A 57,671-nucleotide genomic window follows, 5' to 3' on the forward strand; every position below is an offset into this window, starting at 1 on the left:
AACCACACCTGACGCGGGCTTTGCTCTGGCTGCTGCGGTTTCAGACCGCCGCGATCAGTGTAGCTTTTATCAATACCCCAACGCTCTGACCACTCTGGTTCATCCAGTGTCAGTGACTTTTCGGTGGTCAGGTATTCAGAGACATCAAAACCAATACCACCGGCACCAATCACAGCCACTTTTTTACCCACAGCTTTGTGGTCACGTAAAACATCTAAGTAACCCAGCACATGCGGCAAATCAACACCCGGAATATCGACCTGGCGAGGGCTGACTCCGGTTGCCAGAACCACATCATCGTATTTTTCTGCCAGCAACCCTTCGCAAGTTTGCTCTTTTCCAAGCTTCAAATTAACACCGGTGTCTTCAATGCGGTACTTAAAGTAGCGCAGGGTTTCATAAAACTCTTCTTTACCCGGAATCTGTTTAGCGTAGTTAAACTGACCGCCAATTTCTTCGGACTTATCGTACAAATCGACCTGATGACCGCGCTCTGCAGCATTACAGGCAAAGGCCAACCCTGCAGGGCCAGAACCAATGACCGCAATGCGCTTTTTCTGTTCAGCCGGCTTCATTACCAACTCCTGCTCAAAGCAGGCTCGGGGGTTAACTAAACAGGACGCCCTTTTATTCTCAAACACATGATCCAGACAGGCCTGATTACAGGCAATACAGGTATTAATACGTTCAGACTGGCCTTGTTCCGCTTTTTTCACAAACTCCGGGTCAGCCAGTAGCGGTCGTGCCATAGAAACCATGTCAGCCTGGTTGCTTTCTAAAATATGCTCGGCAATTTCCGGCGTGTTAATACGGTTAACGGCAACCACAGGAACCGACAATTCTCTGCGTACGCGCTCGGTTATCCAGCTAAAGGCGCCACGTGGTACCGAGGTAACAATGGTTGGTACCCGGGCCTCATGCCAACCAATACCCGTATTAATAATGGTAACGCCCGCCTGCTCCAGCAGTTTTCCCAGTTGCAGAACTTCATCCAGCTGATGACCGTCTTCAACTAAGTCCAGCATCGACAACCGGAAAATAATAATCGATTTTTCACCCACAGCCGCGCGCACAGCTTTTACAATTTCCAGTGGAAAACGCATACGGTTTTCGAAGCTGCCGCCCCAGTTATCATCGCGTTTATTCGTTCTTGGACACAAAAACTGGTTAATTAAATAACCTTCCGAACCCATGATCTCAACACCATCATAGCCAGCCTTTTGCGCCAGCTTTGCGCCGCGGGCGTAATGCTTTATGGTGTTTTTAATCTGGTGCTCCGACATGGCTTTTGGCTTAAACGGGTTTATCGGGGCTTTTATCGCGCTGGGAGCCAGAGAAAAAGGATGATAACTGTAACGCCCCGCATGCAATAGCTGCAGGCATATTTTACTGCCATATTTGTGAACAGCATCGGTTACCTGACGGTGTTTACCCACGTGCCAGGGCTTAGACATTTCACTGCCAAAAGGCGCAAGACGCCCACGAAAGTTAGGGCTGATACCGCCGGTGACAATAAGGCCAACACCACCTTTGGCACGCTCTTCATAAAAGCTGGCTAATTTACTAAAGCCATTTTTTTCTTCTTCCAGGCCTGTATGCATTGAGCCCATTAAGACCCGGTTCTTCAATGTCGTAAAACCAAGGTCCAGGGGTTTCAGTAAATTTGGGTATGATTTTTCCACGCCAACCTCTTATTTTAAACGGGTGTTTAATTTTTTCTAACTTTACTGCTTAAACCCGTTTAACTCAAGCTCAGAACGCCATCGCTTCACGCAATAAGAACCTTGAAAGCGCCATGCTATCGACTTGTACGTTAGGGTTTCCGTTACGCACTTGTTTCGAAACCTGCTCAAAAATCGGCCACAACAGCTCCTGCACCTGATCATTCGCATCTTGCATTGACTGCAGGTCTTTCAATTTAAGCTGGTCAACATGCACACTTAAAATTGGCTCACCTTTATCAAATAAGTTAATGGTAACGTCTTCCATCAACCACTCATCAACCCGCCAATTTAAAGGCACCGAATTCACCTTTTGAACTTTAACACCACTCATTTGCTTTAGAAATTCATGCAAGTTTGAGCGTCCGGTATCGTAATATGCGACGGTTAACTGAGCGCCGGACATCTCAATTTTAGAAATATCCACACGGCTGCTGCCAAGCGCCTGCCAGTCACCGGTTAGCATTAATTGCTTAGCCAGTAGAAGTTGATTTTCAGGCTCCGACAAGGCTTTGATCCGGGTCGCAAAACGAACATTATTTGCGGTCAGGCCATTGGTTAATGAGTTAACCTCAAGTTCGCCTACTTCCAGATCCGCATTTAATTGCTCCGAAGCCATTGTCTGTAACCCCTCTTTCATCGCATCAGACAAATTCTGAGCCGCAACGGAGAAGCTCAGCAGGGGTAAGAACAACCAAAAAGCCGCCCGCGTTATAGTTGTAAATTTCATTGATGACCTCATTCAAATAGGTTCCAGTCGCAGGAATAAACCCAATAATCGCATAACCTTTGACTCTTTAAAGTAATTATTTGTTAATCTGAGGCAAGATTATAAAAACGGAGAACAATCTTATGCACAAGAGTCTCGCTTTAGTTGCCTCTTTAACTTTAATGGGCTGCTCAATCGTTTCTGCGCCCGTTACTGCAGAAGAAACCCCGAATAACCACAAGCGTATGCTGCCGGTCGACACCGAAGTCGTTACCGAACACAGCGTAGAAATTAAAGGCGAAACTGTCGACTACACAGCCACCGCAGGAACTCAACCCGTGTGGGACGACGAAGGCAATCCGACCGCATCACTATTTTACACCTATTATGAACGTCAGGACGTTGATAACCGCGAATCTCGTCCGATTGTATACTCCTTTAACGGTGGCCCGGGTTCGGCATCGGTCTGGATGCACATTGCTTACACCGGTCCAAAAGTGCTAAACCTGAGCGATGAAGGTTACCCGGTTCAGCCTTATGGCGTGCAGGACAACCCGCACTCCATTCTCGATGTTGCCGACATTGTTTTCATTAACCCGGTTAACACCGGCTATTCACGCGTACTGCCGAATGAAGAAGGTGAAATGCCGTCTCGCGAGAAGCAAAAAGACATGTTCTTTGGCGTTAATGCCGACGTGAAATACCTGGCCGAATGGATGAATACTTTTACTTCACGCATGAACCGCTGGCAGTCGCCTAAGTACTTAATTGGTGAAAGCTATGGCACAACCCGTGTATCTGGCCTTGCACTAGAGCTTCAGAATAGCCAGTGGATGTATTTGAACGGTGTTGTTTTAGTTTCACCAACTGATATCGGCATTGACCGTGACGGACCGGTAAAACAAGCGAACCAATTACCTTACTTTGCAGCCGCCGCCTGGTATCACGACGCACTGCCAGAGGCTTTACAGAGTAAAGATTTAGACGAATTATTGCCTGAAGTAGAAAGCTTCACTCTGAACGAGTATTTACCTGCATTAGCCAAAGGCGCCATGCTACCAGATGACGCACGTGAACAAATGGCAGAACAAGTCGCTAAATATTCAGGCCTTTCGAAGCAGGCTGTACTGGATAACAACTTAGCGCCAAGCACCTGGTACTTCTGGAAGGAGTTACTGCGTGACCGTGACCGTACCATTGGCCGTTTAGACTCGCGCTACCTTGGACTTGATGAAAAGCGCGCTGGTGACCGTCCGGACTTTAACGCCGAACTGACTTCTTGGTTACACTCGTTCACGCCAGCCATTAACTACTACCTGCGTGAAGAATTAAACTTTGTGACCGACATTAAATACAACATGTTTGGCCCAGTTCACCCGTGGGATCGCACGAACAACAACACCGGTAAGCAACTGCGCCAGGCCATGGCACAAAACCCTTATCTGAACGTGTTAGTACAGTCAGGTTACTTTGACGGTGCAACCAACTATTTCGACGCGAAGTACACAACCTGGCATTTGGATCCAAGTACTCAGATGACTGATCGCATTGACTTTAAAGGTTACCGTAGTGGTCATATGATGTATCTGCGTCGTGCTGACCTGGAGAAGGCGAATGATGATTTACGCGAGTTTATTCGTAAGTCTGATTCAAAAGGCAAACCGGCAGAATATAAATAGAAAGTATAAACTGAAAGAAAAACAACTATTGACAGACTTTCGCGCAAGCGTTAGTTTGTCAGCATTAAATTGCATTAAGAGAGCTATACAACTTATGTTTTTACGTACAACAACACAACATTGGTGGTGGCACTTCCCAAATGAGCGGGTGGTGTAGTTGTGCGTGTAACGTAAATAGCTTCACTTTGAGAAACCCGCTCCTTTGAGCGGGTTTTTTATTGCCGTTTCACTGGAGCAGGTTTGAAAAACAACAAGAGAAAACGAGGTCTGAGGTGAAAAACCTGACAACAGAACAAAACGGCAATTTAGAAACACTGCGAGTGTCGCTGCCCTATCAGGCGGAGCCACTAAAAGTATTTCAGAATACCTGCAGCACACAAGGTGAACATTTACTGCTGGACTCAGCTGATATCGGCACCAAGCAACAAGTAAAGAGCTTGCTACTGATTGATGCGGCGTTACGAATTACCTGTAACGACCAGCAAGTCACTATTATTGCCCTGACCGATAATGGTGCTGTTCTGCTCAGCTGGATTGAAGAGCAGCTCAAAGATAGTGCCGCCATTGAAAGAACGCCTGAACAACTGAGGTTAACTTTCAGTGCAGCAAATACACCGATTGACGAAGACTCCCGCTTACGTCAAATCAGTAACATGGAGCCGCTGCGAGTACTCCAACAAAAGCTCAATAAAGCCAACAACACAGCAAAACAGCATCCGTTTTCGGTTTTTCTTGGCGGTGCTTTTGCTTATGACTTTGTCGCCAGCTACGAGCAACTACCGCAAGTTGATGAAGGCGAGAACAACTGCCCTGACTATGTCTTTTACCTGGCGGAAACCTTGCTAATTATTGATCACCAACAGCAGACCACTGAGCTGCTTGGCAGCGTGTTCAGCGGAGAGAGCCACGACCAACGTTATCAGACTATAAGCCAGCGTGTTGGAGAACTGGCCGCACGTTGTCAGCTACCGGCAATAGAACCTCAGCCGCAGCCGGTTGATGTACAAGTAACAGCCACGCCCTCAGCGGAAGAATTTGCACGCATTGTGACCCGGCTGAAAGAAAACATTGTCGCGGGCGATATTTTTCAGGTGGTGCCGTCCCGGCGTTTTAAAATGCCCTGCCCTGACCCGTTAGCCGCTTATCAGCAATTGAAAAAGAACAACCCCTCGCCCTATATGTTTTTTATGAGTCACCCGGACTTTTGTCTGTTCGGTGCTTCGCCTGAATCTGCATTGAAATACCAGCAGGACATCAATCAGGTAGAGCTTTATCCTATTGCCGGCACTCGCCCCCGCGGTAAGAGCGCCGACGGCAGTATTAACCCAGACCTCGACAGCCGCATGGAACTCGAGCTGCGCCTGGACCAAAAAGAACTGGCAGAACACTTAATGCTGGTTGATTTAGCCCGCAACGACTTAGCCCGCATTAGTGAAACCGGCACCCGGTACGTTGCCGATCTACTTCAGGTTGACCGTTATTCTCATGTGATGCATTTGGTATCACGCGTAGTAGCAAAACTACGAAACGATTGCGATGCCCTTCACGCTTACCGTGCCTGCATGAATATGGGAACCTTAGTTGGCGCACCCAAAGTGAGTGCTGCGACTTTAATCCGTCAGGTCGAAAAGCAACGCCGCGGTAGCTACGGTGGTGCTGTTGGGTATCTGGCCGGTAATGGTGACATGGATACCTGTATTGTTATTCGCTCCGCTTTCGTTAAAAACAACCAAGCCATAGTGCAAGCCGGTGCCGGCGTGGTGCATGACTCAGACCCGACCAGCGAAGTAACCGAAACCGAAAACAAAGCTAAGGCCGTTATTCTGGCAATTCAGCAGGCTCACACTTTACCTGACCAGGAGGCGGTATAATGACTCAGTCAGCTCGTATCGTACTGATAGATAACGTCGACTCGTTCTCGTACAACCTGGTGGATGAGTTGCGCCAGTTAGGCTTTCCACTGGTCGTTTACCGTAACCAGCTGGCCGCAGCCGATGTGATCGAACAGCTGGAAAGTTACAGTGGCCCTCAATTGGTCTGCCTCTCACCCGGCCCCGGGCACCCAGCAAACGCAGGCAACTTAATGGAAGTGATCCGATACTGCGGTGGCCGCATACCCATGCTGGGTATTTGCCTCGGCTTTCAGGCGCTCATTGAACACGCCGGTGGCCGCGTGGATACCTGTGGTGAGATTGTTCATGGTAAAACCGCAAAAATAGACACCGTGCCACACCCGGTGTTTGTCAGCGCGACAGACAACAACCAATGCGTTGTGGCTCGTTACCACTCGCTTAGCGGTTATGACCTGCCCTCCACAGTGAGCATAATTGCCAGTTTGGATGGCCCTGACGGTAGTATTCCTATGGCTGCTGAATTCTTCGGTAAAGAAGAAAACAACACCAATGCCATTGGTTTTCAGTTTCACCCTGAATCGCTTCTAACGCCAAAGGGAAAACAATTACTTAGCAACAGTATTCAGTACTTATTAACAGGAGCAAAGCCATGAAAGCCCTACAAACTCTGATGTCTGGTGAGTCTCTGACACAAGATCAAACCCGTGAGTTTTTCCAGCGCTTAATTAAAGGCGAGCTCAACGACATTCAGGTATCCGCCGCACTTATCGCCATGAAAATGCGGGGCGAGACCCCAGCCGAGTTAGCCGGTGCCGCTGAAGCCATATTATCCGCAGCGAAGCCATTCTTACGCTCCGACACCACGGTTATTGACAGTTGTGGTACCGGCGGCGATGGCAGTAATACCATCAATATTTCTACGACGGCGGCTTTAGTTGCCGCCAGTATGGGTCTGGCTGTGGCCAAACATGGTAATCGCAGTGTGTCTTCACGTTCAGGCTCAGCTGATGTACTCGAAGCACTCAAACTTCGCGTTAATCTGGATCCGTCGGATGCCTCGACTCAGTTAGCCGATAATGGTTTTTGCTTTCTATTTGCTCCGCATTATCACCCGGGTATTAAGCATGCGATGCCGGTAAGGCAAACGCTGAAAACACGCACCTTATTCAACCTGATTGGTCCTTTAGTTAACCCTGCGCGTCCTGATGCTCAACTGCTCGGTGTTTATAGCGAGGAATGGGTAAGGCCAATGGCTGAAACCCTGCAACGACTGGGGGTTAAACGTGCTATGGTCGTACACGGAAGCGGGCTGGATGAACTGGCTCTGCATGGGCCAACGCGAGTTATTGAACTGCGCAACGGCGAGCTCAATGACTACCATGTAACACCTAATGACTTTGGGGTTCCCAGCGCCCCGCTTGATGAACTGAAAGGCGGTGACGCTGACTTTAACGCTCGTATTCTGGAAGACATTCTTGCCGGAGGCGGCAGCCCGGCTCAGCGCCACTCGGTTGCAATGAACGTTGCCGCTTTGCTGTATTTAAGTGGACAATACAACGATATGAAAGCCGCAACCGCAGCAACAATGGAGCATTTAGACACCGGCCAGCCACTCTTGCATTTACGTCGGGTGCAGGATGCTCAGGAGACCTATCATGTCTGACACCATTCGTTTAGAAAAGAACGTGCTGAAAACGATCGTTGAGCGCAAGGTTGAGCAGAACAAAACTCAGGCCGAGCTCATGCCCCTGAGTGAAATAAAGTCTCAGCTCAGACCCAGTGACCGTAGCTTATATGAAGCATTAAGCGGTGAGCAGGCAGGTTTTATTCTGGAGTGTAAAAAAGCCTCTCCTTCAAAAGGTTTAATTCGTGCTGACTTTGACGCACCACAGTTGGCAAAAAGCTACCAGCCTTATGCCGCAGCTATTTCCGTATTAACCGAGCCTGAGTTTTTTCAGGGGCGACTGGACTATCTGACAGCCGTGCGCCGGCAGGTTACCCAGCCGGTTTTATGCAAAGACTTTTTTATTGATGAAGAGCAAGTTTACCGCGCCCGCTACTTTGGTGCGGATGCTATTTTGCTTATGTTATCAGTCCTGGATGATGCGCAATATATCGCCCTGCGCGATATAGCTGAGTCACTTGCGATGGATGTACTCACCGAAGTTGCCAACGAAGAAGAAATGAAACGTGCCGCGAAACTGGACGCAAACATCATTGGCATTAACCACCGCGATTTAACAGACTTGAGCATTGAGCCGAACCGCAGTGCGCAGTTAGCTCCGCTGGCTCCCCAAAATGCCTTACTCATTGCAGAGTCAGGTTTTGCTGAGCACGCCGACATTCGCCGGGTTGCCCCTTTTGTTAACGGCTTTCTTATCGGCAGCGCATTGAGCGCCCAGCCGGACGTTGATTTAGCCTGCCGCAAACTGCTTTATGGACAAAATAAAGTTTGCGGTCTGACTCGCGCTGAAGATGCCATAAACGCACGTTCTCAGGGTGCGGTATTCGGCGGGCTAATATTTGTTGAGCGTTCACCTCGTTGTGTGACACTGAAGCAGGCAAAGCAAATAACAACTGAAGCAAACGGACTTGAGTATGTGGGTGTTTTTGCTGATCAACCGTTAGAGAGCCTTATCGACACGGCAAAATACGTCGGGCTCTCTGCTATTCAACTGCACGGCCATGAAGATATCGACTATGTTGTTCAATTACGTCAGCAATTGCGTCAGGCAGGTCTGGAAGCAGTAAAAATATGGAAAGCTTTAGCTATTGAAAGCCCGGCACAGTTGCCGGATCTTGCGGTTGATGCATTTGTTCTGGATAACCGCGGTGGTGGCAGCGGCAAGGCTTTTAACTGGGAGTTGCTGGAACCATTAAGTACAGAGGAGCGTCAACGTTGTCTGTTAGCCGGAGGCATTGGCCCTGAAAGCATCAGCAGTGCAATAGAGTTAGGCTTTGCCGGAGTGGACATTAACTCTCAAGCCGAATGGAAACCTGGCATTAAAAATAGCCAAAAAGTAGCTCAAACATTCACGAAAATCCGCCATTATGGTCGTTTTTCAGAAAAACATCTTTCAAATAAGAATACCCAACAGGAGGCTGTATGAGTCAGTCATTACCCGCTTATTTTGGCGATTTCGGCGGCCAGTTCGTTCCTGAGATCTTACTACCCGCACTAGAGCAGTTGGAACAGGCCTTTATAGAGGCACAACAGGACGATGACTTTCAGGCTGAATTTCGCGGATTGTTGAAAAACTACTTAGGCAGACCGACACCACTGAGTTTGTGCCGTAACCTGCCGCTGAACAGCCCAAATAAAACCAAAATTTATCTTAAACGTGAAGATTTACTTCATGGCGGCGCCCACAAAACCAACCAGGTGCTGGGACAAGCGTTACTGGCTAAGCGCATGGGTAAAACGCGCATTATTGCAGAAACTGGTGCAGGGCAGCACGGCACCGCAACAGCCCTGGCCTGCGCACTGCTGGACCTGGAATGCATTATTTATATGGGCAAAAAAGATGTTGAGCGCCAGCAGCCCAATGTCTTCCGTATGGAATTAATGGGCGCAAAAGTGGTACCTGTGGATACCGGTAGCGGTACTCTAAAAGATGCGGTCAATGAAGCTCTGCGTGACTGGACAGCAAGTTATCCCAACACCCACTACTTATTAGGAACAGCTGCAGGCGCACACCCCTTCCCGACTATAGTGCGTGAATTTCACCGCATGATTGGTGAAGAAGCTAAAGCCCAAATTATCGAGCAAGCTGGTCGCTTACCGGACGAAGTTATTGCCTGTGTCGGCGGCGGATCCAACGCCATTGGCATGTTCGCCGACTTTATCGACGAGGAAGGTGTTGATTTAGTAGGTGTTGAGCCTGCAGGTAAAGGTGTTGAAACCAAGCAGCACGGCGCTACGCTGGCTGCGGGTAAACCCGGGATTTTGCATGGTTGTCTATCGTTTTTAATGCAAAACGACGAAGGACAAATTGAGGAGTCCTATTCAGTATCAGCCGGTCTGGACTACCCCGGCGTGGGCCCTCAACATGCGCATTTAAAAGCTATTGGTCGGGCGCGATACGAATCAGTAACCGATGAAGAAGCACTGGAAGCCTTTAAGCTGCTCTCCCGCCATGAAGGCATTATTCCTGCGCTGGAACCTGCCCATGCGCTGGCTTACGCGCTAAAACGAGCCGCAGAACCAGATGCTCCGGAAATATTACTACTTAACTTATCCGGCCGCGGTGATAAAGACATTGACCACGTACGTCGTATTTTTAGTGCTCAGGAAAATGCTGAAGTTAGCGCGAAAGGAGAACAAAAATGAGCCGGTATGAAAGCTGTTTCGCACAATTAAAAGCTAATAACCAGGGTGCTTTCGTTCCTTTTGTGACACTTGGAGACCCAACTCCGGGGCAAAGTGTGGACGTTATCAAGGCTCTTATTGATGGTGGTGCCGATGCGCTGGAATTGGGTCTGCCATTTTCAGACCCGGTTGCTGATGGTCCCATGATCCAGCGGGCAAATTTACGAGCCTTAGAGTCGGGAACAACCTTTAAGCATATTTTAGAGATTTTAAAAGAAATTAGAGACTATTCACCGCAGATACCCATAGGCTTATTGGTTTACGCAAACTTAATCTACGCGAAAGGTGTTCGCAACTTTTACCAGCAAATGAAAGATGCAGGCGTAGATTCAGTGCTTATTGCTGATGTTCCGACCAAAGAAGCCAAACGCTTCGCCGACATAGCCAAAGAAATTGGAATTGAAGCGGTGTTTATTGCGCCACCAGATGCCAGTGATGCGCTATTAATTGATATCGCGAAGCAATGTGCGGGTTATGTCTACCTACTGAGTCGTTCAGGGGTTACCGGTGCTGACACACAAATGCAGGCCCCCGCTTCGGAACTGATTAATAAACTGAAAGAAGCAGGTGCCCCGCCAACGTTGCTTGGGTTTGGTATATCCCAGCCGGAACATGTTCAGCGAGCGCTAGCAGCAGGCGCAGACGGTGCCATTAGTGGTTCGGCTGTGGTTGCGCTTATCGAGAAAAACCTCGACAATAACGCGCAGCAAGTAGCGGACTTAAAGGCTTTTGTAAAAAGCATGAAGGCCGCAACCCAATTGTCGTAGAGTTGCCTCCGGAGTAGTTAATGGCCCTGTTGTTAGAATATTTACCCATAATCGCCTTTTTCGTGTTTTACAAACTAGCGGATATTTACGTCGCTACTGGCGTGCTTATGGTTGGTACTGTGTTGCAAATTCTGGCGTTAAAACTACTTAAGCAGCCGATAACCACTCGCCATTGGGTAATATTGGCTGTAGTAATGCTGTTTGGCGCAGTAACACTTTTATTGCGCGACGACTGGTTCATTAAAATGAAAGTGTCCGTCGTTTACGTGGCCATAGCGCTAATGCTTTTAGGCGGCTTGATATGGAAAAAACGCAGTCCAATTCAGGCTATGATGGGTAAAGATATTAAGCTGCCAGATACAGCATGGTCGCGCTTAACCTATGCCTGGATCATATTCTGCCTGGCACTGGCAGCAGTAAACCTTTACATTGCGGAATTCTGGAGCCAGGAGGCATGGGTTAATTTTAAAGTCTTTGGCATACTGGGTATTTCACTCGTATTCACAATTGGTACCGGATTCTATATGTACCATCACGCCATTGATGAGGAGACCCAGGACTAATGTGGTTTGTTATTTTCGCAGAAGATCATGAGAACTCTCTGGAAGGTCGTAAGCAGGCGCGTCCTGCTCATCTTGAACGCTTAAAAGCGTTGCAAAATGACGGCCGTCTGCTCGTCGCGGGCCCCTGTCCGGCCATCGCGGAACTAGACCCGGGCGTGCTTGGTTTTACCGGCTCTGTGGTCATCGCTGAATTTGAGACTCTGGAAGAAGCAGAGCAATGGGCTAACGACGACCCATACTGGCAAGCCGGTGTCTATAAAAAAGCAACGGTTAAGCCATTTAACGCCGTTTTACCGAACTAATCAGGTTAATTAGTGACTATGCAGAGCGTCGAACTTACCGCCAATAATCGCTACCTGCATTGTGTCCGCTTTGAGCCTGAATCGAGCGCGAAGGCCACTGTTGTTATAGCTGCTGCGTTAGGTGTGAAACAACGTTTTTATCAACCCATAGCCCTCTGGTTAAGCAAACAGGGTTACCGCGTCATTACCTTTGACTATTACGGTATTGGCCAGTCCGTTGATAAGCCTTTGAAACAAATCAAGTCTGATATTATCGAATGGGCCGAGCTCGATATGACCGCCGTGATTGACTATGCTCAGTCCTGCCAAAGGGGTGAGCCCTTAATTTGGCTAGCACATAGCCTGGGCGGCCAAATTGTCGCCATGGCGCAGAATGCCAACAAGATAGATAAGATGGTGACCATAGCCAGCGGCACCGGTTATTGGTTAAAAGCCAGCAAGCAGGTCCGTTGGACATCATGGTTACTCTGGTATTTTGCAGCTCCTATTAGCACACCTATTGCCGGTTACTTTCCCGGTAAACGCTTAAACATGGTTGGCGATATGCCCGCAGCAGCGATGAAACAATGGAGCCGCTGGTGCCGCAGTAAAGACTATTTGTTTGATAACATCAGTACTGATCAAAAAGTCCGTTACGATGAATTTTCTGCACCCATCAGCGCCTTTCATATTACTGACGACGAATTGTTGCAACGCTCCAACATCGAAAACCTGCTGGCGCACTACCCTAACGCAGAGAAGGTATTAAAAGACTTGCAACCGGAAATAACCGAAAGCAAAGGTATCGGGCATTTCAACTTCTTTCGCAGTCAATTCAAAGAGTCTCTCTGGCGTAAAAGCTTGCTAGACGCACTGCAGGTCAATTAAAGTCGTTATAGAATCAGTCTAATTAATAAGGGCGCTTCGCAATGCACTACCAAATCGAACTGGCGTTATCTTTACTGGCAGCTCTGGCGTTAGGCTTGATGATAGGCATTGAACGCGGCTGGAGCGGCAGGGACAGTGATGAGGGCACTCGTGTTGCCGGCGTACGAACCTTCAGCCTAATAGGTCTTAGCGGCGGTGTTTTTGCTATTTTAGCTCAACAATGGGGCGTATGGCTTATCGTTACCGGTTTCATTGTTGTTGCCATACTCATTGCATCGTCTTATATAAGTTATAGCAAGCTCTCCGATGACGCAGGTATTACCACCGAATTCTCAATGCTGCTGACTTTTGCACTGGCAATTTGGGCTGCCTCTGGTGATCCTCTACCTGCGCTCAGTTGCGGTGCGGTAGTTGTTGCTCTTCTCGGCCATAAAAAAAGTCTGCACAAATTGCTTAAATGCATTTCACCTAAGGCCTTTTACTCAGGTATCACACTACTATTGATATCTGTGGTGGTTCTGCCTTTGCTGCCAAATGAAGGCTACGGCCCCTGGCAGGCGTTGAACCCCTACTGGCTTTGGTGGATGGTCGTTTTAATTTCGGGTCTGTCTTTTATTGGCTATCTGTTTACCCAACTGCTGGGAGAGAGGCGCGGCACTTTGATTACCGCAATCGCCGGAGGCTTCGCATCATCCACAGCCGTTACCCTAACTATGGCTCGTTTTGCGAAAAAAAACTCTCAGAGCGTAATTTACGCCAGCGGCATGCTGCTCGCCTGTAGCATTATGTTCCCGCGAGTTCTTATTGAGGTCTTTGTGGTTAACCGTGAACTTTTACCATTATTGTGGCCGCCTATTCTTCTCATGTTCGCCGGGTTATTAACTGTCATAACACTCATGTACAGACAACATAAACGTAATCCTCCCTCCGAAACCGGAGAGATTACCATCAATAACCCACTGCAACTGACCACTGCTATCCAGTTTGGTATTTTATTAGCAGTTATTTTGTTATTGGCAGAGGCAATGAAAAACTGGTTTGGTGATGCCGGGATATACGGCCTTTCCATAATATCCGGTCTGATGGATGTTGACGCTATTACCTTGTCACTATCACGCTCAGCTCAGAGCGAACTCTCGCGCCAGGTAGCCGCTACGGGAATTATCTTAGCCTGTGTCAGTAATACTCTGCTTAAAGGCATTATGTTCGCTTCTGTCGCCGGTATTAAATTGCACTATCGTTACGCTGTTTACATGATTTTAAGCGTTATTCCCGGCTTGCTTTACGCCTTTTGGCAGTTTTAATTATCACAAACGCAGGACAACAATTATGAAATCAGCTCCTGACTGGATTGCACATCCGGATACACCTTATTTGCTCATCGATGAAGCTAAATTGAAGAGTAACATTAACTATCTTAAGCAACGGGTTGAGTCCCTTGGCAGTCATTTACGCCCGCACTTAAAAACCCTGCGTACTCTGGAGGCGGCTGGGTATCTACTCGATAGTAAGAGTGCTCCGGCCACAGTATCAACGTTAGCTGAGGCCGAGGCCTACGCGAAGGCAGGTTATACCGATTTACTTTATGCTGTTGGCATAGCGCCGGCAAAGCTAAAGCGTGTAGCCGCACTAAGACAGCAAGGCATTAATCTGCATATTCTTTTAGATAATATAACGCAGGCACAAGCGGTTGTTGATTATGCTGCTGAGTTTGGGCAAGACTTTTCCGTTTTTATTGAAATAGACAGTGACGATCACCGTGGTGGTATTAAGCCAAGCGATTCAAAATTGTTAACCATTGCAAAAACACTTGGCGAGCATTTCACCGGTTTAATGACCCATGCCGGTGGCTCATACGCCTGCAATACGGAACAAGGCTTAAAAAACTTCGCCAAACAAGAATGCGATGCCGTTCGAATAGCACGAAACAACCTGGAAACCGCCGGTATTCACTGCGCTATAACCAGCGTTGGTTCAACGCCGACAGCTCATTTTGGCGAAGACTTTAGTGACATTAGTGAAGTCAGAGCCGGCGTTTACACCACCTTTGACTTAGTCATGAAAAACATCGGTGTATGCGACTTCTCGCACATAGCCATGTCCGTCGTCACCACAGTAATCGGCCACAACAAAGAGAAGAATTGGCTGCTGACTGACAGCGGCTGGATGGCATTGTCGCGTGATAGTGGAACAGCGGGTCAGAACCGTGATTTTGGCTATGGACAAGTATGTAAAATAGACGGTTCTGTGCTTGATGGCCTTTGTGTTAATAGTACCTCGCAAGAGCACGGCGTTATAGAGTTAAGCGACGCTTACCAATTAGAAGACTTTCCCGTTGGTCATCAACTACGCATTATGCCCAACCATGCCTGTGCCACTGCCGCCATGCATCCCGTTTACCATGTGCTAATGAGTGACGGTTCGCATAACACCTGGCAACGCATTACTGGATGGTAACTGCTTGTTCTTGAAATCATTACTTGCAATACTTCAATATCCAAGAACAGCGAAAAGGAGTTCACTATGTTAGTAAGAATCACGACGTTAGTTTGCGCACTATTTATAGCAGTAACACTGCAGGCTAAAGAGTTTAGCGAGAACAAACACTACGAGGTTCTAGATAACCCGGCTTCGACAACGCCTGAAATTATTGAGTACTTCTCTTTCTATTGCATGGCCTGTTACCGTTTTGAGCCTATCGCAAAAGAACTTGCCGCTGCCTTTCCCGACGCATTTAAGAAGTCACACACCTCAGGGTTGAGCCCTAAACCGGGCATGGGCAGCAAAATGACTCAAGCTTACTCATTGGCCTTAATGCTGAACAAAGAACAAGTTATTAGCGAAAAGATTTTTAAGCAGCAATTCGGGCAACGTCAGTCGATTGATACACAGGAAAAAATTAAAGACATTTTTGTTCAGGCAGGCGTTTCGGAAAGCGAGTTCAAACGGGGATTCAATAACTTCTCAGTCAAAGCCCGCGCCAAACAAATGGAAAAAGACGTCCGCGATAAAGACATCACCGGTACGCCAACACTAATAGTTAACGGCAAATACAAAATTCTGATGAATGGATTTCGCGACAGCGACGATCTTATCGGTGACTTAAAGCAGGTTATGAGTAAGTCCTAATAAAAAATAAATAAGGGGAAAGCTACAAGCTTTCCCCTTCGTTTAAAATCACGATTTCAGCTGATGTGCCAAATTTCTCTGCCATATTCAGAAAACGAGTTAGTGCCGAGTGAGAGGATAGATCTCCCATCCCCCAGCTGGCGTTGCCGTAACCCCAGGGGATAAATACTTTGCAATTAAGTTCAGCGGCTGCCGTCAGAGCATCTTCCGGAGTCAAGTGAACGTAGCGGTACCATTCAGGTGACTCCTCACTGTAATAAGACGCTATCGGCAACAGACACACATCAATATCACCGTAGCGCTTGTTTATTACTTTAAAGTGTTCTGAATAACCGGTATCTCCGGCGAAAAGCAACGTCTTCCCCTTGTTTTCGATTAACCAGGCATTCCAGGAGTCTTTATTGTTATCTTCGTAAATAAAGGGAACCAATGTACGGCTACTAAAGTGGTGAGCAGGCACCGCAGTCACCAGAGAGTCACCTATTTTCTTCGAAGAAAACCAACCGAGTTCAGTTATATTTGCTCCAATGGATGGAAAGTGATCGGCCAGATTCAATGGCACTAAGTATCCGGGCTTGCGCCCTATGGTTTCGATATCGCTCTTATTAAAATGATCGTAATGAATATGGGAGTATAATACCGCATCGGTGGCATCAATCAGCTCTGGATCTGGCTCCACATTCACCTTTCGCTGTTCACCTCCAACAAGTGAAAACAGCCAGTTAACTGGCCAGTCAAAGTCATTGAAGACTGGATCCGTTAAAAACGTCTCTCCGCTTGAGGTTTTAATGACAAAAGCTGCGTGACCCAGCCATTTAACAGAGAAATCCGTTCCCCCGAGGAAAGCCTTCTTATTTCCAGTGTACTGACACAACCCATCGCTACCACACTGAATATCGCTACGAGGCTTATAGCAATCTTGTTTACAGGTTAACGGATAGCTCTTCTTACCCGCGTCCAGGTTTTGAAAGCGCTCGGTTTTCTCATTAGTTGGCTGAGATTCCTCTTCTATTGTTGTTACAGAATTTGCGCTACAACCTGTTAATACCAGTGTTAGCAATGCCAAAGTATTTACTGATACTAAAGTTCTAAACATTGACACCGGCATCCCACCTCTAAAGTTTAACTAAAACAAGAAAGCTAATATCAATACGTTAAGAGGTCACGCGCTAAATTGTTAGTTTTTGTAACACTAAGGCACGAGCTCTGATATTACCTGATAACCTCAGTAGTCACTTTGATAACACCTAAATCAAGATCAGCTATTTTATCAAAAGCGGAGCGTGACAAATCAATCACTCTGCCATCAATAAACGGCCCACGATCATTAATTTTCACCACAACACTTTTGTTGTTAGCAATATTGGTGACTCGAACTTTGGTTCCAAACGGCAAGGTTCGGTGAGCCGCGGTGCTGGAAAAGTGATTATAAGTCTCACCGCTTGCGGTAGTTCTGAATTGATACTTCATGGCGTAGTAAGAAGCCTTTCCGGACTCGCTAGTACCAACTAAGTTTTGAGGGCTTTCAGCGGGAATAGAAGTACACCCGGTAAGCGCCAGCATAAAAATGCCAACGCCAAGGGTTAATTGTTTAAGTGGATACTGGTTTTTTGTTTTCATTTCTCAATTTTACTGAGTTCCGAAAACACTGTCCGTTAAGAAACCCAAAAGACGTGTAAAGAATTATACACTCGCCTTAAAAGCTTCACGCACTGTCGGATACTCAAACTGAAAGCCATGATTGCGCAGTTTATCCGGCACCACAGCTTGCCCTTCAAGTAGCATCGACGACATTTCACCCAAGCCTAACTTAAGGACAAACGCCGGTACTCTCATGAAGTGCGGTTTATTCATAACCGATGCCAGGGTACGACTAAAGGCTTCGTTAGTCACTGGTCCGGGAGCCGTCATATTAACGGGCCCCGACAGATTATCGTGCTCCAACAGATACTCAATGGCTCGAATCATATCGTCCAGCTGGATCCAGGACATCATCTGATTGCCCTCACCCAACGGACCACCTAAACCAAACTTATAAGGCGGCAGCATTTTTGCTAATGCTCCCTCTCCTTTTGCCAAAACGACACCGGTACGCAGCAAAACTACACGAGTTGCATCTTTTGCTGCCAAAGCCCGTCGCTCCCACTCCTGACACAAAGTAACAGCAAAGTCCTTATGCTCAGCGACATGGTCTTCATTAACCGGCTCGGCATCACGCGGGCCATAATAGCCAATAGCCGAGCCACTCAAAAAGGCTTTAGGTGGCTTTTCTGCTTTATTAATCATGGCGGCGAGCTTTTCTGTCACCTGCCAACGACTGTCTTTCAGGGCTTGCTTACGGGAATCAGACCAACGTTTATCCGCAATACCCTCGCCCTGTAAGTTTATAATCACATCAAACTGACCAATATCCGCAATTTCATCGACCGAAGACAGCAAGGTTACTTTATCGCCCAGTTTTTTACTCGCACGCTCCTTGTTGCGAGTGGTGACCGTAAACTGATGTGTGTCCTGGTACTTATGAATAAATGCTGAGCCAATAAGCCCGGTACCACCTGTCATTAGAATGTTCATCGGTCACCTCTTTTATGTTTCATCAGGCCAGCTTACGTATTAGCTGTGCCGTATTTCTCTGAATGAGCCGGTGGCAGGATAAACGGCCTAAAACAGCCACCACTACAGCACCAAATAGCGGTCCTAATAGCCAAAGTTTCCAATGAATAACGGGCGTCATATTAAACACTTGGTTTTGCAATATAAAGAGCGAAACTTCCATTGCTAAGGTCGCTATTAACCCGCTAATTGCCCCCAGCACCAAGAATTCATAAGTAATACTGCGACTCAATAATTTACCCGGCGCTCCGAGCGTGCGCAGAATCACCAGTTCCTTCTGCCGTTCTTCCATACTGGCCTGCACCTGCGCCACCAACACTAAAGCTCCGGCAATAATGACCAGCACTAATACAAAAACAATGGCTAAACTGACCTGTCCAATCACTTCCCGAATTTGATTGATCATAGCGTCCAGATCAATCAACGACGTCTGCGGAAAAGGTTTAAACAATTGGTACAATTCATCTTTTCGATCTTCACCTAGTCTAAAACTGGTGATGTAAGTTGCCGGAAAATCTTCCAGTGTTGAGGTATTAAAGATCATGTAAAAGTTTGGCTGCAGGGTATTCCAGTCGGCTTTACGTAAACTGGTTACCGGCACAGTGAACTCTTCGCCACCTAAATTAAAGCGTAGTTCATCACCCACGTTTATATCCAGTCGCTCGGAGACATTTAACTCGACCGAAACCTGGGATTCTGCACTTTCACCCCACCATTCGCCAGCGGTAAGTTCGTTGTTAGGTGGTAAGATGTCTCGCCAGGTCAGTGAAAGCTCTCTTCCTATACCTTCTCGGCCTTCGGCTTCATCGTCATCACGATCTTCCTTGGTGACTTCGTCTAGCAGCTTCTCGCCATTAATATGGGTTAAGCGCCCCGGTACAATCGGGTACAGATCAGTCGACGGAATATTCTCCCGCTCAAACATCGTCTGCATGTCATCAACTTTGTCTTCGGCTATATTGATGGCGAAATAGTTTGGCGCATCCGCTGGTAACTGACTTTTCCAGTCTTCCAGTAAGTCGTTACGCAAAACAATAACGAGCAACAACAGCATAATGGCGGTTGAAAAACTCAGCATTTGAACACTGTTGGCGGCCGCTCTTCTTTGTAAGCCCGCCATAGCCAGGCGCCAGCTACTGCCGGCCTGCATACCCGCCTTACGACTGGCAGAAATAAACAGCCGGCCTAATCCAAGCAGCAGCACAGCGGCGACTGCACCGCCTGCAAATGAGGCGGTCGACAACCACCATTGCTGGCTGTAAATAACCAACAGAGCATAAATGGTTCCGCCACTTAGTACCCATTGTAGCCAGCGTACTGCATTACCCGCCGTTAACTGGCGGTGCAGCACGCGTAGCGGCGGAATAGAAACCAGCCGAAATAACGGATACAAAGTAAACATCACGGCACTGATAACACCGGTGGCTCCGGCTAAAACATAAGGCTGCCAACCCGCCTGAGGCAAGGTCGCCCCCAGTTTCTGAGCGACCCACTCAATAACCAGATACTGAAGAGCCCAGCCAAGTGCCATACCTATGGCCACACTCACAGCGGTTAATAGCAACAGGTGCAGCATAAAAATACGACGAATTTTCTTACGACTGGCACCTAAGGTCTTGAATATGGCAACCACATCGTAATTTCGCTGACAGTAACGCTGTGCCGCAACCGCAACAGCCGTTGCGGCCAAGACCACACCTAGCAGGCTCGCCAACATCATGAAGCGCTCAGCACGGTTCAAAGAGCGGGACAACGGACTATTCCCGTCTTCGATGCTACGCCAGCTGTGCGTATCGTCATTCAAACGTGGTAAGAGCCAGTCTTCATACGCGTCTATGGCGTCACTTTCACCGGCCATCAGCACATTAAAACGAACCCGGCTGCCGGGCTGAATCAGACCCGTCTCTTCCAGCTGGGAATGACGAATAAGCACATTAGGACTGTCGGTAAAAACTGAAAAGCCAACGTCGGGTTCGTAAGTAACAACTTTGGTCACTTTGAAGCTACTGTTACCCACTTCAATATCGTCACCAATATCTAACTGCAACGCCTGAAACAATTGTGATGCAACCCAAGCTTCTCCTTCGGCAGGCAAGCCATCGGCAACATAACCCTGCCCAAAAGGCTGATCCGCTATTTCCAGTTCACCACGCAGCGGATAACCGTCACTCACTGCTTTAACATCCACCAGGGTCATGTTGTCGCCAGCAAAAGCCATGGAATTGAAAACCACTTTCCAGGCTGTTTTCAAGTTCATTTGCCCGGCTTGCTCAAGCCATTCCTGAGGTATATCCCGTCTGGAACTTAATACTCTGTCAGCCGCCAAAAATTCACTGCTGCGCTCAGTCAATCCGGCCTGCAGCCGATCACTGAAAATAGATAACGAAAGCACGGCGGTCACCGACAAGATAATAGCCAGTGCCATAATGGTCAGTTCACCGCGCCTCAGCTCCTGCTTTAACAGACGAAATGAAATCTTATGCCACATCCTGAGCTGCCTCCGATAGCTGGCCCGCATCCATTTGCAACACGCGCTGGCAACGCTCTGCCAGCCGTTGATCATGGGTTACTACGACAAGCGTCGTGCCATAGTCCTTGTTTAAGTCGAAGAGCAACTCTTCAACCTTACCGCCGGTTTTCGCATCAAGGTTACCGGTAGGTTCATCAGCAAACAGAATTTTGGGTTGTCCAACAAAGGCTCTGGCTATAGCGACCCGTTGTTGTTCGCCGCCAGACAACTGGTTCGGGTAATGGTGCCAGCGATCTTCCAGCCCCACTTTCGCCAACAGTTCCCGGGCTTCTTTTTCTGCACCTTTATGACCGGCCAGTTCAGCCGGTAACATGACGTTTTCTAAGGCACTTAAGCTAGGTACCAGCAGGAACGACTGAAAAATGAAGCCGACTTTGTCAGCACGAACTTTTGCCCGCTGCTCCTCATCCAATTCGCTTAATTTTTCGTTCTCTATAAGAACCTCTCCGGAGGATGCGAGGTCTAAACCCGCCAGTAGTGACAATAACGTCGACTTACCTGAGCCGGAAGCGCCGACAATGGCTACGGTGTCACCGGCATTGATACTGACGTTAATTGGCTGCAGAATCTGTAATGGACCCTCAGAGGTGTCTACGGTTTTTTCCAGTTGTTGAGCTTGAATGAGCATAAAATGAAAAACTTCCTTTTGAAAACGTGTTTATTTTTAGCGCTGTTGTTGGTTATACGCAGCGTTTCCGCAAATGTCTCACTTGTCGTTTTAGGTGACAGCTTAAGCGCCGGTTATGGGCTTTCTCAGGAACAAACCTGGGTTGCCGAGTTAGATCGCCGCTGGGAGAGCTCTCATCCCGATATTAACATCATTAACGCCAGCATTAGTGGCGAGACCACTCGTGGTGGTTTGCGCCGCTTAGAAGGCGTTTTAGAGCGTCATAAACCCGATGCGTTATTTATTGAGCTGGGTGGTAATGACGGACTTCGTGGGTTCGACCTAAACACAGTTCGTTCAAATTTGAAACAAATCATCGACCAGGCGCAGCAACAAGGCGTTAAAGTCGGTTTGAGTCAGGTTATGGTGCCACCAAACTATGGCCAGCGTTTTGCTGAACAGTTCCAGAAAATGTTTGAGGAAGTTGCAGAAGAAAAAAATGTGACACTCATACCTTTCTTTATGGAAGAAATAGCAACAAATGCCGATTACGTGCAGGATGATGGCATTCACCCCACCGCGGAAGCCCAGCCAAAGATAGCTGATTTTCTGGAACCTTATTTACTGAAGTTGGCGCAGTAGCGAAAGCCAGAAACAAAAAAACCGCCTGCGGGCGGTTGATTTAAGTGGCGTCCCCTAGGGGATTTGAACCCCTGTTACCGCCGTGAAAGGGCGGTGTCCTAGGCCACTAGACGAAGGGGACCCATGGAACTTAATTTAATATATGCAGAAAAGTAATGGCGTCCCCTAGGGGATTTGAACCCCTGTTACCGCCGTGAAAGGGCGGTGTCCTGGACCACTAGACGAAGGGGACGCAGAAATTACTTTTTACATTTTGTATTTGAATGGCGTCCCCTAGGGGATTTGAACCCCTGTTACCGCCGTGAAAGGGCGGTGTCCTGGACCACTAGACGAAGGGGACGCAACAACCAAATACTTACTGCCAAATAGTGCTTTACCAAAACAACTTGGTGGAGCTAAGCGGGATCGAACCGCTGACCTCTTGCATGCCATGCAAGCGCTCTCCCAGCTGAGCTATAGCCCCGCACCTGACAGTCTCAGACTGCCTTGACAGCGGGGCGCATTCTATTGTGACCTGAGCTAATGTGTCAACTATTTTTTCTAAAAATACTTCTGTTTGAGCGTTTTTATGGCAGTTTGCTCAGTAATTCATCAAATCTTGACTTTAACCGCCTTTCGGCAACTTTTGGTGGTAAACGTGGTACACCTGCTCCATGCCTTCCCGGCTTGAAACCGATACATTCATATCATTAACCAAACCATTATCTAAACGATAGACCCAACCGTGTATTGTCAGTGACTCACCTTTGTCCCAGGCTTCCTGCACCATATTGGTTTTGGCCAGGTTTTTAACCTGTTCAATCACGTTCAGTTCACACAAACGATCAATCTGCTCGGTCTCGCCCAGTTGCTCTAACTCTTCGGCATGCTCGCGGTACACATCACGAATTGGATACAACCAGTGATCAACCAGCCCGTGAGGTTTACTCTCAAGTGCCGCTTTTACACCCCCACAACCGTAATGACCCACCACAAGGATATGCCGAACTTTCAACGCTTCAATGGCAAACTGAATAACCGACAAGCAGTTAAAATCAGTCTGGATGACTTGATTGGCGACATTTCTGTGTACAAACAATTCACCCGGAGCCATCCCCACAATCTCGTTCGCCGGCACCCGACTATCGGAACAGCCTATCCATAGATATTGCGGGGATTGCTGCCCTACTAAGCGTTTGAAAAAATCAGGATCGTTCTTTACCTGTTGCTCCGCCCACTCTTTGTTGTTTGCAATCAAATGTTTTATATCTGCCATTACTCATCCCATCGTGGCGGTCGCCTGGCGTTATCAGGCCAGGCGTAATTTTTATTAGCATCAAATTACGCGTTTTCGCGGTTAGCAATAAATTCCAACGCCAGGTCTATACGTGCCAGAACGGTCTGCTGCGGAATTAATTCCAGAGTCACATCTAATGATGGAGAGTTGCCCCCACCCGTCGCGGCAACACGCAGTGGCATGCCCACTTTGCCCATACCAACATCCAAATCGGCAGCTGTCTGGTTAATTGCCGCCTGAATATTAGCAGCATTCCAGTCACTAATTGCTCCGAGCAGTTCTTTGGCTTTTACCAGCGGCTCTTTGGCTACCGGGCGTAAATGTTTTTTCGCCGCTTTTTCGTCAAACTCATCGAATGACTCAAAGAAGTAACGGCTAATGGCAGCCATTTCTTTTAAGGTTTTTACCCGATCAGCCTGCAACGACACAACTTGCTCTAGCGCTGGACCATTACTGGTGTCCACACCTATTTGGTCAAACTGCCATTGCAATTGCGGTGCAACTTGCTCCGCAGGCAAGGTTTTCATGTAGTGCTGGTTTAGCCAGTTAAGTTTTTCGGTATTAAACGCAGAGGCTGCTTTATTCACGTCATCCAGCTTGAAGTATTCAACCAGTTCCTCACGGCTGAATATTTCCTGGTCACCATGAGACCAGCCTAAACGGGCTAAGTAATTTACAACCGCTTCCGGTACGTAGCCGTCGTCGCGGTATTGCATAACGCTGACTGCACCATGACGTTTCGACAGTTTCTTGCCATCGTCACCCAGTATCATCGACACATGAGCGTACTGAGGTACCGGTGCGCCCAGAGCTTTTAAAATATTAATTTGACGCGGGGTATTATTAATGTGGTCTTCACCACGCACCACATGCGTAATATCCATGTCCCAGTCATCAACCACCACACAGAAGTTATAGGTCGGTGTGCCGTCGGTACGGGCAATGATCAAATCATCCAGTTCAGTATTAGCGAATTCAATGCGCCCGCGAATATGGTCATCAAACGCAACACTACCTTCTTGCGGGTTACGAAAACGAATGACGTACTTATCACCGCCAACATTCGGGTTGTCCCGACAATGGCCATCGTAGCGAGGCTTTTCACCGGCAGCCATTTGCTCTTCACGCATTTTTTCTAAGCGTTCGGTTGAGCAATAGCATTTATAGGCTTTGTCTTCTTCCAGTAGTTTATCGATTAACTCTTTATAGCGCTCAAAACGCTGAGTCTGGTAATAAGGCCCGCGATCCCAGCTTAAACCTAACCATTCCATGCCCTCTAAAATGGCATCAATAGCAGGCTGAGTTGAACGTTCACGGTCGGTGTCTTCTATACGCAGTACGAACTCGCCGCCCTGCGCTTTTGCGACTAACCATGAATACAATGCCGTACGGGCACCACCAACATGCAAATACCCAGTCGGGCTGGGGGCAAAACGCGTTACCACACTCATGTTTGTTCCTTTCTTTAAAACCAGTCAATTTTATGGGCGCAAGTTTATCAAGACTGAGCGCCTGACGCATCTGCTATTCGAAATGATTAAAATGTCAGCAAACGAACACAAGTTGGCAATTTTTATTTGACAGTTTAGATCTGCGCCCTATAATGCCACCTCGCAACGACGCAGAAGTGTCACAGTGAAAATGGTTGCTTAGCTCAGTTGGGAGAGCATCGCCCTTACAAGGCGAGGGTCACTGGTTCAAGCCCAGTAGCAACCACCACTTCTCTTCTTCCGTCAATTGCAGACCTTCAGGATGGTTGCTTAGCTCAGTTGGGAGAGCATCGCCCTTACAAGGCGAGGGTCACTGGTTCGAGCCCAGTAGCAACCACCACTTTTTTACTCTCTCAGTTCTCTATTTCTCCAGTATTAAATTTTCCTGATAAATTTCCTGATAAATTTCCTGATAAATTTCCTGATAAATTTCCTGATAAATTCCCTGACAAATAGTCTAGTAATACCCGTACTTTTGGAATCACCTGACGGTTTTCCGGATACAATGCCCATATACCATCATCGGGTTGCCGGTAGTCCGCTAATACTTCCTCTAGCTGTCCGTTAGCCAATGAGTCCGTTACATAATAGTCCGGCAGCATAGCCAGCCCCAGACCTTTCATAGCGGCGTCACGAAGCGCCAGACCATTGTTGCAATGCAGGTAGGATTCCGGACGAACCGTTTCCAGTTTACCCTCAACCTGAAAGCGCCATTGCCTGACCGTTCCGGTAAAACAGCGATGCGCATCCAGTGCGTTAATATCTTGCGGCCGATCAAACTCTTCAAAATAAGCAGGAGAACCTACTACAAAATGTCGGCGCGAGCCTAGTTTGCGGGCACGTAACCGAGGGTTACCCAACTGCCCTAATCTAATGGCAACATCGTAACTGCCCTCTATTAAATCGACCTGCTCGTTGGTTAACTGAAAATCCAGCCGGCATTCTGGGTAAATGTGTAAAAAATCATTCAACAGAGGTGCTATGAAACGCTCACCATAATAAACCGGTGCCGTAATGCGAATCAGCCCCTGCGGCTGCTGCGTTCGCTGCTGAATGGCCTGATCGGCGTCTCTTAAGCTGGCAACCAAGTGCTGACAATGAGGTAAATAAAGCTTCCCCTCTTCCGTTAAACTGACACTGCGGGTTGAGCGGTACAGCAGTTGCATCTGCAGCCGGTGCTCAAGCGCTGCTATATTACGGCTAACCTGCGCCACAGATAACCTGAGTTGCCGGGCTGCCGCAGTAAAGCTCTGTTGCTCAGCCACTGCCGCAAACTCACTGATCCCCTGCCATGGCTTCATCTCACACCCATTATTTCATTTATGAAAAAGTAATTTGCAAAAACAGTAGATTACCTGCTAATGAGAAAAAGTTAAACTTACGCTACGCTTTTACCTAATAAAATGAAAATCCAAGACTATAAGGAATTATTATGGAAACCATTAAGTCACGCGCTATGGTTGCCTGGGGCCCGGGCGAACCACTGAAAGAAGAAATTATTGACGTTGCGCCGCCGAAAAAAGGCGAAGTGCGGGTTCGCATTATAGCAACAGGTGTTTGCCATACCGATGCTTACACACTTTCCGGTAAAGATCCTGAAGGCATTTTCCCTTCTGTACTAGGTCATGAAGGTGGCGGTATTGTTGAATCCGTCGGCGAAGGTGTCACCTCAGTTGAAGTGGGTGATCATGTTATTCCTCTGTACACCGCGGAATGTGGTGAGTGTAAATTCTGTACCTCGGGTAAAACTAACCTGTGTCAGGCCGTTCGTGCCACTCAGGGTAAAGGCTTAATGCCGGACGGTACCAGCCGCTTTTCAAAAGACGGCGAGACCATTTATCACTACATGGGCACTTCAACTTTTTCTGAATACACCGTTTTACCAGAAATTTCACTGGCTAAAATTCCCAAAGACGCTCCTTTAGAAAAAGTCTGTCTGTTAGGTTGTGGTGTCACCACCGGCATGGGCGCGGTTAAAAACACCGCCAAAGTCCAGGAAGGCGACACAGTTGCGGTATTTGGTTTAGGTGGTATTGGTCTGGCCGTTATTATTGGTGCCGTACAAGCCAAAGCTTCGCGCATTATTGCCATTGATGTAAACGACGACAAACAAACGATTGCCAAAGAGCTAGGCGCAACCGACTTCGTGAACCCAACCAAGTACGACAAGCCTATTCAGGAAGTTATTGTCGATATGACTGACGGTGGCGTAGACTTTTCGTTTGAATGCATTGGTAACGTCGACGTTATGCGCGCCGCGTTAGAGTGCTGCCACAAAGGCTGGGGCGAATCCGTGATCATTGGTGTTGCCGGTGCCGGTGAAGAAATCTCTACCCGCCCTTTCCAGCTGGTTACTGGCCGTGTATGGCGTGGTAGTGCCTTTGGTGGCGTTAAAGGCCGTACCGAACTGCCTGACTATGTAAAACAATATATGGACGGGAAATTTGATTTAGACACCTTTATCACTCATACCATGCCGTTAGAAGAGATTAACGAAGCGTTCGACTTAATGCATGAAGGTAAGTCGATTCGTTCAGTTATTCATTATTAATGGAGTCTGTAATGAAACAAGTTAGCGAAACCCGCTGTTTCGGCGGACGCCAGTTACGCTTTGAACATGACTCTGAAGTACTGAACTGCGCTATGCAGTTCAGTGTCTTCTTGCCCCTAAGAGCAGAAAAGTCCAAGGTGCCAGCGGTTTATTTTCTCTCCGGCTTAACCTGCACTGACGAAAACTTTTCCACTAAAGCCGGTGCGCAACGGGTAGCAACGGAACTCGGTATTGCCTTAATTGTACCGGATACCAGCCCGCGTGGAGATAACGTAGCTGATGATCCAGACGGGGCTTACGACTTAGGCTTAGGCGCCGGCTTTTACGTCAACGCTACTCAGGAGCCATGGAAAAATCATTATCAGATGTATGACTACATCGTTAAGGAGCTTCCGAAGCTGGTCGAAGCGGAACTGCCAATTAACGATAAACGCGCTATTGCGGGTCATTCCATGGGTGGCCATGGTGCTTTGGTTATTGGCTTGCGTAACAGCGACCGTTACAGCAGTATCTCTGCCTTTTCGCCTATTACTAATCCAACACAGTGCCCCTGGGGTGAAAAAGCCTTTAGTGCTTATTTAGGCGATGATCGCGAACAGTGGAAGCAATACGACGCTGTTGAGATTATTAAATCGAAAGGTCAGACATTGCCAATTCGGGTAGATCAAGGCTTAGCTGATGGCTTTTTAGAAGAACAGCTAAAACCTGAAAACCTGAAAGAAGCCATTGCTAAAGTAGAGGGTGGCGGTACCGTTCACCTACACGACGGCTACGACCACAGCTACTACTTTATATCCTCGTTTATCGAAGCCCAGCTTCGCTTCCATGCGAAGTACCTCACCGCTTAACAAAACTCCAGAAACCCAGTAGGTATTACTTACTGGGTAAATACCCCTATTCGTTAAACGGTTATACTTCTGATCTCGCTCAATACTTCTCGCTTAAAAAGGAAGCAGTAATGAAGGTAAACTCAGCGGTAGAAGCCCTGTCAATTCTCAATGATGGCGATGTCATCTGGTGCCAGTCGATGGCTGCCACCCCTTATAAACTTCTTGAAGGTCTGAAAGAGGTAGCTACACAGCGTAAAGACCTGACGTTGTTACAGTTGCATACGGAGTACAGCGAAATACTCTGTGACCCTGAGCTTAAAGGACGTCTTCGCCAACGTGCTTTCTTTGTTGGTGCTTCTACTCGACAGGCAGTGAACCAAGGGCTAGCCGACTATGTGCCCATTTTTCTCTCTGAAATTCCCAAGCTGTTTCGCTCTGGCGAACAGCCACTGGATGCCGCAATCATTCAGGTGTCACCGCCGGATAAACACGGTAATTGCAGTTTAGGTATTTCGGTTGAAGCAACCCGGGCGGCGCTGCAAGTGGCAAAAAAAGTGGTTGCCTGGATCAATCCCAACATGCCGCGCACACATGGCGATGCGTTAGTCTCGTTAAAGCGGTTTGACCGTTTCTACGAAGAAGCGGCTCCTATTCCACTGCACAACCAGCCACCACAAAACCCTGTGACACAAAAAATTGGCGAGCGCGTTGCTGGCCTTATTAATGACGGGGACTGTTTGCAAATGGGTATTGGCGCAATACCAGACGCGACTTTAGCTTGTCTTCATCATCACAAAGACTTAGGCATTCACACCGAAATGTTCTCTGACGGCGTATTACCGCTGGTTGAGCGTGGCGTCATAAACAACAGCCGCAAGCGTAAGCACCGTGGCCGCATTGTCACCACTTTTGCGATGGGTTCTCAGGCACTTTATAACTTTGTTGATGACAACCAGGAAGTTTTTTTCCTTGATGTTGAGTACACCAATGACACCTCGGTTATTCGCCAGAATAAACAGGTTATGTCCATAAACAGCGCTCTTCAGGTCGACCTCAGTGGACAAGTCTGTGCGGACTCTATTGGCACGAAGATATACTCGGGCGTCGGCGGCCAAATGGACTTTGTACGCGGTGCCAGCTTGTCGGAAGGCGGTCGTTCGGTTATTGCTTTGCCTTCAACGGCCTGTGGCGGAACAGTGTCGCGCATTAGCTCTCTGCTTGCTCCTGGCGCCGGCGTGGTCACCACTCGTGCCCATGTGCATTACATTGTGACTGAACACGGAGTCGCTAACTTACGCGCCAAGAGTATGAGTGAACGCGCGCGCGAGCTGATTCATATTGCCGACCCTAAGTTCCGGGATGAGCTGGCACAAGCAGCTTATAACGATTGGGGACTGAACATAACCTGATGCAATGGCATCAGGTTACTTCTTCTTCGTAGGCAACGGTACCAATGCTTCAGTTTTAGGCAGCGGCTGCTGTTGCTTACCAAGCGCTATGTAAACAAAGCAACACAAACCAATACCAATAACCAACGCACCAACCCACTGAATTTTTATAAACTGAACGCTAAATAGTACAGTTAATGACATCATCAAAAAGGCATGTAAGGCCATATATTGTTGTTTGCCAAAACGCGCTACTGTCAAGTTCAGGTTGTCGGAATAAAGCCGGATTAAAGAGTCCAGCGAGTTGATCACGAAAACAATTCCAACAAACACCATCGCCAGATTAATGAATCCGGAAGTATCCAGTCCTTTTAAGTGGAATAAGTATAAAACACTAAACCAGAGACCAATGGACAATGACGGCCATATCAGCATGGCTAAGAACAGCCAGATGGTGCGCATGTTACCAACAAAGCGCGCAGTGAACTGACCAATCATAATGCTCCAGGCAAACCACCAGAACAGGTAAAACGCATGGTAATCATTAATCGGCAGAACAAACCGGTGTAGATGTTCAAAGTAGTCGGTCAATAAGGGTAAGGTACTAAAATAATCAGGCGCAGAAACATTGTCAGACAGTAAAGCGATACTGCCTAGCCCAAGAATTAACGCAAAGAACAGCCCACCAGATGACAAGCTAAGAATCTTAACAAACTTAAGCTCGGTACTTGAGTACACCGCAAATAAAATGGTGCCGCCGACAATCAGCGCGTAGTACCAGGGGAAGCCTTCGCTAACCGCAATACTGGGTAAATACCAGCTCAAGTTCGCAAATAACAAATGCGCGGTAAAAGCACAGGTGCCAATTATCACGATGTTATTAATCCACTTAACCCAGGTAATCTCAAAGAATTTAACCTTGGGTTCAATTGCGCAGAAATAAAAACAAGTGACAAAGTAAATGGCCCAGACCAGAAAGCCCCAGAAGCCAAACTCAATAGCCAAAGGGTTGGCAAAAGCGTACTCGCTGTTTTCTTTTATATCGGCATAAACCGGGAACTCTGTCAGCGGGAACATAATCAGTCCGACATCCAGACCCGAGGTAAACAGAATAGCAATGAATGTCATAGTAGACACCGGGTAGCGACCGTTAAGTTTCAGCCGTCCCCAGCGCATAACAATAAAGACCACCATGGCCATGAAAAACAGCATGCCAATACTGACAAGAGTTAACATGACGTGCTCCGCTTGGCCTCACCACTGCGCTGACGCTGTTGCCATTGCGGGTCTTTATAAACATCAACTTCAGCTCTCGGCAAGTTCTGATGCTTGATGATATCAGCCGCTCGCTCCGCGACCATGATGGTTGGCGCGTTCAGGTTGCCGTTTGGAATCGTTGGGAAAACCGACGAGTCAATAACTCTAAGTCCTTGCAAGCCCCGCACACGCATTTGTGAGTCAATCACTGCCATGTCATCATCTTCGGCACCCATACGACAACTGCCGCAGGGGTGATAAGCACTTTCTACGGCATCACGCACGAAAGCATCTATCTGCTCATCGGTCACAATGTCTTTTCCCGGTTGTATTTCCTGGCCGCGGTATTCATCCATTGCCGGCTGAGCAATAATGTCGCGAGATAATCTTACGCAGGCCCGAAATGCCTCAATGTCGTCCTGATGCTGCAAATAATTGAATTGAATCTGGGGCGAGGTAAAAGGGTCTGAGCTTTTCACTTTAACCCAACCACGGCTTTTCGGCTTATTGTGCCCAATGTGCAGCTGAAAACCATGCCCTTCAAAAGCAGATTTTCCATCGTAGCGAATGGCTGCCGGCAGAAAATGATATTGGAGATCCGGCCACTCAACACCTTCTTTCGAGCGAATAAAACCGCAGGACTCAAAATGATTCGTTGCGCCTAAGCCGGTTTTGAATAAAATCCAGCGTACACCAATAGCCAACTTGCTCAGAGGTCCTAGCTTACCGTTCAGCGTCAGCGGCTTTTTGCACTGATACTGAAAATAAGACTCCAAATGGTCCTGCAAGTTTTCCCCGACACCAGGCAGCTCATGCTGAGTTTCAATGCCTGCTGCAGATAGGGTCTCGTTGTTACCAATACCCGATAGCTGCAGAATATGCGGAGAACCAATGGAACCTGCACTTAAAAGCACTTCTTTATTCACAAAAAAGCGAGCAATGTTGTTTTTCTCATAAAGCTCGACACCAATAGCCTGCTTGTCTTCCAGCAGCACTTTACTGACCTGAACCCCGGTTTTTATCGCCAGGTTAGGTCTGCTCATAGCTGGCCTTAAATACGCATTAGCAGCGGACCAGCGCACACCGTTTTTCACAGTCATATGCATGGCACCAAAACCTTCTTGCTGAAAACCGTTATAGTCACTGGTCTCCATATAACCGGCGTCAACTCCGGCCTTAATAAAGGCTTTATACAACGGGTTTTGCATATTGTTACCGTTATTCACAGCCAAAGGGCCACCTTTCGAACGGTATTCATCGGCACCAAAAGCCCAGTCTTCCGCCTTTTTAAAGTACGGCAGGCAATTCTGGTAGTCCCAGCCTTCAGCACCATGCTCTTGCCACTCATCAAAGTCCCGCGCATGACCGCGAACATAAACCATGCCGTTAATCGACGAGGAGCCACCAAGAACCTTGCCCCGGGGGCAATGCATTTCGCGATTATTCAGGTAAGGCTCAGGTTCCGAATGGAACTGCCAGGCGTACTTTTTCGTATTCATCGGAATCGACAGCGCGGTTGGCATCTGAATAAAAATGCTTTTGTCTGAGCCGCCAGTCTCTAATAACAATACCGAGACATCCGGATCTTCTGTTAACCGATTGGCCAGCACACAGCCGGCCGAACCCGCCCCCACAATGATGTAATCGAATTTCTCATTCACTGTCATTAGAATGGACCTTCCAGCTTATCCATTCCGACATAAATTGATTTTGTCTGAGTATAAGACTTAAGTGCTTCCACACCGTTTTCACGACCAATACCCGATTGCTTGTAACCACCTACCGGCATCTCTACCGGCGAATTAGCATAGGCATTAATCCAGCAAATACCGGCTTCCAGCTGAGCGATGACACGATGAGCTCTGCGCAAGTCCTGACAGAAAATACCAGCTGCCAGTCCGTAATCGGTATTGTTAGCTCGTTGAATGACCTCTTCTTCCGTTTCAAAGGTCAGAACGGACATCACCGGACCAAAAATCTCTTCGCGCGTAATGCGCATGTCATCTGTGCAGTCAGTAAAAATAGTGGGGCCAATAAAATAGCCATTCTCACAGCCCGCAGGCGCTAATCTTTCGCCACCAAAGGCCAGGGTAGCACCCTGCTCTTTGCCAAGCTCGATATACGACATGACCTTATGCAGGTGATTTTCAGAAATTAGCGCGCCCAGGTTGGTTTCAGGATCCATAGGATCGCCGACTACGATATTGTTCTTGGTGCGCTCTAATAAACGCTCCATAAAAGTGTCGTAACAGTCTTTGTGCACGAAAACCCGAGTGCCATTGGTGCAGACCTCGCCCTGGGTGTAAAAGTTACCCATCATGGCACCGGTTACCGCTTCATCAATGTCAGCATCATCAAAGACAATAAGCGGTGATTTACCGCCCAGTTCCATGGTCACATTCTTCAGGGTACCTGCCGCCGCGGCCATTACCTTTTTGCCCGTGCCTACTTCACCTGTCAGCGACACTTTCGCAATCGACGGATGCTGAACCAGATAATTACCGACAACACCATCGCCATGCACCACGTTAAATACGCCTTCCGGTACGCCTGCTTCGATAAATATTTCTGCCAACATCGCAGCGCCACGAGGTGTCTCTTCGGATGGCTTGAAAATCATACTATTACCTGCAGCAAGGGCGGCAGCCGCTTTCCAGCAAGCAATTTGCAACGGGTAGTTCCATGCACCAATGCCAAAACAGACACCTAAAGGCTCGTGCCGTGTGTAAAAGAAGTCGTTACCGACACTTTGTTGCTCGCCCATCATTGACGGGCATAAGTTGCCAAAATACTCAATAGCATCCGATCCGGTCTGAACATCGACTTCAACGGCTTCCTGCCAGGGCTTTCCGGTATCCAGCACTTCAAGCTTTGCCAGCTCGTCATTGCGCTCTCGTAGAATCGCCGCTGCACGTTGTAATACTCGGGCTCGCTCAATTGCAGGGGTTTGTGACCAAACCTCAAACCCTCTTTGAGCACTTTCCACCGCGTCTTCCAACAGCGACTCTCCTGCCGACTCTACGGTGTAAATCACTTTCCCGGTACCAGGGTTGATCACGTCAAAGTATTCATGGTTACTGTCGTCGACGTAACGGCCATGAATAAAGTTTTTAAGTAATGTAGAGGACAACGATAACTCCCTTATAATTTGGCAATGGTTTAACTGACACCGTGCTGTTCCAGCACACCATTAATGTATTTTTTGCAGTATTTTTTTGCCTGACTGAACTTCTCTTCATTTGCCCGGCTTAATGCACAGCGCAACCAAAAACCATCAATTAACGCAGCCGTCACTTCCGCTGCCTCACGCGCACTTTCGGGATTCAGTAGTTGCTTGAAACTGTAACGCAAATTACTCACAAGCCGGCGCTTATTCAGCTCCTGTAAGCGATATAAGTCGGCGTCATGCATTGACTGCCCCCAAAAGCTTAACCAGGTTTTTGTGCTTGAATCTGCCTGCTGCACATCAGAAAAGTTCAAATCAACAATTTTCATCAAGCGGTCATACGGGTTATCCGGTGACTGCTCCATTTTGAGCTGAGAAAGCAAATACCGTACAGAGGCCTCAATTAGCGCCTGCTTACCGCCAAAATAATGGCTGATAATACCGGACGACATCCCCGCCCTGCGCGAAATCAAGTTTATGGTTGCTCCTCGTAAGCCTACGTCAGCAACCACATCGATGGTGGCATCGATTAACTGCTGACGCCGCATTGATTCCATTCCTACTTTTGGCATAGCTTTCTCACATGGTTTAATTTTTATTCGTAAGGTTCCAGCGTTGACAGCCTGAAGCGGTGTTCGTTAACTACATCACCTTCTTCATCGTAAAGTCCAAGAGTCACAACCGGATCGTCTTTTTCCCAGTCAACGTCCAGCGCACCATAATTTACCTTATTGATAAACTGACCGATGCGGTGTTTATTAGGGCTAACGTCTTTCCACTCTTGAGTCAGTCCTGATGACGTAACTTCCCATAGTGGGTAGTCTAAATCTTCGTCGTAGTAACTGATTTCACCCCAGTGGGTGTCGCCGCTTATCAAGATAACACCATTAACCTTATGTTTTTTAATAAGATTAAACAAACGTTGGCGGTCAGAGGGGAAATTCGCCCACGACTCCCAACCGGTAAAATCAGCTAAAAGCTGTAAGCTGGAGCCAATGACTTTAATACGCGCCGGCTTTTGTAACTGTTCTTCCAGCCACTGCCATTGTTTTTCGCCAATCATACTGGCCTCAGGGTCGCTGTGAACTTTATAAGGCCCCATGTTTTTCGGTTCACGTTCGTTGGCATACTCTTCACGTGTCACGTGGGCGATATCGTCCCGGTTCCAACGCAAATCGGGCAAAATTACGTGAATGCTTTCTTCGCCCTCACCGTAGGTATATGAGGTGTAAATTCCATCTTCACGAGTGCGACGCGGAGAGTTCTCCGACTCACCCCAAAAGTCGAGCATGATATCTCTTGACGCTTCTTTTTTAGGGTAATCCTTGCCGGCGTCGTTCGCACCGTAGTCATGATCATCCCAAATAGCGACGAGCTCTGCTTGCTCTTTTAGTTCTTTAAAACCCGGCTTAGAGCCCAGTTTTTCATATTTATTCTGCAACACTGACATGTCTTCGGTGTCGCCATATACATTGTCCCCAAGAAATACAAAAACTTCAGGGTCGTCATCAATAATGCTGTTAAAAATAGGAATGTCTTTGTCCTGATGCGAGCACGAGCCAAACAAAATCCGGCCTGGTGCATCGGCAAAAACAGAGCCACTCAGTAGTAATGTGGATAGTGCTAATAGTTTATACATGTGTATTGATTACCTTGTTGTTGCTTGCTACTAAAGCAACCACATGCGGCGTTAACCGCATGTGGTTCGGGGTAGTTTTAAAATACAAACTTAGCATTAAGTGCAACCGTACGTGGCGCACCAATCCAACCAGCGCCCGGAGCGATAGTACCAAGGTAATCTTCGTCAAAGACATTATTCACAGTGAAGCTCAGCTCCATGCTGTCAATTGCACCACCAATGTCATAAACGGTTTTACCAATGTAAAGGTCACTCACAACGTAAGAATCGCTTTCCTGAGTGTTCGCCTGGTCTAAGAAACGCTCACCAACATACTTAGTACTAAAGCCGGCATAGAAATCGCCTTTAGTGTAGTCAAAGCTAACAACGGCCATGTCCTGAGCACTGCCCAGTACCGTATTGCCGCGGAATGCTTCATCCGTATAGGTTGAGTCATTTTTTGTGTAAGACATATAAACGCCAAGGTTATCACTCAGGTTGTAATCCAGTGATGCTTCAATACCGTCAGACTCAATACCACCTGTGTTAACATAACCACCGGCTGCCGCTTCTAAGAAGTCGATACCGTCAACGTCTTCATTGCTGACAAAAGTAATACGGTTTTCGAAGCTAATATCATAATAAGTCAAACTTGCATTAAAGCCCGGCGTTGAATAGCGCAGACCTAAATCAATATTGTCCGCTGTTTCTGGCTCAACCTGGCTTACATCCGTATCGTCACGCTCTAATACTGCATCTTTAACGGCTGCAAAGTTTTCTGCATAACCACCGAAAACCTCCAGTCCACGAACAGGTAAAGGAGCCACAAAACCAGCTGACAATAAAGCATCCGAGTCAGACGATACGCTCAGATTGTTATCCGGGTTAAACTGGTCTTCTTTTGACACTTCAACATCAAACTTCTTGGCGCCCAGACGGAATTTCGCAAATCCGGCATCAATCTCGTCTTCAATGTAGTACATCAAAGTTTCGACCGGGAATTCACGGCTGTACTGAACCCAGTAAGGGTTGCTTTCCGGACGTGGACTCGCTGCTGCATCAATGGTTTTATGCCAGTCACGGTACTCATCACGCTGGTAATCTTCGTACCAGAAACCACCACGCAAGGTGTTTGCCATACCGGCAATTGTGGTATCCCATACAAAATCACCATTGACGCCGTAGCGTTGCTTTTCGTAGTGGGTATGACGATTCGAACTGACCGGCATAGAGCCTTGCTCATAGCAACCCGGGTCTACTTCGGCTCCACCACCGCCATAAGGGTAACCAATTGAGCTCTCGCAGCCTGCTTCAGGTGATAATGACTGTCCGTCGCGGTTAACAAAATAGATAAAACCTTGTGAAGAACCACCGTAAGCTGTGGTTGAAGGGTCCAGTTCCGAGTGAGGGTTTCCTGCACCGTCGTCGGTGACATCAGCAATGTAATATGGAATCCACTTACCAGCACCTTCGTTTTCGTGATAGTAAACGTTAGTGCTGACATCCACTTCACCCAACATGAAGTCGGCTTTTAGGTAACCAAACAGGTTTTCACGTTCAGTTACCCAACCTTCACGCCATGCCTGGTCTTGATAAGGAATGCCTGTCCAGTCTTCAGTCAGGCCGTCCCATTCAGAGTTTTGTTCATACTGTGCTAAACCATAAACTCGTTGATAGGTATATTCCTGAGCGTCGTCGTAACTCACGTAACCCGTTAAATCTACGTCACCAACACGACTGATAATTTTACCTTCAGCATGGTCACGCGTATTGGTTACCGAACCATCCATGTAGTCATCGTTTTGTTGGCTCGAAAGAGAAAACCACGCGTAAGTGTCTTTAGCAATTTCGCCAGTATCGTAACGTGCATACAGTTTTTGTGCGTTATGCTCGCCAATCGTGGTGCTAACGGTAAACTGTTCTTCGTACGCAGGACGAATAGTCGTAAAGTTCAAGGTACCGCCCAAAGCCTCGTTTGAACGAGAACTAATGTCAGCTGTACCCTGAGAAACTTCCGTGCCACGTAAGTTTTCAGTGTCAATGTAACGGCTGGCTTTAGTACCACCACCGTAGTTTGAGTTGCCGTTAGAAATACCATCTACAGTCATACCAATTTGCTGAGATTCTAAATCTAACTGGAAACCGCGAATTGAGATGCTGGTTGACCATTCATCAGAGCCGAACGGGTCGCCTTCGTTTACCAAAACGCCAGGTAAGTTATCAACCATTGCCAAAGCGCTGGTCATAGACGTTTGCTGCTTTTTCATTTCTGCAGAAGCGGCGTTATTCGCATAAGAAACACTGCGGCCAGTAACCACAATGGCTTCCATTTGTTCTTTTTCTTCTTCTGCTTGCTGATCTTGAGTGTCTTGCGCCATTGCTGGCAGGGAGGTAGCAGATAATGCTGATAGTACAGATAGTGCAATTAAGCTTTGCTTCATAGGCACATAAGTTTTCATAAAATTTCCTGTTTCTTGTGTTGTAGTGAAGCTCCTTAATGTATGGGGCTAATGTGACAACGGCGTTAAGGTTAATTGATCGTTCAATTAAAATAAACGCAATATAAATTAGATATTTTTCATCTAAACTCTGCGTTAACTTGCTTAAGAAACTAAGGTAGGCTGTGTTTAAAAGACGGTTGCGGAGGCTTTAATGAAAACAGTCGGCATTATTGGTGGCATGAGCTGGGAATCAACCAGCACTTATTATAAGCGTTTGAACCAGCTAATAAATAAGCGCCTGGGAGGCTTGCACAGTGCTGAAATTCTTCTGGCCAGCCTCGACTTTGCGCCTATTGAAGAGATGCAAAGTAAGGGTGACTGGGATGCAGCTACACAAGCTCTTATTGCCAAAGCCCGGCAGTTGGAAAAAGCGGGTGCTGAAAGTATTGTTATAGCAACAAATACAATGCACAAAGTGGCTCCACAGGTTGAAGACGCGGTCAAACTGCCGTTATTGCACATTGTCGACGCTGTGGCGGTGCACCTTAAACAAAACAACGTTAACCAGGTTGGGTTGCTGGGTACACGCTTCACCATGCAGCAACCTTTTTATAAAGAGCGCCTTGAACAACAAAACATTAAGGTACTGATACCCGGTGAAAGTGACGGCAATACAGTCGACAACATTATTTTTAAAGAACTGTGCCATGGCCAATTTACTGATAGCGCACGCAAACAATACCTAAGAATTATTGAGGACCTGGCAGCGCAAGGCGCACAAGGCGTTATTTTAGGCTGCACTGAAATTGGTCTGCTGGTTAAACAAGAACATTCTGCCCTGCCATTGTTCGATACCACCGAACTTCATTGCCGCGCCATTGCAGACTGGATGCTAGATTAAAAAGCAGGAAGACCATGACCGATATAACAATCAACTTTTCTCGTTTCTATGACAGAGCCTGCCAGCGTAAAGGTGGCGAAAGTGCGATGCTTGCACGCCTGCCTAAAGTATCGTCCGTAACCCAATTAGAACAACTCGAAGACCGGGATGTACTTGCTACTATTACCCGTTGTATTTTCCGCGCCGGTTTTGTCTGGCGCATTATTGAAGCGAAGTGGCCGGGCTTTGAAGAAGCCTTTAAAGGCTTTGTGCCTCTTTACTGGCAACAAGTGCCCCCAGAAGTCTTAGAGGCACTTTCCAAAGATGAACGTATTGTCCGCAACCAGCAAAAAATAAACACCCTGCCCGCTAACGCACGAATGATTGTGGAAGTAGCCGAAGAATACGGCAGTTTTGGTCAGTTTCTGGCTCAATGGCCATCGAGCCAACAAGCGGAGTTGTTGCATTATCTTAAAAAGAACGGTTCGCGATTAGGCGGCGTTACCCCACAGTATGTTTTGCGCGAGCTTGGCTGGGACGGTTTTATTCTTTCCAATGATGTTATCACCGCGTTGACCAACTACAAGCTGATAGACGCTTCTCCCACCAGTCAAAAAGGGTTAAAACAAGCTCAAAGTGCGTTTAACCACTGGCATCAGCAGACCCAGTTACCTTACAGTCATTTATCGCGAATTCTGTCTTACAGCGTCGGCGATTAAACCAGGTTATTCATTCTAACTCGCTGAACAGTTCTTCCCCCCCCGCTGCTTAACAGCAGCGGGGCAAATTCCCACTGGATAAATCGCCGCCTATCACCTATAAATAGATAGGTGAGTAGTCGTATGACAGTCCGTTATCGCAAGCCGATTTTTTTCAAAAACTCTGGGGATTTTGATGAGCTCAACCAAAAATACTCTGATATTAGGCATCTCGCTAATCATTAGCTTTATCGTTATTGGCATTATCGGTTCAAATGCAGTGCTTGAGCATAAATCGATGGAGCGTAGCGTAACCGTAAAAGGGTTATCTGAAAGAGAATATATTGCCGACACCGTTATCTGGCCTATTCAATTTACCGCGGCCAGCAACGATTTATCTGAAATTTATGAAACCATGGAAGCATCCAATAAAAAGGTCATCGCCTTCTTACGGGAAAAAGGCATTGAGCCGGATGAAATATCCTCGTCAGCCCCTTCCATTACTGATAAATCAGCCCAGCGTTATGGTTCATCTCAACCGGCAGAATTTCGTTATACTGCCACACAAGCCATTACAGTCTATTCCAATAAGGTTGAAGAAGTTCGCAGCGTTATGGGGGACCTTGCCGAGCTGGGTAAAGAAGGTATTGTTCTCAGCAGCGACGATTATCAGGCGCAACCTGAATACTTGTTTACCCGATTGAATGAAGTAAAGCCCGAAATGATAGAAGAGGCCACCAAGAAAGCCCGGGAAGTAGCAGAAAAATTTGCGACAGACTCGAACTCTCAGTTGGGTAAAATCAAACAGGCGCGTCAGGGGCAGTTTAGTATCAGTGCTCGCGACCGACACAACCCTCACCTGAAAAATGTGCGTGTTGTATCCACCATAGAATATTACTTGTCCGATTGATTTATTCGTTTCACAATGCGGCTAACTCTTTGCCAAAAGGCTTATTAAATAATGAAAAGAACGCTGCAGTATTTATTTAAAGGGTTAGCCATTTTACTGCCCATTGTTGTGACCTTTGCGTTACTGCAATGGCTGCTAGTTACCATCGAAACTTGGCTTAAGCCTATATGGATAACCTTACTGGGTGAGTCTTCATATTTTCCCGGACTCGCCTTTATTAGCTTTTTAGCTATTGCTTTGCTTATTGGTTTTAGCTCCCGCTGGAATTTCATTGATTCTCTCTGGCAGCTTCCCGGAAAACTTATCAACCGGCTGCCACTGCTGCGCAGTCTTTACGGTACCATTAACGATGTCTTTGAAATGATGTCGGGCAAAAACTTCGCTGAAGAGTCTGTTGTATTAGTCACCCTGCCCGGCAGCAAACTGCGGCTTATTGGTATCGTCACCAAGAAAAGCGGCATTAAGGGTGACCGCTTGTCGGAATTGATGGAAGGCGACCAGGTAGCGGTATTCTTGCCCATGAGTTATAACGTCGGCGGCTATATGGTCATAGTGCCGGCGGATTGTATTGAGTCACTAACGATGAAGCCTGCCGAAGCCCTGCAACTAACAATAAGTGGGGGCCTGGGCAAAAATCACTCCGGCAAAACAGATTAAAAATTGCAGTTGAAATCAGCGCGCGTGCTGGTAAAGTTCGCGCTATGAAACTATCTGAACCCTGCCCTTGCGGCCTCGATAAAACCTATCAACATTGTTGCTATCCATATCATAATGGAGAATCACTTGCGTCATCGCCTGAAGCCTTAATGCGTTCACGCTACAGTGCCTTTGTCGGACGCTTAGCAGGCTACTTAGAAGCGACATGGCATAGCAGCTACCGTCCCGCATTTCTCGATTTAAGCGACTCACCAAACTGGCTTAAACTGCAGGTTATTTCTTCCAGCGTAGATCAGAATAAAGGACAGGTGCATTTCCGCGCATTTTATCGTGACGGAGATGATATTGCTTTTATGGAAGAAAAATCTGATTTTATCTTCGAAGATGGCAAGTGGTATTACTTAACTGGCCAGACAAATTAAGACAGTCGCTGACCAGTTTTATCTAAAAAGACCAGACCGTGGGTTTTAACATGCTTTTCATAGCGACTTACCGTTAACGGCTTAGAAAAGTAAAACCCCTGAAACTCTGAAAAGCCAATTTCGGTTAACCTTGTTAACTGAGACTTTTCTTCTACACCTTCAACGACACATTTAATTTTCAATTCAGAGCAAATATTAAAAATACCCTTAACTAAGCTGTATTGTCGCCCGGAGGTTTTTATGCCGCGAAGCAGCGCTCTGTCCAGCTTTAACTTATCAATCGGGTAATAAGCCAACCGGGTAACACTGGAATAGCCGACTCCAAAGTCATCAACCGAGACCTTAAAGCCCCAGGACTTCAATTCATTCATAAGCTCTAAGGAGTTGACCCTATCCGACTCCAGACAGGTTTCTGTTAACTCCAGCTCTATCTGTGAGGGTTTAACCGAAAAGTCAGCCAGATATTTGACCAGCTTCGAAATAAAATCGGGCTGAGAAAAGTCCAGTAGTGAAATGTTTATGGCTACGGGTAACAGCGGGAAATCATTCTTCTTCCACAGCGATATCTGAGCACAGACTTTCTGAACAATTAAATCGGTTAAGCGACTTATCATTCGGTACTCTTCTGCAATTGGAATAAAAATAGCCGGAGAAATGGAACCCAGTACAGGGCTGTCCCAGCGGGCAAGTGCTTCAAGCCCGACACAAGTGCCATCGGCAGTCACTTTCGGTTGAAAACAAACATCCAACTCGTCGTTCTGTATGGCTTCATCCAAAAGAATTGAGATTTCATGGCGTTCCATAAACTCTTCTGAGTTTTCAGTATCATAAAGATGATAAAACTGGTTCACAGAAGCGAATTTTTTTGCTTCCAACGCACGGGAAACAACAACGTCGGCGGTTTCACCATGCTTAGGAAACCTGGCCACACCAAACTGAAAAGACTGCTGACATTTAATACCCTGAATGGTGTACTCTTTGTCAAGAGAGTTTTTAATATCCAGTAAAACGTCTTCTAATTCATTTTCTACCGTTTTTGGCAAAATAAACACCAGCTTATTTAACGCAATAGTCGCCGTTAAACGTGGATGCTGTCTGTGCTTCTTCAAGCGGCTGTATGAGGACGCTAAAAGCTTTCTGATAACACTCTCACCATATTTTAATCTGAGGTAGTCTTCGCTTTCACTTTGTGCGACAACCACAAAAAATTCACGATCTGACTTAGAGATTAACTTGTTGCATTGCAACTCGAACCAGTCACTATTCGGTAAGTTTGTCTGAGTATCCAGGTAACGCAAACGGCGGTTTTCCTGCTCTAAAAACGTCAGGTTACTCTCCAGCGTTTTCTCTTGTGTGCAATCAACAAATTCATAAACATAAGAGCTGGCTTCCGGGACTTCTAACCTCACAACTTGTTGGTATGTATGCTCATGCCGAATAATCTTGCCACCCGTGGGTAATTTGGCGTGATTAATATCGGGAAACCAGTTAGAAATAGACTGACAACCACTTCTCGTGGACTCATCTAAACCAAAAATATCACCAGCCTGTTTATTAAAATCTGTAATTAACCCGTCTTCATTAACAATAACTTTGGGTCTTCTGGACTCGGCAAAAAACACCCGGTAAAGCGAGTTCTTGCCTTTTAAGTAATCGTTAGACTTTTGCGTTTCCTGATTCAGTCGTTTTGCGGCGACTATGGTACGAGCCACGGCCAGAGGAATACAGATATTAAAAAATAGAAACATGTTTCCTGCGATATACCATGCGGCGTCAGGAAACAGCACATTGGGTTCAGCGAAGAAAGACAAATTAACGTTGTTAAAAACAATATAAAAAGGCGCGATATTCAATACGGCATAAAATATCGCAGCTCTACCGCCAAGAAGCATTAAAGCAATTAGGGGGCAAGCATACATATACATCGAACCTATTTTTGCAAGGTTCATATCATCCAGGAATAAATTACAGGAGACACTTGCTGCAATAATAGTAATCTGCAAAAAGTTGGCACAAAAATAATAGTAATTCTTGCTTAACCAAAGTAAGCCTAACATGCTAACTAAGAAAGCGGATGTAATTGCAATAATATGGGGAAGTTGAGCTTCTAAAGCGTCATCAAAGCTATGTAAAAACACCACCAGACACAGAAGCATCCCGGAGAAAAGAATAATTCTTAGTGCGCTGACTCGCCAATTGGGAACACCATTTTCTGACGTTCCTTCGTCTTTAAGCAGAAAAAAGTTATTTAAGAAGTTCATGCTGGCCCGAATCAGTTCTCAGACAGCCATTAAAGAACGTTAAACCTTAAAAATCAACTACCTTTACTCTAGTTACTCTATATTAATCAGGTGCTGTCGATAAAAACGCCAGTGTCTGGACTTTATTAAATACCAACCACAAATAAACCAACCAAAAACAATTGCGGCTCGTCCAAATGAAAAAGCACCATGTTGTTCAATAAACAACCAGGAAATGAGTACGGCATCAAAAACTAAAGAGAGTAATAACAGAGGTTGAGCAAAACGCATTAATCTATTTGCCCAGTTAGGTTTGTCTTCGCCGACAAAGGTGGTTGCCAGCAAAACAATCAAGGCAGGCAGGCCAATCAGTAACATCAGCCCGAACTGCTCTGAACTGGTGTAGAAGAGTTTCAATAATCGAGTTCGGTCTTCAGAAAAAGTCAGAGATATAATGGCGGCGACATAGCCACGCATTTCAAATAAAAGCACCAGCAGGAGCGAGAGCGGGATACTCGCCCGGCCCTCTTTATCCAGGTATCGTGCCCTCTCTACCAATCGCTGCCCGGCGCTTGTCGCCTCGCTGCCAGATTTTTTCATGGAAATAATAACCTACTGTATTCACTAAAGGTTCAATCAGAGCAATAGCACCACCAAGCACGACATCGCCTGTCATTAACCAGACTACGCCAAAGGCGATGGTAAAATGCATGATACCAAATGATACTGTCTTTACTGCGTCTTTCATAACAATCTCCCGCGTCGACTTTTGTTAATTATTGCCGATTAAGATTGTTATAGCCAATTGATAAAAGCGATAACCCTGTTCGTTGCAGGGTATTTATCTTTAAACCGCTCGTTTAAGTTGTTCACGCAGTTCAGCGACTTCATCGCGCAGTTTACCTGCTTGTTCAAACTCAAGATTCTGCGCCGCTTTGTACATCTCTTTCTCTTTAGCGTCGATTTCTTTCATCACCGCTTTCGCGTCTTTGACAACCACAGTCCGGGCATCATACCCGGAGGCGACTTCAGCCAGTGCTTTTTCAGCCTTACTTTTACGAGCTTTAGCGGAACCCTGACCCAGATCCATCACGTCGGTGATGTCTTTATTCAGCCCCTGCGGAGTAATACCGTGCTCTTTGTTGTAAGCAATTTGCTTCTCGCGGCGACGGTCAGTTTCATCCATAGCGCGTTGCATAGAGCCGGTAATACGGTCGGCATATAAAATGGCGCGGCCGTTAACGTTACGTGCGGCACGCCCTATCGTCTGAATTAACGAACGGTCGGAACGTAGAAAGCCTTCTTTATCTGCGTCTAATATCGCGACCAGCGACACTTCCGGCATATCCAGACCTTCCCGCAGCAAGTTAATACCTACCAGCACATCGAACTTACCCAGACGTAAATCGCGGATAATCTCCATACGTTCAACGGTATCAATGTCTGAGTGCAGATAACGCACTTTTATACCGTGTTCATCCAGGTAGTCGGCTAAATCTTCCGACATCTTTTTGGTTAAAGTTGTCGCCAGAACCCGTTCGCCTAACTCTGTCCGTAAACGTATTTCAGACATTAAATCATCCACCTGGGTGGCAACCGGACGCACTTCTATCTGAGGGTCAATTAACCCGGTCGGTCTGACAACCTGCTCAACCACTTCATTGCCACTGCGCTCTAATTCATACTTGCCCGGTGTCGCTGACACATACAGGGTTTGTGGCGCTATAGCCTCAAACTCATCAAATTTAAGCGGCCGGTTATCCAGTGCTGACGGTAAACGGAAACCGTATTCCACCAGATTTTCTTTACGCGAGCGGTCGCCTTTATACATAGCGCCAATCTGCGACACAGTAACGTGTGACTCATCAATGATAAGCAGTGCGTTATCCGGTAAATAGTCCATCAACGTTGGTGGCGGCTCGCCCGGCGCACGACCGGATAAATAGCGTGAGTAGTTTTCAATGCCCGAGCAATAGCCAAGCTCCAGCATCATTTCAATATCAAACTGAGTCCGCTGATTAATCCGCTGCTCTTCTATGAGTTTATTTTGCTTAAGCAGAATATCGCGACGATCTTTCAACTCATCTTTTATCTTTTCAATGGCTTTAACCAGCACTTCTCGCGGTGTTACATAATGCGTTTTCGGATAAATAGTGGCGCGCGCAACGTCTTTTTCCGTCACCTGTCCGGTTAAAGGCTCGAAAAAGCTAATGCGATCAACTTCGCTGTCAAACAGCTCCAGACGCACCGCTATTTCTTCCGACTCCGCCGGAAAGATATCTATCACATCGCCACGAACCCGGTAAGTACCGCGCTCGAAGGCTGCGTCGTTTCGCTTATACTGCAACTGAGCCAAACGCCGCAGAACGTCGCGCTGATCGATAATGTCGCCACGACGCAAATGCAGCATCATTTTCATGTAGGACTCAGGGTCACCCAGACCGTAAATGGCTGATACTGACGCAACCAGAACTACGTCACGGCGTTCCATCAGAGCCTTGGTAGCTGACAAACGCATTTGCTCTATGTGGTCGTTAATTGAGGCGTCTTTCTCAATGAAAGTATCAGTTGTCGGCACATAAGCTTCGGGCTGATAGTAGTCATAGTAAGAGACAAAATATTCCACCGCGTTATTGGGGAAATACTCTTTCATCTCTCCATAAAGCTGCGCCGCCAGGGTTTTATTGTGCGCCAGTATCAACGTAGGTCGCTGCGAGCGTTCAATAACGTTTGCCATGGTAAAGGTTTTACCTGAACCAGTTACCCCCAAAAGCACCTGATGCGCCAAACCGGCGTCCAGATTATCGAGCAGCGACTCAATGGCTTTGGGCTGGTCACCCGCCGGCTTGTATTTAGAAACCAGTTCAAATTTCTTAGCCACGTTCTCTCCTCAACTCGCGTGAAAACCACCAATACGCAATAACAGCAGTAAACAGATTAGCGACCACACCACCAATGAATAAACCGGTTAAGTCAGCGAGTAAACTCCCTAAATATGAGAGTGGTACGAATAAAACAAATAGACGAATGATACTTAACCACAACGCGTTCATTGGCCGGTGCACAGCATTAAAGCTGGAATTGGTCAGTATAATAATGCCCTGTAACCCGTAACCCAACGGCATAATATAAATAAAAAGCTTAACAATGTCCGCAACCGCCTGCTCTTCAGCAAATACCTGAGCTATCCAATGTGCGGTTACCAGCATCAGTAAATAAATGACCGCCTGAATGGCCAGCACGGCTTTTAACGCCGTCCGGTAGGCTTCTTTCACCCGATCAATACGATCCGCACCATAGTTCTGGCTAATTAATGGCGGCAATGACATGGACAACGCCAGTATAATGACGCTGGCCAGTGACTCCAGTCGGGACCCGACACCGAACGCTGCCACGGCCGGAGCTCCGTAAGATGCGACAATAGCAGTCATCACTGACATAGCTAATGGCGTCAGCATATTGGCGCTGGCTGCCGGCATACCTATTTTTAAAATACCGCGGGCTGACTTAACCCATGCTTGAAAAAAAGCTCGTCCACCCGGCGGTTTGGAAGAAACCAACTTGTTTCTGCGCAGTAACCAAAACACTAAAAAGACACCACTAAACCAGGAAATAACACTGGCAAGAGCGGCGCCCTCAATGCCCATAGCGGGTATTGGACCCCAGCCAAAAATTAAAATTGGGTCAAAAATGGCGTTTGCCAACCCACCGGAAGCCATAATAAGCGATGGTGTTCGTGTGTCACCGGCGGCCCGCAAAACCGCATTCCCAACCATAGGCGTAACCAACATCACGCAACCCAGATACCAGAGCGTCATATACTCTCGTATCAGCGGCATCAATCGTTCCTGTGCCTGCAATAAACTGAAAACCGGGTCCATCAGCAAATAGCCTATGAGTGCCAATGCTGCAACTAGTATGGCGGATACTGAAAGCGCAGAAAAACCATCAAAATGAGCTTCTTCCGGCCTGTCTGAGCCGTATTTACGGGCAATGACAGCAGAAGTGCCTATACCTAAACCTATGGCCAGGCTTATAACGGTGAAAGTAACGGGAAAAGTAAAGCTGACAGCCGCAAGAGGGTCTGTTCCGAGCATACTGATAAAGAAGGTATCGACAACATTGAAGCTAATAAGAGTAGCCACACCGAAAATAACCGGCCAGGTCATTTCCCAGAGTTTTTGTCCTACCGGCGCGCTGATAAGACTTCTTGATGCGTCGGCAGCTGCCATTCAATCCCTCCTCAGTTCGATAGCCAAATAGTGTACATGAGACTGTGCTTTGTGGCTACGGAGAATAGACTTTAGCCACTGCGATCCGTATAGTAATGGGCATTTCAACCCTTGCGAAAAACAGGATCTGAACGTGGATTATCAACTCTCTGATCGTATCAATGCGATTCAACCATCGCCGACTCTGGCGGTTACTCAAAAAGCCAATGAATTACGCCAACAAGGCAAAGATGTTATTGGTCTGGGCGTCGGCGAGCCAGATTTTGATACACCAGATTTTATCAAAGAAGCGGCTATTCAGGCGATTCGCGATGGTAAAACAAAATATACTGCAGTTGATGGCATCGACGAGCTAAAAGATGCGGTCATTAAAAAGCTGGAGCGTGACAATAACCTGAGCTATGAGCGCAAAGAAATTATTGTCTCTGCCGGCGGCAAACACAGTATTTTTAATTTGCTCAGTGCCTGGTTAAACCCGGGTGATGAAGTCATTATCCCCGCGCCTTATTGGGTTTCTTATCCGGATATGACCAAACTGGTTGGCGCAGAGCCCGTTATTGTTAAAGCTGGTATTGATCAGCGTTTTAAGATCACACCAGAACAACTGCGCGAAGCACTAACCGATAAAACCCGGTTAATGTTTATTAATAGTCCGTCTAACCCGGCGGGAACGGCATACACAGCAGACGAACTGAAAGCTTTGGCTGAAGTACTGCGTGACTATCCAAAGGTACTTATCGCCACTGACGATATGTATGAACATATCCTCTGGAGTGATTCCGCTTTTGCCAACTTGCCTATGGTGGCTCCGGATCTTAAAGATCGCACCGTTATCCTGACCGGAGTATCCAAAGCTTATGCAATGACAGGCTGGCGTATCGGTTATGCTGCCGGGCCTAAACCTATTATTGCAGCCATGAAAAAAATGCAGTCACAAAGTACTTCAAACCCAACCAGCATCAGTCAGTATGCAGCGGCGGCGGCATTAAATGGTGACCAGAGCTGCATCGACACCATGGTAAGTGCATTTAAAGAGCGTCACGACTACCTGGTAGATGCCTTAAATAGCATCGACGGCGTTAACTGCGTGCCCGGTGACGGTACCTTCTACGCATTCGCGCAGGTTGATGGATTAATGGCTAAAGCTAAGGTAAGTAACGACGTTGAGCTTTGCGAAAAACTGCTAACCGAAGCAAACGTAGCCTTAGTGCCTGGCTCAGCTTTCGGTACCGATGGGTATTGCCGTCTGTCCTTTGCAACCAGTATGGATGTATTAAAAGAAGCGGTTAAGAGAATTAAAGACTTTTCAGAAAGTTTATAAAATAAAGGTTTTGGCGCCATTTCCCCGGATGAGCGCCAAAACCCTATTAATTGAACAGTCATTCCAGCTTAAATCACGCCAATATTGCCCTTTTCTATTTTGATAGTTTTATTACAAATTACTAAAAGTCCACCTCAGATAAAGTCAATTAGATCCCGATCAATTTAATCAATGTCAAGCCCGATCAACCTATTTCCGGAAAGATTTTTTGGCGCGTTTTTTAGTCAAATTCACTAAGAAATACACAAGTTGCTGATTCTTCAGGCATTGGTTGGTGACGGAATCACCAACATGAGTGTTTATTCACCAAAATAACGTAACTTATTGTATTTTATAGTAATTAAATCACTGCGTTATTTTTTAACCAGCCCTAGAAATGCCTTCAAACCCGCATCACTCTTACGACTTAACAGAGTTAAACACAAGGTTATCCACAGATTCCGTGGATAAGATCATGTAGCCGTTATCTACTGCGACATTCAGATATCTGTGGATAATGAGATCAGCGATAAACATAGTACTTATGTTATGCCTGAATATTTTACAGTTACTTGACATTGTCATCGATAGCGATTGGCGCCTGTTTTAGCGCTGATATGATTAAAAAAGCTATTTTGTCGACTTTTTCGACAACCGAACCGTTTTCCTTTAAAAACCTTCGCAGAATAGTTGACACCCCTGCGTATGAGCTTTAATATTCGCAGCCGTTGAATGTTGTTCCCCAGTAGCTCAGTTGGTTAGAGCGGTGGACTGTTAATCCATGTGTCGTTGGTTCGAATCCAACCTGGGGAGCCAAACAACATCCAACCTATTCAATTCCCCAGTAGCTCAGTTGGTTAGAGCGGTGGACTGTTAATCCATGTGTCGTTGGTTCGAATCCAACCTGGGGAGCCACATTTAGAGAGAACCGCCTATACGGCGGTTTTTTCGTTTCTGGACCACAGCCCTGCACTCAGTTCAGCAACAGGCTGCTGAGCGCCTTTAGATATCCACTGAGCTAATTCATCTGCAACATTAGGCCAATATAACCGTTGCGGATTACGTTGGGTTAACCAACTATCAATTGATACGCTGTCGATTCGCTTAAGGACATGCGCTAACCCCTGCTCCTGCAGTATCTGCGCATTCCATTTTTGCTCAAACTGACCGGTTAAAGGCTTTACTGCAAGCGCTTTGCCCTGACTCAGCGCCTCGCAACTGGTTTCAAACCCCGCGTTAGACAAAATAGCCGAGGCCTTATTGAAGTGAGCGGCAAACTCCGCTCTTGAAGGTGGGTAACACTCAATATGACCTAAAGACTCGCGCTTAGCCAAAGGATGAAAAAAAGAAAACTCGTAATTATCTAAAGGCTGCAATTGTTCAATTACATGCCGAGGGTCTTCAAAGGGTAAATAGACAACCACGCGTTGCATTAAGCCGCCACAGTTATTTTCTTCATGCCTGACCACGGGGGGAATCGCATTTCCGGTTGAAAGCCAGTGCATACCGACAGGCTCTGAACAGGGCGCAAATGAAGATATCAGCTTTTTCTGCCACCAGGACAAGCGCCGGAACAACTCAGGCTCCTGAAACGCATACTGACGACCTAAGCCAATACAGCGCACTCCGGCTTTCTTAGCCGCCCAGGCGGTTACGGGTTCATAATCTGTGATCACTAAATCGTAATCTTTTACCGGTAATTTTTTTACATCCTGCCAAAACTGACTCCAGTCATTGTTAAGTAACGTCTTACGTCTTCTTAACCGCCCTTTTTCAGTGACAAAAGACAAACCCTGCTGCCACTGATAATCGCCGAAAACGTCCATATCGAATAAACCGGCAACATCACGCCCCGATATCAGGTAATCAATATCAACATTATATTTTGCAAGAGACTTTGCCATGGTGTGACAGCGACTCAGGTGACCATTACCCGTGCCCTGTATACCATAAAGAATTTTCATATAACGAACTCCGATACGACAATAGCCAGCGAAGCACCAGCAACAATATCGCTGGGGTAATGGACGCCAACCACAACTCGGGAGGCACCAATAGCGGCAGCCCAGCCAAAACAGACTAAGCCAAGATTTGGGTAATACTGATAGGTTACTGTAGAAAACAGAACAGCCGCTGCGGTATGCCCGGAAGGAAAACTGAATTTATCACTGGCGACAACCAAAGCAGCAAAAGATAAATTCAACTCACTGGGTCGCTGACGCCGAAAACTGTTTTTCATTATCCAGTAAGCCGGTAGCTCAAGTGCAAAGGCAAGTAACAGGTGGGCAAAATAGTCGTCGCCGGATTCGTCCAGAAGCCAGGCCATTAGCGCAATAACCAGGTAACCGTAACCGTCACCACTGCGCGATGTCAGCAGTGCAATTTGTCCGGGCAAATCCTTAGCCCGCAAACCAGAAAACAAACAATAACAATAGCGGTCAAAACGTTGTAAATAACTGATTAGTACCATGTGGTTTAAAACCCATTTTGGCTTCAGTTGTAGCTACCTTGCCAAGCCTTTATGACACTAAATGAGCAGTTTCGTGAAGAAAGTATGACAATGCACAAATTTTCTCCAAAACACATGCCCTCTGTCTGTTGTTTATGGCGACCAAAACACCGATAATATGCGGTCTTTGTTAAACACAGTATCCGGAAAGGTAAATGACCGATTACTTACTGCTACTGATAGGCACCGTGCTGGTTAATAACTTTGTACTGGTGAAGTTCCTGGGGTTGTGCCCCTTTATGGGCGTTTCCGGCAAACTGGACACGGCAATAGGCATGTCAGCAGCGACCACCTTTGTGCTGACTCTTGCCTCGGTCTGTAGCTACCTGGTAAATCAATACCTGCTTGAGCCGCTCGACTTAATGTCGCTGCAAACGCTCAGCTTTATCCTGGTTATTGCAGTGGTCGTACAATTTACAGAAATGGTGGTACACAAAACCAGCCCTACGCTGTACCGGTTACTGGGTATTTTCCTGCCTCTAATTACCACTAACTGTGCCGTTTTGGGTGTTGCTCTGCTTAACGTCAACGAGCAACACAACTTTGTGCAGTCTATTGTTTATGGCTTAGGGGCCGCTATTGGTTTCTCACTGGTACTTATTTTATTCTCAGCTCTGCGTGAGCGCTTAGCTGCCGCCGACGTGCCGGTAGCGTTTAAAGGTTCGGCTATTGCGATGATAACCGCAGGGCTTATGTCTCTTGCCTTTATGGGCTTTAGCGGATTGGTGAGCAGTTAATGAGTTTATTCGGAGCAGTTATCGCGCTGGGTATATTAGCGCTGATATTCGGAGTGATTCTTGGTTTTGCCGCGGTTAAATTCCGCGTCGAGAGCGATCCTATTGTCGACCAGATTGACGAAATTCTGCCACAAACACAATGTGGCCAATGCGGTTACCCCGGTTGCCGCCCCTACGCACAAGCCATTGCCGACGGTGACGACATTAACAAATGCCCGCCGGGCGGCGAAGCGACCATAAAACAGTTAGCCGATTTAATGGGCGTAGAAGCCAAGCCTCTGGATGATGCTCATGGCGAAGAAGACGTTAAAAAAGTCGCGGTTATCCGCGAGGACGAGTGCATTGGTTGCACTAAATGTATTCAAGCCTGCCCGGTCGATGCCATTTTAGGTGCAGCAAAACAAATGCACACGGTTATCGAACATGAATGTACCGGCTGCGATCTTTGTGTTGAACCTTGCCCGGTCGACTGTATCGACATGGTGAAAGTAAAAGCAAAACCCGAAACCTGGCAATGGGATTTGGATACCGTGAAAGAGAACATAAAAGCCAATAGCATTCCGGTTAAGGTGGTGGAATGAGCGACGTGCAGGCAAACAAACATGACTTTAACGCCAATGTGATAGGTCACTTCCCTGGCGGTGTTCATCCTCCTGAGCGCAAGCAGCCGGCCAGCAGCCAGCCCATTCGCAAGCTTACATTACCGCAAGAACTCATTTTGCCGGTGCGCCAGCACATCGGCCCTTCTGGTAAGGTTTTGGTTAAGGTCGGCGAGCGCGTCGATAAAGGTCAGCGTTTAACTGAAGCAGGGTTAAGCCAGGGGTTACCCTTGCACGCTCCAACATCCGGTACCATTGCCGCCATTGAAGAGCGCCCTACGGCGCATGCATCGGGCTTGCCGGAACAGGCTATTGTCATTCACCCGGACGGCGAAGACCGCTGGGGCAATAAGCACGCACTGCCAGATTATCATGACGTTGAAATTTCACGCTTGCTGGAGCTGATTCAGGAAGCTGGTATTGCCGGTTTAGGTGGTGCAGGTTTCCCTACCGCTCAAAAACTGGCGCAACAAAAGCCTCTGAAACACCTTATTATAAACGGGGTTGAGTGCGAACCTTACATTGCCGCAGACGATCGCTTAATGCAGGAACACGCCGATGACATTGTTGCCGGCATTCGCATTTTGCAGTACATAACCCGTTGTGACTCGGTTCTGCTTGCTATTGAAGATAATAAACCTGAGGCCATAAAGGCCATGGCAGAAGCCATTAACGACAACCCGCAAATACAGCTTAAAGTAGTGCCTACTAAGTACCCGTCCGGTGGGGAAAAGCAACTGATTGAACTGCTTACCGGGCATCAGGTACCCAGTGGCAAGTTGCCGATGGATATCGGCCTGCTGATGCAAAACGTCGGCACAGCTTATGCCGTTAAACGGGCAATTATCCATGGTGAGCCATTGTTAGAGCGCGTGGTTACGCTGACCGGCGAATCTCTTAAACAGCGGGGGAACGTGTGGGCCTTATTAGGAACACCAATTCAGCATTTGCTGGATGAGTCAGGTTTTACTCCGGAGAAAAAGCAACGCATTATTATGGGCGGGCCTATGATGGGCTTCACCCTGCCTATTACGGAAGTGCCGGTAATAAAAACCACTAACTGTGTTCTGGCACCTACGGAGAAGGAACTGCCCTCTCCCGGACCTGAGCTGGCCTGTATTCGATGCGGCGCCTGTGCCGACGCCTGCCCGGCAACATTACAACCGCAGCAATTGCAATGGTTGGCCAAAGCCAAAGACTACGAGTCACTGGAAAAACACAATTTGTTCGACTGCATTGAATGCGGTGCCTGCGCTTATGTCTGCCCCAGCGAGATACCACTGGTGCACTATTACCGAAAGGCCAAAGCCGAAGTGCGCAATATAGCCCGTGAAAAAGCCAAAGCGGAACAAGCTCGTAAACGTTTCGAAGCAAGGCAGGAACGGCTGGAGCGTGAAAAAGAAGAACGCTTAGAGCGTCACAGAAAAGCCGCCGAAGAACGCAAAAAAATGCAGCAGGAAATGCAACAAGAAGCGCAACAGAAAAGCAGCGACGAACCGGGAAGTAAAGCGGAAGAAAGCACTGAGAAACCGGCCGGTAAATCAGCAGCAGTTGCAGCCGCTATTGCCCGCGCTAAAGCTAAAAAGGCAGCTCAGGCTGCTAAAGAAAGCCCAGAAGAAAGCAACTCAGCCAAAGGAAATGAGTCATGAGTTTCAGAATTGCATCGTCACCCCATGGGCATAACCAGCGCAGCACCAGCGAAATGATGCGCTGGGTTTGTTATGCACTGGTTCCCGGCGTACTGCTGCACAGTTACTTTTTTGGTTCCGGTATCTGGTTTCAAATTCTTCTGGCCGTGGTTACTGCAATTGCCGCCGAAATGGCCTGCACCGTAGCCCGGGAGCGTCCGGCATTTTCAGCCTTGCGCGACAATACTGCCATAGTTACCGCCGTTTTACTGGCTATTAGCATCCCTTCATTAGCGCCCTGGTGGATCATCGTTATAGGAACATTATTCGCCATTGTCGTGGTCAAACATGTTTATGGTGGCATGGGGCAAAACTTATTTAACCCGGCCATGGCTGGTTATGTGCTTCTTCTGGTGTCGTTCCCGGTACAAATGACCAACTGGTTACCAGTTTCAGCCATTAGTGAGCATTCGCTTAACTTATGGCAAACGTTGCACACCATATTGTTTGAATACACGCCTGCAGGCTACAGCGTTGAGCAGCTCCGTTCCGGTATCGATGGCGTCACCATGGCAACCCCACTCGACAGTATAAAAACCGGACTGACTCAGGGTTATACACTGACTGAAATTTATCAGCGCCCGGAATTCAGTTACTTTGCCGGTGCCGGCTGGCAGTGGATAAACCTGGGCTTTTTCGTCGGTGGGTTACTCTTAATTCAGCAACGTATTATCAGCTGGCACATTCCACTCGGCTTTCTTGGTGGTCTTTGTATACCCGCGTTTATCGCGCATATATTTGCCCCGGATCTAATGCCCGGACCAGTCGTTCACGCCTTAAGCGGAGCAACAATGTTAGGTGCCTTCTTTATAGCCACCGACCCGGTATCTGCGGCTACCTCTAATCGTGGACGGGTTATATTTGGCTTGCTTATTGGCTTCTTAATTTTTGTTATTCGCAGTTGGGGCGGCTATCCCGATGCAGTCGCCTTTGCTGTGTTGCTTGCCAATATGTGCGTACCGCTTATAGACCGTTACACGCGGCCTGTTGTATACGGACACGGAGACTGAAATGACGCTGAACAGTATGCAAAAAAACGGTTTATTGTTGGCGGCATTCGCAGTTGTTGCCACGTCTCTGGTTATTGGTGTGCAGGTGCTGACCGAAGACAAAATTGCCATGCAGCAACAACGGCAGGTATTGCGCACGTTGAACCAACTGATACCACCAACCATGCACGACAACGACTTGTATCAGTCCTGTCGTTTACTGGAGAACCCGGCATTAGGCAGCAGCAAGCAGCAACCCTTATATCGTGCATGGGTTAACGAAGAGCCAACCGCGCTGGCAGCCGAAGTTATTGCACCCGACGGCTACTCCGGTGCTATTCGTTTATTAGTGGCTATTAAACCCAGCGGTGAAGTCCTGGGCGTAAGAACTCTGCGCCATCAGGAAACTCCCGGTTTAGGCGACAAAATCGAAGTTGAAAAAAGCGACTGGATAAAAAGCTTTGCTGAGAAGCAAGTTCGCGGCGCAGACGATGACCGCTGGGCGGTGCAACGCGACGGCGGTATGTTTGACCAGTTTACCGGCGCCACCATTACGCCTCGCGCCGTGGTTTCGGCAGTAAAACGTGCGACTTTAGAACTTCAGCAGCAAGCCGACGTTCTATTTAATGCCGACTTACCTCACTGTCAGGAGGTTCAGGAATGAATGAATACAAACATTTAACCAAGCAAGGCTTATGGGACAACAACCCAGCACTGGTGCAGCTGTTAGGTTTATGCCCTCTATTGGCGGTTACCGCTTCGGTGACCAATGCCCTGGGTCTTGGACTCGCCACATTATTTGTTCTGGTCGGTTCTAACGTTACCGTGTCTCTGGTACGCGACTTTGTGCCATCGGAAATTCGTATTCCGGTCTTTGTTATGGTTATCGCCACTTTTGTCACCATTATTCAATTACTGATGAACGCCTACGTCTTTCAGCTGTACCAGTCGCTGGGTATTTTCATTCCGCTTATTGTCACCAACTGCGCCATTATTGGCCGCGCAGAAGCCTACGCCTCGAAAAACCCATGGCAACGCGCCGCCTTCGACGGGCTGACAATGGGCGCAGGCTTTGCCTTAGTACTGGTAGTGCTGGGCGCAATGCGCGAAATTATCGGTAACGGCACGCTGTTTAATGGCGCAGAACTCTTGTTAGGTGACTGGGCTTCACAGTTGCGCATTGAGCTATTCACGGTGAATTACCCATTATTACTGGCGATACTGCCACCCGGAGCCTTTATTGGTATGGGCTTTATTATTGCGTTGAAAAATAAAATAGATGCAGTACGCAGCGCCCGCGCTGAAAAGAAAACCGTTACCCGTGCACGGGTTACTGCCTGAAAAATATAACAACAAATGACTTATTATGAATAAAACCAAGCGTTACGAAATTTTAAGCCGACTACGGGACAACAACCCCAACCCAACCACAGAACTGGAAT

General features: G+C 47.3%; 53 protein-coding genes, 8 tRNA genes and 1 other annotated feature (2 of these 62 cut by a window edge). Of the genes, 34 read left to right on the top strand and 27 right to left on the bottom strand.

Annotated elements, in window-relative coordinates:
* Positions 1-1,682 carry the 5' portion of an NADPH-dependent 2,4-dienoyl-CoA reductase gene (locus RJ32_RS09875; protein WP_034821795.1) on the bottom strand. It extends 340 nt beyond the left edge of the window, so only the first 1,682 of its 2,022 coding nucleotides appear in the window; its start codon is at positions 1,680-1,682; its stop codon lies beyond the left edge, outside the window.
* 70 nt (positions 1,683-1,752) lie between these two features.
* Complete coding sequence (locus tag RJ32_RS09880; protein WP_034821798.1) at positions 1,753-2,451, bottom strand: hypothetical protein; 699 nt, start codon at positions 2,449-2,451, stop codon at positions 1,753-1,755.
* Between the two features lie 122 nt (positions 2,452-2,573).
* On the opposite strand from RJ32_RS09880, the gene RJ32_RS09885 reads away from it, so the two are divergent.
* From RJ32_RS09885 to RJ32_RS09945, 13 genes are all read left to right on the top strand, one after another.
* Positions 2,574-4,109, top strand: coding sequence for a S10 family peptidase (locus tag RJ32_RS09885; protein WP_034821801.1), 1,536 nt, complete (start codon positions 2,574-2,576; stop codon positions 4,107-4,109).
* 115 nt (positions 4,110-4,224) lie between these two features.
* Positions 4,225-4,329: a sequence feature (Trp leader region), on the top strand.
* A 52-nt stretch (positions 4,330-4,381) separates the two neighbouring features.
* Positions 4,382-5,980: an anthranilate synthase component 1 gene (locus RJ32_RS09890; RefSeq protein ID WP_034821804.1), complete on the top strand. Its 1,599-nt coding sequence runs from the start codon at positions 4,382-4,384 to the stop codon at positions 5,978-5,980.
* Complete coding sequence (locus RJ32_RS09895) at positions 5,980-6,615, top strand: aminodeoxychorismate/anthranilate synthase component II (RefSeq protein WP_011234988.1); 636 nt, start codon at positions 5,980-5,982, stop codon at positions 6,613-6,615. Before RJ32_RS09890 ends, RJ32_RS09895 begins: the two co-directional genes overlap by 1 nt.
* The gene (gene trpD / locus RJ32_RS09900; protein ID WP_011234989.1) at positions 6,612-7,625 is read left to right on the top strand and encodes an anthranilate phosphoribosyltransferase; all 1,014 of its coding nucleotides are present in this window, start codon (positions 6,612-6,614) and stop codon (positions 7,623-7,625) included. Before RJ32_RS09895 ends, trpD begins: the two co-directional genes overlap by 4 nt.
* Complete coding sequence (trpCF, locus tag RJ32_RS09905; RefSeq protein WP_011234990.1) at positions 7,618-9,072, top strand: bifunctional indole-3-glycerol-phosphate synthase TrpC/phosphoribosylanthranilate isomerase TrpF; 1,455 nt, start codon at positions 7,618-7,620, stop codon at positions 9,070-9,072. The genes trpD and trpCF overlap by 8 nt, the downstream gene beginning before the upstream one ends.
* Entirely contained in the window at positions 9,069-10,292 is a 1,224-nt protein-coding gene (gene trpB / locus RJ32_RS09910; protein WP_011234991.1) for a tryptophan synthase subunit beta, read from the top strand. Before trpCF ends, trpB begins: the two co-directional genes overlap by 4 nt.
* On the top strand, positions 10,289-11,098 hold the full coding sequence (gene trpA, locus RJ32_RS09915; protein WP_011234992.1) for a tryptophan synthase subunit alpha: 810 nt from the start codon (positions 10,289-10,291) through the stop codon (positions 11,096-11,098). The genes trpB and trpA overlap by 4 nt, the downstream gene beginning before the upstream one ends.
* Before the next feature lie 20 nt (positions 11,099-11,118).
* Complete coding sequence (gene ispZ / locus RJ32_RS09920) at positions 11,119-11,661, top strand: septation protein IspZ (protein ID WP_011234993.1); 543 nt, start codon at positions 11,119-11,121, stop codon at positions 11,659-11,661.
* Entirely contained in the window at positions 11,661-11,963 is a 303-nt protein-coding gene (locus RJ32_RS09925; RefSeq protein ID WP_011234994.1) for a YciI family protein, read from the top strand. Before ispZ ends, RJ32_RS09925 begins: the two co-directional genes overlap by 1 nt.
* Before the next feature lie 18 nt (positions 11,964-11,981).
* Positions 11,982-12,830: an alpha/beta fold hydrolase gene (locus tag RJ32_RS09930; RefSeq protein WP_011234995.1), complete on the top strand. Its 849-nt coding sequence runs from the start codon at positions 11,982-11,984 to the stop codon at positions 12,828-12,830.
* Between the two features lie 41 nt (positions 12,831-12,871).
* The gene (locus tag RJ32_RS09935; protein WP_011234996.1) at positions 12,872-14,134 is read left to right on the top strand and encodes an MgtC/SapB family protein; all 1,263 of its coding nucleotides are present in this window, start codon (positions 12,872-12,874) and stop codon (positions 14,132-14,134) included.
* Between the two features lie 25 nt (positions 14,135-14,159).
* On the top strand, positions 14,160-15,287 hold the full coding sequence (locus RJ32_RS09940; RefSeq protein WP_011234997.1) for a DSD1 family PLP-dependent enzyme: 1,128 nt from the start codon (positions 14,160-14,162) through the stop codon (positions 15,285-15,287).
* Positions 15,288-15,353: 66 nt separating this feature from the next.
* Positions 15,354-15,959, top strand: coding sequence for a thiol:disulfide interchange protein DsbA/DsbL (locus tag RJ32_RS09945; RefSeq protein ID WP_034821809.1), 606 nt, complete (start codon positions 15,354-15,356; stop codon positions 15,957-15,959).
* A gap of 22 nt (positions 15,960-15,981) precedes the next feature.
* On the opposite strand, the gene RJ32_RS09950 is transcribed toward RJ32_RS09945, so the two are convergent.
* From RJ32_RS09950 to RJ32_RS09970, 5 genes are all read right to left on the bottom strand, one after another.
* Positions 15,982-17,055 (bottom strand): MBL fold metallo-hydrolase, encoded by a 1,074-nt coding sequence (locus RJ32_RS09950; protein WP_034821909.1) that lies wholly within the window; start codon positions 17,053-17,055, stop codon positions 15,982-15,984.
* A 116-nt stretch (positions 17,056-17,171) separates the two neighbouring features.
* Positions 17,172-17,579, bottom strand: coding sequence for a septal ring lytic transglycosylase RlpA family protein (locus tag RJ32_RS09955; RefSeq protein ID WP_034821812.1), 408 nt, complete (start codon positions 17,577-17,579; stop codon positions 17,172-17,174).
* Between the two features lie 63 nt (positions 17,580-17,642).
* Positions 17,643-18,533, bottom strand: a complete 891-nt coding sequence (locus RJ32_RS09960) for a TIGR01777 family oxidoreductase (RefSeq protein WP_034821815.1) — start codon at positions 18,531-18,533, stop codon at positions 17,643-17,645.
* 22 nt (positions 18,534-18,555) lie between these two features.
* Positions 18,556-21,060, bottom strand: coding sequence for an ABC transporter permease (locus RJ32_RS09965; protein WP_034821818.1), 2,505 nt, complete (start codon positions 21,058-21,060; stop codon positions 18,556-18,558).
* Complete coding sequence (locus RJ32_RS09970) at positions 21,050-21,730, bottom strand: ABC transporter ATP-binding protein (RefSeq protein ID WP_034821820.1); 681 nt, start codon at positions 21,728-21,730, stop codon at positions 21,050-21,052. Before RJ32_RS09970 ends, RJ32_RS09965 begins: the two co-directional genes overlap by 11 nt.
* Positions 21,731-21,733: 3 nt before the next feature.
* Here RJ32_RS09970 and RJ32_RS09975 point away from each other — a divergent pair, with 3 nt between their 5' ends.
* Complete coding sequence (locus tag RJ32_RS09975; protein ID WP_011235004.1) at positions 21,734-22,351, top strand: arylesterase; 618 nt, start codon at positions 21,734-21,736, stop codon at positions 22,349-22,351.
* Positions 22,352-22,396: 45 nt separating this feature from the next.
* Here the strand turns inward: RJ32_RS09975 and RJ32_RS09980 are convergent.
* The 6 genes from RJ32_RS09980 to gltX all read right to left on the bottom strand — a co-directional run bounded on the left by RJ32_RS09980 (position 22,397) and on the right by gltX (position 25,078).
* Positions 22,397-22,472: transfer RNA gene (locus RJ32_RS09980), tRNA-Glu, on the bottom strand.
* Between the two features lie 35 nt (positions 22,473-22,507).
* A tRNA-Glu gene (locus RJ32_RS09985) sits at positions 22,508-22,583 on the bottom strand.
* A 32-nt stretch (positions 22,584-22,615) separates the two neighbouring features.
* Positions 22,616-22,691, bottom strand: a tRNA-Glu gene (locus RJ32_RS09990).
* A 47-nt stretch (positions 22,692-22,738) separates the two neighbouring features.
* Positions 22,739-22,814, bottom strand: a tRNA-Ala gene (locus tag RJ32_RS09995).
* Between the two features lie 141 nt (positions 22,815-22,955).
* Complete coding sequence (can, locus tag RJ32_RS10000) at positions 22,956-23,606, bottom strand: carbonate dehydratase (RefSeq protein ID WP_011235005.1); 651 nt, start codon at positions 23,604-23,606, stop codon at positions 22,956-22,958.
* 65 nt (positions 23,607-23,671) lie between these two features.
* Complete coding sequence (gltX, locus tag RJ32_RS10005) at positions 23,672-25,078, bottom strand: glutamate--tRNA ligase (RefSeq protein ID WP_034821823.1); 1,407 nt, start codon at positions 25,076-25,078, stop codon at positions 23,672-23,674.
* A gap of 192 nt (positions 25,079-25,270) precedes the next feature.
* On the opposite strand from gltX, the gene RJ32_RS10010 reads away from it, so the two are divergent.
* Together RJ32_RS10010 and RJ32_RS10015 are read left to right on the top strand one after the other, a co-directional pair.
* Positions 25,271-25,346, top strand: a tRNA-Val gene (locus RJ32_RS10010).
* 35 nt (positions 25,347-25,381) lie between these two features.
* Positions 25,382-25,457 (top strand) — tRNA-Val (locus RJ32_RS10015).
* A 13-nt stretch (positions 25,458-25,470) separates the two neighbouring features.
* Here the strand turns inward: RJ32_RS10015 and RJ32_RS10020 are convergent.
* Positions 25,471-26,418, bottom strand: a complete 948-nt coding sequence (locus RJ32_RS10020; RefSeq protein ID WP_034821826.1) for a LysR substrate-binding domain-containing protein — start codon at positions 26,416-26,418, stop codon at positions 25,471-25,473.
* A gap of 131 nt (positions 26,419-26,549) precedes the next feature.
* Between RJ32_RS10020 and RJ32_RS10025 the strand changes: the two genes are divergently transcribed.
* The 3 genes from RJ32_RS10025 (at position 26,550) to RJ32_RS10035 (ending at position 29,907) form a co-directional block, all read left to right on the top strand.
* On the top strand, positions 26,550-27,668 hold the full coding sequence (locus tag RJ32_RS10025; RefSeq protein WP_011235008.1) for an S-(hydroxymethyl)glutathione dehydrogenase/class III alcohol dehydrogenase: 1,119 nt from the start codon (positions 26,550-26,552) through the stop codon (positions 27,666-27,668).
* 11 nt (positions 27,669-27,679) lie between these two features.
* A complete protein-coding gene (gene fghA / locus RJ32_RS10030) occupies positions 27,680-28,516 on the top strand; it encodes an S-formylglutathione hydrolase (protein WP_034821829.1) in 837 nt (278 codons plus the stop codon).
* A 110-nt stretch (positions 28,517-28,626) separates the two neighbouring features.
* Complete coding sequence (locus RJ32_RS10035) at positions 28,627-29,907, top strand: acetyl-CoA hydrolase/transferase family protein (protein WP_034821832.1); 1,281 nt, start codon at positions 28,627-28,629, stop codon at positions 29,905-29,907.
* 15 nt (positions 29,908-29,922) lie between these two features.
* Here the strand turns inward: RJ32_RS10035 and RJ32_RS10040 are convergent, their stop codons facing one another.
* The 6 genes from RJ32_RS10040 to RJ32_RS10065 form a co-directional block, all read right to left on the bottom strand.
* Positions 29,923-31,122 (bottom strand): BCCT family transporter, encoded by a 1,200-nt coding sequence (locus RJ32_RS10040; protein ID WP_034821835.1) that lies wholly within the window; start codon positions 31,120-31,122, stop codon positions 29,923-29,925.
* Positions 31,116-32,810 (bottom strand): choline dehydrogenase, encoded by a 1,695-nt coding sequence (betA, locus tag RJ32_RS10045; protein ID WP_034821838.1) that lies wholly within the window; start codon positions 32,808-32,810, stop codon positions 31,116-31,118. Before betA ends, RJ32_RS10040 begins: the two co-directional genes overlap by 7 nt.
* Positions 32,810-34,273, bottom strand: coding sequence for a betaine-aldehyde dehydrogenase (gene betB, locus RJ32_RS10050; RefSeq protein ID WP_082815459.1), 1,464 nt, complete (start codon positions 34,271-34,273; stop codon positions 32,810-32,812). Before betB ends, betA begins: the two co-directional genes overlap by 1 nt.
* Positions 34,274-34,302: 29 nt before the next feature.
* Complete coding sequence (gene betI / locus RJ32_RS10055; RefSeq protein ID WP_034821844.1) at positions 34,303-34,881, bottom strand: transcriptional regulator BetI; 579 nt, start codon at positions 34,879-34,881, stop codon at positions 34,303-34,305.
* A 23-nt stretch (positions 34,882-34,904) separates the two neighbouring features.
* Positions 34,905-35,948: an alkaline phosphatase D family protein gene (locus RJ32_RS10060; RefSeq protein WP_034821848.1), complete on the bottom strand. Its 1,044-nt coding sequence runs from the start codon at positions 35,946-35,948 to the stop codon at positions 34,905-34,907.
* A 77-nt stretch (positions 35,949-36,025) separates the two neighbouring features.
* Positions 36,026-38,386 (bottom strand): TonB-dependent receptor domain-containing protein, encoded by a 2,361-nt coding sequence (locus tag RJ32_RS10065; protein WP_034821851.1) that lies wholly within the window; start codon positions 38,384-38,386, stop codon positions 36,026-36,028.
* A 193-nt stretch (positions 38,387-38,579) separates the two neighbouring features.
* On the opposite strand from RJ32_RS10065, the gene RJ32_RS10070 reads away from it, so the two are divergent.
* From RJ32_RS10070 to RJ32_RS10090, 5 genes are all read left to right on the top strand, one after another.
* Complete coding sequence (locus RJ32_RS10070; protein ID WP_034821854.1) at positions 38,580-39,269, top strand: aspartate/glutamate racemase family protein; 690 nt, start codon at positions 38,580-38,582, stop codon at positions 39,267-39,269.
* 14 nt (positions 39,270-39,283) lie between these two features.
* Entirely contained in the window at positions 39,284-39,967 is a 684-nt protein-coding gene (locus RJ32_RS10075; protein ID WP_082815460.1) for a DNA-3-methyladenine glycosylase I, read from the top strand.
* A 175-nt stretch (positions 39,968-40,142) separates the two neighbouring features.
* A complete protein-coding gene (locus RJ32_RS10080; protein WP_034821857.1) occupies positions 40,143-40,856 on the top strand; it encodes an SIMPL domain-containing protein in 714 nt (237 codons plus the stop codon).
* A 51-nt stretch (positions 40,857-40,907) separates the two neighbouring features.
* The gene (locus tag RJ32_RS10085; RefSeq protein ID WP_034821860.1) at positions 40,908-41,513 is read left to right on the top strand and encodes a DUF502 domain-containing protein; all 606 of its coding nucleotides are present in this window, start codon (positions 40,908-40,910) and stop codon (positions 41,511-41,513) included.
* 44 nt (positions 41,514-41,557) lie between these two features.
* The gene (locus RJ32_RS10090) at positions 41,558-41,935 is read left to right on the top strand and encodes a YchJ family protein (protein WP_051018775.1); all 378 of its coding nucleotides are present in this window, start codon (positions 41,558-41,560) and stop codon (positions 41,933-41,935) included.
* Here the strand turns inward: RJ32_RS10090 and RJ32_RS15230 are convergent.
* The 5 genes from RJ32_RS15230 to RJ32_RS10115 all read right to left on the bottom strand — a co-directional run bounded on the left by RJ32_RS15230 (position 41,932) and on the right by RJ32_RS10115 (position 48,407).
* Complete coding sequence (locus RJ32_RS15230; protein WP_235598944.1) at positions 41,932-44,196, bottom strand: bifunctional diguanylate cyclase/phosphodiesterase; 2,265 nt, start codon at positions 44,194-44,196, stop codon at positions 41,932-41,934. The genes RJ32_RS10090 and RJ32_RS15230 overlap by 4 nt on opposite strands.
* Positions 44,197-44,268: 72 nt before the next feature.
* Complete coding sequence (locus RJ32_RS10100) at positions 44,269-44,775, bottom strand: DUF2919 family protein (RefSeq protein WP_082815461.1); 507 nt, start codon at positions 44,773-44,775, stop codon at positions 44,269-44,271.
* The gene (locus RJ32_RS10105; protein WP_034821866.1) at positions 44,705-44,923 is read right to left on the bottom strand and encodes a DUF2061 domain-containing protein; all 219 of its coding nucleotides are present in this window, start codon (positions 44,921-44,923) and stop codon (positions 44,705-44,707) included. Before RJ32_RS10105 ends, RJ32_RS10100 begins: the two co-directional genes overlap by 71 nt.
* 99 nt (positions 44,924-45,022) lie before the next feature.
* Positions 45,023-47,056, bottom strand: a complete 2,034-nt coding sequence (gene uvrB / locus RJ32_RS10110) for an excinuclease ABC subunit UvrB (RefSeq protein WP_034821869.1) — start codon at positions 47,054-47,056, stop codon at positions 45,023-45,025.
* The gene (locus tag RJ32_RS10115) at positions 47,049-48,407 is read right to left on the bottom strand and encodes an MATE family efflux transporter (protein WP_034821872.1); all 1,359 of its coding nucleotides are present in this window, start codon (positions 48,405-48,407) and stop codon (positions 47,049-47,051) included. Before RJ32_RS10115 ends, uvrB begins: the two co-directional genes overlap by 8 nt.
* 133 nt (positions 48,408-48,540) lie before the next feature.
* Between RJ32_RS10115 and RJ32_RS10120 the strand changes: the two genes are divergently transcribed.
* The 3 genes from RJ32_RS10120 to RJ32_RS10130 all read left to right on the top strand — a co-directional run bounded on the left by RJ32_RS10120 (position 48,541) and on the right by RJ32_RS10130 (position 50,622).
* Positions 48,541-49,728, top strand: a complete 1,188-nt coding sequence (locus RJ32_RS10120) for a pyridoxal phosphate-dependent aminotransferase (protein ID WP_034821874.1) — start codon at positions 48,541-48,543, stop codon at positions 49,726-49,728.
* A 718-nt stretch (positions 49,729-50,446) separates the two neighbouring features.
* Positions 50,447-50,523: transfer RNA gene (locus RJ32_RS10125), tRNA-Asn, on the top strand.
* Positions 50,524-50,545: 22 nt separating this feature from the next.
* Positions 50,546-50,622, top strand: a tRNA-Asn gene (locus RJ32_RS10130).
* A gap of 17 nt (positions 50,623-50,639) precedes the next feature.
* Here the strand turns inward: RJ32_RS10130 and RJ32_RS10135 are convergent.
* Together RJ32_RS10135 and RJ32_RS10140 are read right to left on the bottom strand one after the other, a co-directional pair.
* Positions 50,640-51,671, bottom strand: coding sequence for a glycosyltransferase family protein (locus RJ32_RS10135; RefSeq protein ID WP_034821878.1), 1,032 nt, complete (start codon positions 51,669-51,671; stop codon positions 50,640-50,642).
* On the bottom strand, positions 51,668-52,177 hold the full coding sequence (locus RJ32_RS10140) for a phosphatase PAP2 family protein (protein WP_034821880.1): 510 nt from the start codon (positions 52,175-52,177) through the stop codon (positions 51,668-51,670). The genes RJ32_RS10135 and RJ32_RS10140 overlap by 4 nt, the downstream gene beginning before the upstream one ends.
* A 194-nt stretch (positions 52,178-52,371) precedes the next feature.
* Between RJ32_RS10140 and rsxA the strand changes: the two genes are divergently transcribed.
* The 7 genes in view from rsxA to nth are tightly spaced (at most 25 nt apart) and all read left to right on the top strand, a layout consistent with a single transcriptional unit that may run on beyond the window.
* Positions 52,372-52,953 carry an electron transport complex subunit RsxA gene (rsxA, locus tag RJ32_RS10145; RefSeq protein ID WP_034821882.1) on the top strand — a complete coding sequence of 194 codons (582 nt, stop codon included), beginning with the start codon at positions 52,372-52,374 and terminating at the stop codon, positions 52,951-52,953.
* Entirely contained in the window at positions 52,953-53,534 is a 582-nt protein-coding gene (gene rsxB / locus RJ32_RS10150; RefSeq protein WP_034821885.1) for an electron transport complex subunit RsxB, read from the top strand. Before rsxA ends, rsxB begins: the two co-directional genes overlap by 1 nt.
* Positions 53,531-55,201 (top strand): electron transport complex subunit RsxC, encoded by a 1,671-nt coding sequence (gene rsxC, locus RJ32_RS10155; protein ID WP_034821887.1) that lies wholly within the window; start codon positions 53,531-53,533, stop codon positions 55,199-55,201. Before rsxB ends, rsxC begins: the two co-directional genes overlap by 4 nt.
* Positions 55,198-56,250 carry an electron transport complex subunit RsxD gene (rsxD, locus tag RJ32_RS10160; RefSeq protein WP_034821890.1) on the top strand — a complete coding sequence of 351 codons (1,053 nt, stop codon included), beginning with the start codon at positions 55,198-55,200 and terminating at the stop codon, positions 56,248-56,250. Before rsxC ends, rsxD begins: the two co-directional genes overlap by 4 nt.
* Before the next feature lies 1 nt (position 56,251).
* Positions 56,252-56,893: an electron transport complex subunit RsxG gene (gene rsxG / locus RJ32_RS10165; RefSeq protein WP_034821894.1), complete on the top strand. Its 642-nt coding sequence runs from the start codon at positions 56,252-56,254 to the stop codon at positions 56,891-56,893.
* Complete coding sequence (locus RJ32_RS10170) at positions 56,890-57,570, top strand: electron transport complex subunit E (RefSeq protein ID WP_034821896.1); 681 nt, start codon at positions 56,890-56,892, stop codon at positions 57,568-57,570. Before rsxG ends, RJ32_RS10170 begins: the two co-directional genes overlap by 4 nt.
* A gap of 25 nt (positions 57,571-57,595) precedes the next feature.
* Positions 57,596-57,671 carry the 5' end (the start) of an endonuclease III gene (gene nth, locus RJ32_RS10175; RefSeq protein ID WP_011235033.1) on the top strand. It continues 560 nt past the right edge of the window, so only the first 76 of its 636 coding nucleotides appear in the window; it begins with the start codon at positions 57,596-57,598; its stop codon lies beyond the right edge, outside the window.

Source organism: Idiomarina sp. 28-8 (assembly GCF_000320945.2).
Classification (GTDB): Bacteria; Pseudomonadota; Gammaproteobacteria; order Enterobacterales; family Alteromonadaceae; genus Idiomarina; species Idiomarina loihiensis.

What these genes read in the sequence shown, in the direction of transcription:
- RJ32_RS10100 (WP_082815461.1), bottom strand. Translation starts at nt 44,775, where the DNA reads ATGAAAAAATCTGGCAGCGAGGCGACAAGCGCCGGGCAGCGATTGGTA.
- RJ32_RS10040 (WP_034821835.1), bottom strand. Translation starts at nt 31,122, where the DNA reads ATGTTAACTCTTGTCAGTATTGGCATGCTGTTTTTCATGGCCATGGTG.
- RJ32_RS09935 (WP_011234996.1), top strand. Translation starts at nt 12,872, where the DNA reads ATGCACTACCAAATCGAACTGGCGTTATCTTTACTGGCAGCTCTGGCG.
- RJ32_RS10105 (WP_034821866.1), bottom strand. Translation starts at nt 44,923, where the DNA reads ATGAAAGACGCAGTAAAGACAGTATCATTTGGTATCATGCATTTTACC.
- betI (WP_034821844.1), bottom strand. Translation starts at nt 34,881, where the DNA reads ATGCCAAAAGTAGGAATGGAATCAATGCGGCGTCAGCAGTTAATCGAT.
- RJ32_RS10085 (WP_034821860.1), top strand. Translation starts at nt 40,908, where the DNA reads ATGAAAAGAACGCTGCAGTATTTATTTAAAGGGTTAGCCATTTTACTG.
- RJ32_RS10135 (WP_034821878.1), bottom strand. Translation starts at nt 51,671, where the DNA reads ATGAAAATTCTTTATGGTATACAGGGCACGGGTAATGGTCACCTGAGT.
- RJ32_RS09930 (WP_011234995.1), top strand. Translation starts at nt 11,982, where the DNA reads ATGCAGAGCGTCGAACTTACCGCCAATAATCGCTACCTGCATTGTGTC.
- RJ32_RS09895 (WP_011234988.1), top strand. Translation starts at nt 5,980, where the DNA reads ATGACTCAGTCAGCTCGTATCGTACTGATAGATAACGTCGACTCGTTC.
- ispZ (WP_011234993.1), top strand. Translation starts at nt 11,119, where the DNA reads ATGGCCCTGTTGTTAGAATATTTACCCATAATCGCCTTTTTCGTGTTT.
- RJ32_RS10075 (WP_082815460.1), top strand. Translation starts at nt 39,284, where the DNA reads ATGACCGATATAACAATCAACTTTTCTCGTTTCTATGACAGAGCCTGC.
- can (WP_011235005.1), bottom strand. Translation starts at nt 23,606, where the DNA reads ATGGCAGATATAAAACATTTGATTGCAAACAACAAAGAGTGGGCGGAG.
- gltX (WP_034821823.1), bottom strand. Translation starts at nt 25,078, where the DNA reads ATGAGTGTGGTAACGCGTTTTGCCCCCAGCCCGACTGGGTATTTGCAT.
- RJ32_RS10080 (WP_034821857.1), top strand. Translation starts at nt 40,143, where the DNA reads ATGAGCTCAACCAAAAATACTCTGATATTAGGCATCTCGCTAATCATT.
- trpD (WP_011234989.1), top strand. Translation starts at nt 6,612, where the DNA reads ATGAAAGCCCTACAAACTCTGATGTCTGGTGAGTCTCTGACACAAGAT.
- RJ32_RS10020 (WP_034821826.1), bottom strand. Translation starts at nt 26,418, where the DNA reads ATGAAGCCATGGCAGGGGATCAGTGAGTTTGCGGCAGTGGCTGAGCAA.
- RJ32_RS09945 (WP_034821809.1), top strand. Translation starts at nt 15,354, where the DNA reads ATGTTAGTAAGAATCACGACGTTAGTTTGCGCACTATTTATAGCAGTA.
- RJ32_RS10170 (WP_034821896.1), top strand. Translation starts at nt 56,890, where the DNA reads ATGAATGAATACAAACATTTAACCAAGCAAGGCTTATGGGACAACAAC.
- RJ32_RS09880 (WP_034821798.1), bottom strand. Translation starts at nt 2,451, where the DNA reads ATGAAATTTACAACTATAACGCGGGCGGCTTTTTGGTTGTTCTTACCC.
- RJ32_RS10070 (WP_034821854.1), top strand. Translation starts at nt 38,580, where the DNA reads ATGAAAACAGTCGGCATTATTGGTGGCATGAGCTGGGAATCAACCAGC.
- rsxD (WP_034821890.1), top strand. Translation starts at nt 55,198, where the DNA reads ATGAGTTTCAGAATTGCATCGTCACCCCATGGGCATAACCAGCGCAGC.
- trpCF (WP_011234990.1), top strand. Translation starts at nt 7,618, where the DNA reads ATGTCTGACACCATTCGTTTAGAAAAGAACGTGCTGAAAACGATCGTT.
- RJ32_RS10025 (WP_011235008.1), top strand. Translation starts at nt 26,550, where the DNA reads ATGGAAACCATTAAGTCACGCGCTATGGTTGCCTGGGGCCCGGGCGAA.
- RJ32_RS10035 (WP_034821832.1), top strand. Translation starts at nt 28,627, where the DNA reads ATGAAGGTAAACTCAGCGGTAGAAGCCCTGTCAATTCTCAATGATGGC.
- rsxB (WP_034821885.1), top strand. Translation starts at nt 52,953, where the DNA reads ATGAGTTTATTCGGAGCAGTTATCGCGCTGGGTATATTAGCGCTGATA.
- RJ32_RS15230 (WP_235598944.1), bottom strand. Translation starts at nt 44,196, where the DNA reads ATGAACTTCTTAAATAACTTTTTTCTGCTTAAAGACGAAGGAACGTCA.
- rsxG (WP_034821894.1), top strand. Translation starts at nt 56,252, where the DNA reads ATGACGCTGAACAGTATGCAAAAAAACGGTTTATTGTTGGCGGCATTC.
- RJ32_RS09960 (WP_034821815.1), bottom strand. Translation starts at nt 18,533, where the DNA reads ATGAACATTCTAATGACAGGTGGTACCGGGCTTATTGGCTCAGCATTT.
- RJ32_RS09950 (WP_034821909.1), bottom strand. Translation starts at nt 17,055, where the DNA reads ATGTTTAGAACTTTAGTATCAGTAAATACTTTGGCATTGCTAACACTG.
- trpA (WP_011234992.1), top strand. Translation starts at nt 10,289, where the DNA reads ATGAGCCGGTATGAAAGCTGTTTCGCACAATTAAAAGCTAATAACCAG.
- RJ32_RS10065 (WP_034821851.1), bottom strand. Translation starts at nt 38,386, where the DNA reads ATGAAAACTTATGTGCCTATGAAGCAAAGCTTAATTGCACTATCTGTA.
- rsxC (WP_034821887.1), top strand. Translation starts at nt 53,531, where the DNA reads ATGAGCGACGTGCAGGCAAACAAACATGACTTTAACGCCAATGTGATA.
- RJ32_RS10060 (WP_034821848.1), bottom strand. Translation starts at nt 35,948, where the DNA reads ATGTATAAACTATTAGCACTATCCACATTACTACTGAGTGGCTCTGTT.
- RJ32_RS10115 (WP_034821872.1), bottom strand. Translation starts at nt 48,407, where the DNA reads ATGGCAGCTGCCGACGCATCAAGAAGTCTTATCAGCGCGCCGGTAGGA.
- RJ32_RS09965 (WP_034821818.1), bottom strand. Translation starts at nt 21,060, where the DNA reads ATGTGGCATAAGATTTCATTTCGTCTGTTAAAGCAGGAGCTGAGGCGC.
- RJ32_RS10090 (WP_051018775.1), top strand. Translation starts at nt 41,558, where the DNA reads ATGAAACTATCTGAACCCTGCCCTTGCGGCCTCGATAAAACCTATCAA.
- RJ32_RS09970 (WP_034821820.1), bottom strand. Translation starts at nt 21,730, where the DNA reads ATGCTCATTCAAGCTCAACAACTGGAAAAAACCGTAGACACCTCTGAG.
- RJ32_RS09885 (WP_034821801.1), top strand. Translation starts at nt 2,574, where the DNA reads ATGCACAAGAGTCTCGCTTTAGTTGCCTCTTTAACTTTAATGGGCTGC.
- RJ32_RS09925 (WP_011234994.1), top strand. Translation starts at nt 11,661, where the DNA reads ATGTGGTTTGTTATTTTCGCAGAAGATCATGAGAACTCTCTGGAAGGT.
- RJ32_RS09955 (WP_034821812.1), bottom strand. Translation starts at nt 17,579, where the DNA reads ATGAAAACAAAAAACCAGTATCCACTTAAACAATTAACCCTTGGCGTT.
- betA (WP_034821838.1), bottom strand. Translation starts at nt 32,810, where the DNA reads ATGACAGTGAATGAGAAATTCGATTACATCATTGTGGGGGCGGGTTCG.
- fghA (WP_034821829.1), top strand. Translation starts at nt 27,680, where the DNA reads ATGAAACAAGTTAGCGAAACCCGCTGTTTCGGCGGACGCCAGTTACGC.
- trpB (WP_011234991.1), top strand. Translation starts at nt 9,069, where the DNA reads ATGAGTCAGTCATTACCCGCTTATTTTGGCGATTTCGGCGGCCAGTTC.
- RJ32_RS09940 (WP_011234997.1), top strand. Translation starts at nt 14,160, where the DNA reads ATGAAATCAGCTCCTGACTGGATTGCACATCCGGATACACCTTATTTG.
- RJ32_RS09975 (WP_011235004.1), top strand. Translation starts at nt 21,734, where the DNA reads ATGAAAAACTTCCTTTTGAAAACGTGTTTATTTTTAGCGCTGTTGTTG.
- rsxA (WP_034821882.1), top strand. Translation starts at nt 52,372, where the DNA reads ATGACCGATTACTTACTGCTACTGATAGGCACCGTGCTGGTTAATAAC.
- RJ32_RS10140 (WP_034821880.1), bottom strand. Translation starts at nt 52,177, where the DNA reads ATGGTACTAATCAGTTATTTACAACGTTTTGACCGCTATTGTTATTGT.